This is a genomic window from Reyranella soli (assembly GCF_007992495.1).
Lineage (GTDB): Bacteria > Pseudomonadota > Alphaproteobacteria > Reyranellales > Reyranellaceae > Reyranella > Reyranella soli.
On sequence record NZ_BKAJ01000065.1, the window covers coordinates 1 to 55,514 of the forward strand.

Genomic DNA, 55,514 nt, shown 5'->3' on the forward strand with positions numbered 1-55,514 from the left:
CGGCCCGGCCTGCAAAAAATAGTAGAAAATGCAGAAATTCACGAGTGAGGCGCCGCCAGTGCATGCACTGCGCATGCCGGCGCACATACGGTACCTTGCCGTCAAAACCACTGTGACGGAACACTAATCCCTGTAATTCGGCGGCACGGGACAAAGCGGCAGGAGCTTCTCCAGCGCCTTGGCGACGCCGAGCAGGCGTGCGTCGCCCCAGCGCTTGCCGGTGAGCTGCAGGCCGATCGGCAGGCCCTCCTTGGAGAAGCCGCAGGGCAGCACGATCGACGGCTGGCCTGTCAGGTTGGCGAGAAAGTTGTAGGCGGTGCCGGCGAAGAAATAGGGATGCGGCGTGCCGTCGACCACCAGCGGCTCGCTCTGCTTCTGCCGGATGAAGGCAGCATCGGGCATCACCGGCATCAGCCAGGCGTCGTAGTCGTCGAGGAAGGCCTCGCATTGCCGCACGATCCCGTCGCGGCGGTCGAGCACGGCCAGGAACTCGGCGATGTCGAGCCGCGCCGTGCGGCCGACGGAGCGCGCGCTCGGATCCGACGCCGTCTCCATGCCGAAGGTGCGCTCACGCTCAGCCAACGGCTGCAGCGCGCGGACCTGGTACTGAAAGAGATCACACCAGTCGTCCCAGGCTTGGCGCCAATCGATGTCCGGCGCGGCGCGCTTCACCTTGGCGCCTGCCTTGGTCAGCAAGCGCGCGGTCTGCTGCACCACCGCTGCGGTATCGGCCGAGACCGTCACCAAGGGATTGCTCTCGAGCACGGCGATGCGCAGCCCCTTGGGGGTCGTGGCCGGCGCCGGTCCCAGCGGCACTGGCGGCGCTTCGGCCTCGTGGCCATCGGGGCCGGCGATGATGCGCAGCGCCATCTCGAGATCCTCGACCGAGCGCGCCAGGGGACCGAACACGCCCATCCACCGGACGGTGCGCGTCTGGCCGGGCAGGCCCGGCACATGGCCGCGGCCCGGCACGCGCCACTCCGTCGGCTTCAGCGAGAAGATGCCGTTGTAGTGCGCGGGATTGCGAACGGAGCCGCCGATGTCGCTGCCCAGCTCGAGCGGCGACAGGCGTGCCGCGACGGCAACGGCGCCGCCGCCGGTCGAGCCACCGGCCGTGCGACGGTCGTCCCAGGCGTTCTTCGACGTGCCGAACAGCGGGCTGTCGGTCTGAAAGTCGGCGCACAGCTCGGGCACATTGGTCTTGCCCAGGATCACCGCTCCCGCCGCGCGCAGGCGGGCGACCAGGCTCGCATCCTCGGCCGCGACATTGTCCTTGAGCGGCGGGTGGCTGGACGTCGTGTGCAGCCCCGCGACGTCGAACGCTTCCTTGATGGTGATGGGCACGCCGTGCAAGGGGCCGAGCGGCTTCTTTCTAGCCTGTGCACGATCGGCGGCGCGCGCTGCCTTGAGCGCGCCGTCGCGGTCGACCACCACCAGGGCGTTGATCGGGCCGTTCAGCCGGTCGATGCGCTCCAGATGCGCCTGCGTCGCATCCACGGAGCTCAGGCGGCCGTTTCGTATGGCGCGGGCAAGCCGTGTCGCCGTCTCAAAGCACGGATTCATGCATGTCCCCCTTGCAGGTCTCAAAGACTAGCCGCCCCTCCCGCACCCGGCTATAGAGCCCGAGGTATTCTCGGGGGCGTCATGAGTTTGGCTCGCAAAACCTTGTTCGTGACCGGCGCCAGCCGGGGCATCGGACTTGCCATCGCGCTCGCCGCCGCGCGCGACGGCGCCAACGTCGCCATTGCTGCCAAGACGGTGAAGCCAGATCCCAGATTGCCCGGCACCATCTTCACCGCTGCCGAGGAGGTCGAGAAGGCGGGCGGCAAGGCGCTGCCGCTGGCTTGCGACATCCGCGACGAGCAGAGCGTGGAGAAGTCGGTGGCCGAGACCGTGGCCAGATTCGGAGGCATCGACATCCTGATCAACAATGCCAGCGCCATCAGCCTCACCGGCACGCTGGCGACGCAGATGAAGCGCTACGACCTGATGCACCAGATCAACTCGCGCGGCACCTACATGGTCTCGCAGAAGTGCATCCCGCATCTGTTGAAGGCCGAGAACCCGCACGTCCTCAATCTCTCACCGCCGCTCGACTTCGACGTGAAGTGGTTCGCCAACCATTCGGCCTACACCCTCGCCAAGTTCAGCATGTCGGTCTACGCCTGGGCGATGGCCGAGGAGTTCAAGGGCAGGATCGCCTTCAACTGCCTGTGGCCGCGCACCGGCATCGCGACGGCGGCGATCCAGAACATCCTGGGCGGCGAGGACGGCATGAAGCGCTGCCGCAAGCCCGAGATCATGGCCGACGCGGCCTATGTGATCCTCAACAAGCCGGCGAAGACCTGCACCGGCAACTTCTTCATCGACGACGAGGTCCTGGCCGCCGAGGGCGTCACCAACTTCGACAAATACGCCGTCTCGCCCGGCACGCCGCTGATGCCCGACTTCTTCGTGCCCGCCGAAGGCGCGCGCACGGTCGTCGGTCGGACGTAGGATCGTGGCGACGTTCCTCCTCATCCACGGCGCCTGCACCGGCGGCTGGATCTGGGAAAAGATGGTGCCGCTCCTGCAGGCCAACGGCCACAAGGTCTGCGCCCCCGACATGCCGGGCATGGGCAAGGACGACACGCCGCCCGCCAACGTCACCCTCGCCGACAACGTCGAGAAGGTCTCGCGCCTGCTCGACAAGATGGAGGAGCAGGTCGTGCTGGTCGGCCATTCGCTGGGCGGCATCACCATCAGTGCGGTCGCCGAGGCGCGGCGGCGCAAGCTCAAGGCGCTGGTCTATCTCTGCGCGCTGCTGCCGACCTCGGGCAAAACCGGCAGGGACATGACCTCGCTCGAGCCCGACACGATGTTCCGGCTGTCGCGTCAGGTCAGCCCCGACGGCCTCACCTATACCTTCTCGCGCGACAAGCTGCCGACGCTGTTCTACGCCGACGTCTCGCCGGAGGACCGCTACACGGCGATGGAGCGGCTGAGGCCGCAGCCGATCTCGATCTCGACCACGCCGGTGACGCTGACCGAGGACCGCTTCGGCTCGGTGCCGCGCTGGTACATCGAGTGCACGCACGACAATGCCGTGCGCATCAAGCTGCAGCGCCTGATGGTGAAGATGACGCCGTCCAAGGTCATCACCATGGAATGCGGTCACTCGCCCTTCTTCAGCAACGCCGAGGAACTGGCCGAGCACCTCGAGGCGATTGCCAGGTCCTAGGGCGTGAACTCATGAAGCGGAAATGACCGCTGACAGGGATAGTTAGTCGGCCGGGATGAAGCGGAGTGTCCCTGCTCGACGCGTTGGCCTGCCGGTGTCGTTCGTGTGATTGACGCCATCCATGACAGGCACCTCAGAGAAATCGAATGGGCTTACCCCGTCCAGGCAAGCCACGTTTACGGCATACAGATTCTGGTTAGATCGTCGTTGATGATGTGTGTATATCCCGCAGCGAGAACAGAAGAAGTGCTGCACTGATCCGGTATGGAAGCGATAGCTTGTCAACGCATCCTCGCCCTGCAGGACCTTGATCCCACCCATTTCTGCCATGACGACGACGGCGCCCCGCATCCGGCAGTAAGAGCAGGTGCAGCGGCGGATCGAATCTAAGCCGTCGCTGAGCGTCGCCTCGAAACGCACCGCACCGCAATGGCACTGGCCAGCCCGAACGTTCGTGTCGCCCAACATGTTGCCTGTGTCTCCCGTTCAGACCACTTCTATGCCCGCTATCCGGCGGGGCTCAGTCGAAGAAGGCGAATGTCCGGGTCTCGATGCTCTCGCGTGGCCTGGGATTGGCCGGCGACGTCGGATCGTCGAACGCCGAGTGCAGCGAGAAGCGGGCGCGGCCGTCCTTCATCGAATCGTAGCACTTGATCAGCACGGCCTCCTCGCGCGTCATGCGCGGGAAGTAGTACCAGCGGTGGTCGGCGTTGTGGACGCCGATATAGATCTCGCCGGTACGATCGGCATAGACCAGGTCGCAGACTGCGAGGTCGCGCGGCGCGATGCTCTCGGAATCGACGAAGCCCAGCGGCGACATCTCGACCGGATCGTGGCTGATGTTGCGCCAGACGTTGATCTCGACGAAGCGCTTCTTCAGCCGCGCCTCGGCCTCGTCCGGCGGCAGCAGGTCGCGCACGCGCTGCGGGCCCGATTTCTCGGTGTAGTCGTTGTGCACGGAGCGCACCGGCGCGCGATGGCCACGCTCGACACCGCGATCGGCGGCGCGGATGGTGTGGTCGAACACCACGACTTTCGAAGCTCCTGTCTCGCGCTTGATCAGCGCCTCGACCTCGGGCTCCCACACGCGCTTGATCTCATCCTTGTCATAGAAGTCGCGCACCTTCGTCTCGTGCGGCGTCAGGATGAAGGCCTGACGGTCGAGCGACAGCCCTTTCACGAGCCGCGCGTTCTGGATGCGCACCTTGAAGTCGCGATAGTTGCCCTCGCGCCGTGCCACGCCTGTGCCGATCGGCGGATTGTAGGTCACCGGCTTGATGCTGAGGTCGGCGAGATAGGGCACGTTGGCCTCGACCCAGGCGGCAAGCGGCGGGACGGCGGCGGCGGTCGACGGAGCGGTGTGGACAGACGGCATGATGGGTCCTCGTCCCTGGAAGGTCGGGTGGGACCTTACGCCTTTCGAGTGTTCCGCCTCATGAAAAGACTTCATGCGCTCAACGGTAAAGCTTGTCGATCAGCGCCGCTCCCAACCCGACCTTCTCGTAGTGGGCCTTGTACAGCGCGATGTACTGATGAACGTCGAAGTAGTCGTCAGGCTCCCCTTTGTCGTTCAGCCAGACCAGCGGCCCTTTGACGATGAAAAAGACCCTCATCGGATCGGGATGGTCGTGGGCCACCAGCGTGTGGGCTTCGCCCGGCGACTCGTAGATGAGGTCGCCGGCGGTCGCGACCCAGTCCAATCAGGCGGCCAGCTCGAGAATTTCCATCACCTGGTCTGGTCCCTGGATGGGCCGCGGATTGTTGAGCACGGCACGGTCGTGCATCGACTTCTCGGCGATCTCGCGGAAGCGATCCTTGCCGACGCCGACGTCGGCCAACCGTCCAGGCAGGCCGAGCGACTTCACCAGGCCTGCCACAAGATCGGCGGCCGGAACGTCGGGCTTGCCGAAGGCGTCGCTCACCCGGCTCTGGCGTTCGGCGTTGGCCGGCAGATTCCAGCGCAGCACCGAGGGCAGCATCACGCACGAGGTGTGGCCGTGCGGCACGTGGCAGGCGGCGCCCAGCACATGGCCGATGCCGTGGCTCGCACCAGTTCCGACGCCCGAAGTGCCGGCGCCGATCGACAGCCACATGCCGAACTGAAGGTCGAGCCGCGTCGGCATGTCGTCGGGCTTGGTCGCATGGGCGGGCAATGCCTTAGTCAAGAGCCGCAGCGCTTCGGTCGCCGTGCCCAATACGAAGGGATGCGCCTGCTGCGAGCACAGCCGCTCGACCGCATGGTCGACCGCCTTGATCCCTGTCGACAGCATCAGGTCCATCGGCGTGGCGAGCGTCGCCGCCGGATCGAGCACGATGACGCGCGGCACGATCAGGCGATGGCCGAAGCTCTCCTTGATGCCGTGTCGCGGGTCGCTGATGCCGGCGAAAGGATTGAACTCGGCCGCCGACAGCGTGGTCGGCACAGCGATCATGCGGACGGCATCGGCCGATGGCCTGATCGCCTCCGACGGCGGGGCGTGTCCCTCCTTCGGCCGGCCGGCGCGATAGAGGTCGAGTGCGTCGATCGTCATCGCGCCCTGCCACAGCGCGATCAGCATCACCTTGGTGGCGTCGATCACCGAGCCGCCGCCCACGGCGACGATCAGGTCGGCGCCGATCTCGCGGGCCAGCTTGGCGCCCTCGATGACGCAAGGCCGCGGCGAATGGGCGGTGATGCCGGAATAGACGCCGGCATAGCGGTCGCCGAGATCGCGGATGACGTCGGACAGCAACGCGCTCTGCGCCACCGACTTCGAGGTCGTGACGAAGACGCGCCTGGCGCCCAGGCGTTCGGCTTCGGCGCGCAGGGCGGGTCCTGCCGGCTTGCCGTAGACGACGCGTTCGATGTCCTGATGGCCGTGAATTCCGCTGAGCATGGGCAGCCTTTCATGCGGGAGCGCGGGCCTCCGGCCCGCATCATGAATCATGAGCGGGCCGGAGGCCCGCGCTCCCATGACCGTATCGACGTCACGGCCCATGGTCTATAACCGCCGCTCTTCATGGAACCCGAGGAGTGGAACGAGATGCCGGGGGCGTTGGAAGGCCTGAAAGTCGTCGATCTCTCGCGTGTGCTGGGTGGGCCGTACTGCGCCCAGATGCTGGCCGATCACGGCGCCGAGGTGATCAAGATCGAGCCGCCGCAGGGCGACGAGACCCGGCTGTGGGGCCCTCCGTTCGACCAGGAAGGCATCTCGGCCTACTTCGCCGGCATCAACCGCAACAAGCGCACTGTGGCGCTCGACCTGTCGAAGAAGGAAGGCCGCGAGGTCCTGGAAAAGCTGCTCGAGACGGCCGACGTGCTGATCGAGAATTTCAAGACCGGCACCATGGAGAAATGGGGCATCGGCTACGAGACCCTGTCGCAGAAGTTCCCGCGCCTGATCCATGCCCGCGTCTCGGGCTTCGGCGCCGACGGCCCGCTGGGCGGCTTCCCGGGCTACGACGCCATGGTGCAGGCCTCGGCCGGCCTGGTCTCGGTCAACGGTGCGCCCGAGGCGGGACCGGTGCGCATCGGCGTGCCGGTGGTCGATCTCTCGACCGGCATGAATGCCTGCATGGGCATCCTGATGGCGATGTATGAGCGCAATCGCTCGGGCAAGGGCCAGTTCGTCGACGCCACGCTCTACGACAGCGCCGTGGCGCTGCATCAGCCGCATGCGCCGAACTACTTCATGGCCGGACTGAAACCCAAGCTCTACGGCAACAGCCACGGCAATCTCGCGCCCTACGCCAACTTCCCGACCAAGGGCCGCAACATCGTGATCGGCGCCGGCAATGACGGGCAGTTCCGCAAGCTGACGCAGATGCTGGGCAAGCCCGAACTGGCCGACGATCCGCGCTTCAAGACCAACAAGGACCGCGTCGCCCATCGCGATGAGCTCGAGGCCGAGCTTCGGGCGCTCACCAAGGATCGCAACGGCGAGGCATTCGCCAACGAGCTGATGCAGAACGGCGTGCCCTCCGGCGCGGTGATGGAAGTGCCCGACGTCATGGAGCATCCGCACACCAAGCACCGCAACATGGTCTGGGAGAAGGACGGCTGGCGCAACGTCGGCAACCCGGTGAAGCTGTCGCGCACGCCCGCGGCCGCGCGCAGCAAGCCCAGGACGTTCGGCGCCGACACGCGCAAGGTGCTGGGCGAAGTGGGCTACAGCGCAACCGAGATCGACAAGCTGCTGGCCACGGGCGTGGCCTTCACCGAGATCCGGAAGTAGCGATGTTCCAGCCCGACCTGCTCAAGGACAAGCGCATCCTGGTGACCGGCGGCGGCACCGGTCTCGGGCGCTCGATGGCGCACCGCTATCTCGAGCTCGGCGCCAACGTCGTGATCTGCGGCCGGCGCGAGGATGTGCTGAAGCAGACGGCCGAGGAGCTGGCCAAGGAGACCGGCGGCGAGATCGAGACCGTAGGCTGCGACGTGCGCGTGCCCGATGCGGTCGAGGCCATGATGGACACGATCTGGGCCAAGCGTCCGCTCGACATCCTGGTCAACAACGCGGCCGGGCAGATCCTGGCGCAGACCCACAAGATGTCGACGCGCGCCATCGATGCGGTGCTGGGCATCGTGCTGCACGGCTCGGCCTACTGCACCGTCGCGGCGGGCCGGCGCTGGATCGACCAGGGGCTGCGCGATCGCGTGGTGATGTCGATCCTCACCGTGTCGTCGCTGACGGGCGCGCCCTTCACCGTGCCGTCGGCCATGGCGAAGGCCGGCGTCTTGGCCATGACCAAGAGCCTCGCCGTCGAATGGGGACCCAAGGGCATCCGCACCTGCGCGATCGTGCCCGGCCCCTTCCCGACCGAGGGCGCGTGGAGCCGCCTGATGCCCAAGGAACGCGGCGGCAACGAAGCGCTGGTCAAGACCATCCCGCTGCGCCGCGTCGGCGAGCACGAGGAACTGGCCAACCTCGCGGCTTTCCTGGTGAGCGACGGTGCCGCCTTCATCAACGGCGACGCCGTCGTGATCGACGGCGGCAAGATGCTGCAATCGGGCGGCGGCGGCGCGAATACGCAGGCGATGATCGACTGGACCGACGAGCAGTGGGAAGCGATCCGGCCGAAGCGCAAGTAGCTCTTGCCGGACTACGCCTTCTTCTCCTCGTGCGGCCCCGCGGCCATCCAGGTCGTCAGCAGGTCGTAGAACACGGCCAGCACGACCGGGCCGACGAACAGGCCGATCAGGCCGCCTGCCAACGTTCCGCAGATCACGCCGGCCAGGATCACGGGCATCGGCGTCTGCAGGCCGCGCGCCATCAGGATCGGCCGCAGCACATTGTCGAGCAGCAGCAAGGGCGCGGTGTAGACGGTGAAGATCGCCGCCGTCAGGAGGGGCATGGTGAACCAGGCCCAGATGATGACCGGGACCATGACGATGTTGGGCCCGACCTGGACGATCGCCAGCACCAGGCAGACGAAGGTGAGCGCACCCGCGAACGGCACGCCAGCAACCAGCATGCCGAGTCCCAGCAAGGCCGCCTGCAACAGCGCCACGCCGATCACGCCCTGAGAGACGTTGCGGATGGTCGAGCCCGCGATCTCGACGAAATGGCGGCCGCGCGCGTCGGCAATGCGCCCGGCGAGGCCGGTCACGGTGACGCTCAACCGGTCCGAATAGGCAAGCAGGACGCCGGCGATGATGATCGCCGCCGCGAACTGCAGCACCTCGAAGGCGACACCGGCGGCGATGCTGCCGACGAAGCGGCCGAACGAGGTGATCTGCGTGACATGGGCGGTAAGAAAAGAGCGCGAATCGTTGGCGGCTGCCAGCCAGAAGTCGTGCAGCCGTTCACCGACCAATGGCCAGCTGCGCACCGATACAGGTGGAGCCGGCAGGACACGGTTGCCCTCCAGCACCATGTGGCCGTAGGCCTCGAGCGTCTCGATCGCCGACGTCGACAGCAGGATGACGGGCGTCACCAGCAACACCAGCAGCAGGATCGACAGCAGGGTCGCAGCGAGCCACGGCCGCATGCCGGCGCGGCGGCGCAGCAGGGCATAGAGCGGAAAGACGGCGACCGCGAGGATCACCGACCACAGCAGCAGCGGCGCCACGGGCCGCAACAGCAGCAGGCTGACATAGACGACGCCCGCGATCAGTGCGAGGCGCACCGCCATGTCGATGGTGAACCGCGACAACTCGAGCCTGCCTTTTTCCGTGTCGATCATCGCCGTCTCCCCGCTTATCCAGGAGCTAGGTCAGACTCCCTGTCTTGATTGTCTACCGAACAGGGCCTTACGCTCCAGCACTACGCAGCGGGGGAAGCGAGGGGCGCATGACTCCACCCGACAGTCGTGGGTGACGCGGCACCGGAATTCCGCGACCAGACTAAGTCGACCTCCCGATCTTACGGAGGGGACCATGTTCCAAACGAACCCCGCTCGCTGCCCGTGGGCGGGGTTCCTCTTTGGCGGGGTTCCTCTTTGGCGGGGTTCCTCTTTGGCTGGGTTGCGCTCTAGCGGGAAGCCGCCGCCGGCTTGGCCGGCGTGACCACGCGCACCGGATCGCCGTCGGCAAGGCCGTCGGGCGGGCTGTCGATGATACGATCGCCGGCCACGAGCCCGCTGGCGATCTCGACGACCTGGCCGAGGTCGCGGGCGATGGTGATCGGCTTCAACACGACCTTGCTGTTGGCATCGACTGTGGCGACGCGCAGCCCCTTCTGGTCGAAGATCAGCGCGCCGGCCGGGATGCTGAGCGCCTGCAGGTTGGCCGGCAATTCGATGCGGGTGTTGGCAAACGCCCCCGGCATCAGCTCGCCTGAGCTGTTGTCGACGACGATCTGCATCCGCGTGGTGCCGCTTTGGGCGTCGACCGCGCGTGACGACGCGTCGACCACGCCGCTGTAGGTCTTGCCGGGATACTCCGGGACGGTGATCTGCACCTTGGTGTTGATCCGGACCGCCGGCACGTAGTTCTGCGGCACGCTGACCGAGACCCGCAGCCTGGTGATGTCGGAGATCACGAACAGCGCCAGGCCAGCGCTGGAATCGGCGTTGATCAGCGCACCGATATCGGTGTTGCGTACCGTGACGATGCCGTCGAACGGCGCCGTCAGGCGCTTGAAGGAATACAGCACTTCCAGGCGATCGACGGCGGCCTGGGCCGCCTTGGTCAAGGCCTGCTTCACGGTGAGGTCGGCGGTCTTCTCGTCGACCGTCTGACGGGAAACGGTGTTGGCGCCGCCCAGCTGCTGCCAGCGGCCCGCCGTCACCGTCGCCAATGCCTCTGCCGCCTGCGCGCTGGCGAGCGCTGCCTTGGCCTGCAGGAGCTGCTGGTCGAGATCGGGCGCCTCGATCTCGGCCAGGAGCTGTCCTGCCTTCACGGAAGAGCCGATGTCGACGTGGTACGCCTTCAGGAAGCCGCCGACGCGGGCATAGATCGGCGCCCGGATGTAGGCCTCGAGCCGGCCCGGCAGGTCGAGCGTAGCCTGGTTGGCGCTGTTGGCCGGCTGCACGACGCTGACCACGGGAATGGCCTGGGCGTCGGTCCATTGCTTGAGCTTGGCCTCGCTGGCGTTGCGGTTCCACAAGCCGCTGGCCACGACCAGGACGACGACCAGCAGCCCGGCCAGGCCGGCGATGGCGAGGCCGCGCCGTGGCTTGCGGGGAGCGCCGGGTGGTGACTCAGGCGGCATGGGGAACTCCAGGGGCAGCAGCGGCCACGGTCTTGCCGTGGTGGCGGTGAACGACGCTGAACACGACCGGGACGAAGATGAGCGTGGCGACCGTTGCAAAGATCAGGCCGCCGATGACGGCGCGGCCGAGCGGCGCATTCTGCTCGCCGCCCTCGCCCAGGCCGAGCGCCATGGGCGCCATGCCGATGATCATGGCGAGCGCCGTCATGAGCACCGGCCGGAAGCGGACATAGCCCGCTTCGAGCGCCGCCTGGGTGGCGTCACCGAGCTCGGCCAGCCGCTCGCGCGCGAAGCTCACCACCAGCACGGAGTTGGCCGTGGCCACGCCCATGCACATGATCGCCCCGGTCAACGCCGGCACCGACAAGGTCGTGTACGTCGCAAACAGCATCCAGACGATGCCGGCGAGCGCCGCCGGCAGGGCCGTGATGATGACGAAGGGATCGCTCCACGACTGGAAGTTCACGACGATCAGCAGGTAGATCAGCACGATCGCACCCAGGAGGCCGAACAGCAGGCCGGAGAAGGCGCTCTCCATGGTCCTGACCTGGCCCTGTATCTTGACGGCGCGGATGCGCGGTGACTGCTGCGGGGCGAGTTCGGCGATGATCTTGCGCACGTCGGCAGCCACGGCGCCAAGGTCGCGATCCTGCACCGCGGCGTAGATCTGGACCATGCCCTGCAGGTCCTGCTGCGAGACCACGGCGTTGGCGGTGTCGCGCCGGACATCGGCGATGCCGCCCAGCACCTGGAGCTGGCTGGCGGCAGGGGCGGCGATCGGCAGGTTGGAGAGCGCCGACAGCGAATCCAGCCGGTACTGCGGTGTCTGCAGCACGATGCCGTAGGACACTCCATTGGCCGGATTGAGCCAGTAGGTCGGCGCGACCTGGCTCGAGCCCGCAAGGTTCACGACCAGCGAGTTGGTGACGTCGCGAGTGGTGAGGCCCACGTACTGGGCGCGCGTTCGGTCGATATCGACCGCAAACACCGGTGCGCCGCGCGACTGCTGGATGCGCGCATCGACCACGCCCGGCACCTGACGAATACGCGCCAGCAAGCGGTTGGCGTGCTCGAAGTTGGCCTTGAGGTCGGAGCCGCGGACCTGGACGTCGATCGGCGACGGCGCGCCGAAGTTCAGGATCTGGCTGATGATGTCGGCTGGCAGGAACGAGAAGGTGAAACCCGGGAAGCGCTCGGGCAGCTGCTCGCGCAGCACGCGCACATAGTCGGCGGTGGGGCCATGGTGCTCGGTGAGCTTGATCTGGATGTCGCCGTCCTGCGGCCCGATCGTGCCGGTGTTGTTGTAGGTCATGTTGATGCCGCTCACCGGCATGCCGACATTGTCGGCGATCGTCGCGATCTCCTGTGGCGGGATGATCTGGCGGATCGCCTTCTGGATCTGGGCGAACTGGTTGGCCGCCTCCTCGACGCGCGTACCGATCGGCGCACGGGCATGCATCAGGATCTGGCCGGAATCGACAGCCGGGAAGAAGTTCTGGCCGAGGAACGGCGCCAGCGCGAACGAGGACAGGACGAAGGCCATGAACCCCGTGATAAAGAGGCCCCGGCGAGCCAGCGCCATCGCCAGCAGGTCGCGGTAGACGGTGCGGAAACGCTCGAAGCGCACCTCGAAGCCGCGCTGAAAGAGCACCAGCGGATTGCGTGTCGGCGGCTTCTCGCCATGGGCATGGTCATGCGGCTTCAGGAGGTAGTTCGCCATGGTCGGCACCAGCGTGCGCGACAGGACGAACGAGCAGATCATGGCGAACATGACCGCTTCGGCCATCGGCACGAACAGGAAGCGGGCGACGCCCTCGAGGAAGAACATCGGCACGAACACGATGCAGATGCAGAGCAGCGATACGAAGGCCGGCGTCACGATCTGCCGCGCGCCGTCCATGATCGCGGTCTCGACGTCCTTGCCCTGCTCGAGATGCCAGTTGATGTTCTCGATGGTGACCGTGGCGTCGTCGACCAGGATGCCGACGGCGAGCGCCAGCCCGCCCAGGGTCATGATGTTCAGCGTCTCGCCGAACGCCGACAGCAGCGCGATCGAGCCCAGGATGGCCAGTGGAATCGAGGTGGCGATGATCACCGTCGAGCGCCAGCTGCCGAGGAACAGCAGGATCATCAGGCTGGTCAGCACGGCGGCGATGACGGCCTCGAACGCCACGCCGCCGATCGCGCCCTCCACGAACAGCGACTGGTCGCCCAGGATGGCGATCGAGACGTTGTCGGGCAGCGACTTGCGCAGCTCCTCGACGCGCTGCTTGATGCCGTCGATGATAGCGAGCGTCGACACCGAGCCGTTCTTCAGCACCTGCAGAAGCACCGAGCGACTGCCGTCGACATGCACGATGTTGGTCTGCGGCGGGTTGCCGTCGCGCACCTGCGCCACGTCGCGCAAGTAGACCATGGCGCCGTTGGCGGTGAAGACCGGCAGGTCGGCCAGCGCCTGGAAGTCGGCCGGCGCGTTGTTGAGCTGGATGGCGTATTCGTAACTGCCGATCTTCTGCGTGCCGACCGGCGTCAGCAGGTTCTGGGCGGCCAGCGCATTGGCGACGTCGTTGGCCGACAGGCCGCGCGCCTGCAGGGCACCGGGATCGAGGTCGATCTGGATCTGGCGGAACTTGCCGCCGAAGGGGAATGGGATGGCCGCCCCCGGCACGGTGACCAGCGGCGTGCGCACAGTGTTGATCGCGATGTCGAACACCGCCTGCTCCGACACGCCCTTGCCGGCCAGCGCCAGCTGGATGATCGGCACCGTCGAGGCGTTGTAGTTCAGGATCAGAGGCGGCGTGATGTTGGGCGGCATCTGCTTCAGCACGGTCTGCGAAATCGCCGTGACCTGCGCGTTGGCGGTGCGGATGTCGGTGCCCGGCTGGAAGAACACCTTCACGATGCCGATGCCGGTGTAGGACGTGCCCTCGATGTGCTCGATGTCGTTGACGGTGGTGGTGAGCGAGCGCTGGAAGTTCAGCATCACGCGGCCCGACATCTGGTCGGGCGGCAAGCCGGTGTACTGCCAGACGACGGCGATCACCGGGATGCGGATTTCGGGGAAGATGTCGGTCGGCGTCCGCATCGCGGAAAGCGGACCGACGATAAGGATCAGGAGCGCAAGAACAACGAACGTGTAGGGCCGCTTCAGGGCGACACGAACCAGAGCCAGCATGTGGCCTTACTTCCCCACTCTACAGGTGCCGCCCGACTCCCCAGCAACCGGCGGCGCGATCATCGGACCATGAGGCGTATCGCCTGTCGAGGCGATATTGCCCCAGCTTCGTGCATGGCTCAGGGTTAAGCTTGCATAGGCAATCACCGCTGCGTGAGGGGGAATTCGGGTCATGGCCGACTATGACTACATCATCGTGGGTGCGGGCTCGGCGGGCGGCGCCCTGGCAGCACGGCTGAGCGAGAGCCCGGCCAACAAGGTCCTGCTGCTGGAGGCCGGCGCGCGCAGCCACCCCTACTCCCGCATGCCCCTCTCGTTCGGCCTCCTGATCGAGCATCCGACGGCCAACTGGTGCTACCAGTCCGAACCGGAACCCAACACGGCCAACCGAACGATCCCGGTACCGCGTGGAAAACTTCTGGGCGGCTCGAGCTCGATCAACGGGCTGGTCTGGGTGCGCGGCCAGCCGCTCGACTTCGATACCTGGGCGCAGATGGGCTGTCGCGGCTGGAGCTGGCGCGACGTGGCGCCGGTCTTCACACGCATCGAGAACTTCGTCGACGGCGACGGCAGCAACGGTCGCGGCACGGCGGGCCCGCTCAAGGTCTCGACGGTGCCCGACCAGAACCCGCTCTACGACGCGCTGTTCGCCGCTTCCAAGGCTGCGGGCTTCAAGCTCAACCCCGACTACAACAGCGAGGACCAGGAAGGCGTCGTCAAGACCCAGACCTCGATCTACAAAGGCCGGCGCATGAGCGTCGCCCATTGCTACATCGAACCAGCGATGAAGCGCTCCTCCAACCTCCATGTCGTCACCGACGCCTTTACTTTGCGCCTGCTGCTCGAGGGCAAGCGCTGCGTCGGCGTCGAGTACGAGAAGGACGGCAAGGTGGTGCAGGCCAAGGCGCGCGAGACCATCCTGTCGGCGGGCGGCGTCGCCAGCCCGCAGATCCTCGAACTGTCGGGCATCGGCCAGCCCGAACTGCTGAAGAAGCACGGCATCGAGGTGAAGCACGAGCTGAAGGCGGTGGGCGAGAATTTCCGCGACCACATCAACGCCCGCATCATCTGGAAGGTGAAAGATCCGCGCGTCTCCTACAACCACATGGCCCGCGGCATCGGCGCCATGACGCAGATGATGAAGTACCTGGCGACCGGCGGCGGCTTCATGAGCCTGCCCTCGGCGCCGTTGCTCGCCTTCCTCAAGACGCGGCCCGAGCTCGAAACGCCCGACGTGCAGATGCACCTCGTGCCCTACTCCATCAAGGACCCCAAGACACGCAAGCTGCAGGACTTCCCGTCGATGACGATCGCCTGCTACCAGCTGCGGCCCGAGAGCCTGGGCACGATCCATATCCGGTCACCCGATCCCAAGGCGCAGCCCGCGATCCGCTTCAACTTCCTGGCCGATCCGATCGACCAGGCGGCGATGGTCGGCGGCTTCCGCATGATGCGGAAGATCGTCGATGCGGCGCCGATGGACGCCTATCGCGGCGAGGAGTTCTCGCCTGGGTCCTCGGTGCAGACCGACGAGCAGATCCTGACCTGGATCCGCAACAACTCGCAGACCGCCTATCACCCGATCGGCACCTGCCGCATGGGCCCGGCCGGCCCGACGACGGTGGTCGACGACAAGCTGAAGGTGCACGGGCTGGAGGGACTGCGCGTGGCCGACGCCTCGATCTTCCCGACCATGCCCTCGGGCAACACCAATGCGCCGTCGATCATGGTGGGCGAGAAGATGGCGGATATCCTGAAGGCGGCGGCTTAGGTCCTCTTGCCGGACCGCGGGCCTCCAGGCCCGCTCATGGTCTTCTAGACCACGAGCCTCCGGCTCGCTCATGAATCTTGAGCGCGCAGGATGCGCGCGGTCCGGAAGACCATGAGCATGAGCGGGCCTGGAGGCCTGCGGTCCGGCGAGAATATCACCGCCTGATCACTCCCCGATGGCGCACCCCCCTCCTACGTTCAAGTCCCGACCGCGACGTGAGGGACGATCATGAGCATGACCGCCAGGGCTGAAGGGTCGACAACGGGTGGGCGCACCGGCGGTGGAGTCTACAGGGAGGCACGGCAGGCGTTGCGGTCGCTCTGCCCGCAGGCGTTGCTCAACTGGCGCGAGGCGCGCTTCTACGGCCGCTACGGCGAAGTCGAGCTGCACCTGCTGGAATTCCTGTGCCGGCCCGATCGGGACGCCATCGATGTCGGCGCCAACGACGGCAGCTACGTCCACTATCTGCGCCGCCATGCCCGCCGCGTGATCGCCTTCGAACCCATGCCCAGTCTGGCCGACGCACTGCGCGCCAAGTTCCGGACCGGCGTCGACATCCAATCCATCGCCTTGTCCGACCGCGCCGGCACCGTCGAGCTGCACATGCCGGTGGTCGACGGCGTCACGGTGACAGGCTGCTCGACCGTCTCGCCGACCGCCTCCGCCACCTATCCTGACCACCGCGCCATTGAAGTCCCGATGGCCACGCTCGACGGCGTCTATGAAGGCAATGTCGGCTTCATCAAGATCGACGTCGAAGGCCACGAGCAGGCCGTGCTCGACGGCGCGATACAGACCATCCGCCGCTGCCGGCCACGGCTCCTGGTCGAGGTCGACGAGCGACTGTCGCCGGGCGGACTCGTGCGCGCCAAGGCCTATTTCAGGGACCTCGACTATCGCGGCTACTTCGTCCAGGCCGGCCACATCGAGCCGATCGGCCTGTTCTCCGCCGCCGCGCTGCAGAACCCGGACAATCTGCCCGACCTCACGGCGCCGCTGCAACAGCGCCAGCGCTTCGGCCGCTATATCTACAATTTCATCTTCCTGCCGCGAGATGAGCCGATCGAGACTCTGCGGCAAATGTCGAAACGTCTTTCCGAGCTGTAGGAGACGACCGCTCGACCTTGCGGATGTGCTGCAACAGATGGTGGCCGATCCGTTGCCAGTCGAAGCGATCAGCGCAGGCGTCATAGGCCGCGGTCTGCCACGCATTCAGCCGCGGGAAGTCGTCTATGAGCTCGACCACTCCCTCGGCCAGGGCGGCGTGGCTGTCGTACAGCCCGATGCTCGCGCCCTCCTGTAGCGGCATGCCCGGCAAGGCAATGCGCATGGAGAGAATCGGCAGGCGGTTGAACACATAGTCCAGCCCCTTGAGCTTGAAGCCGCCCAAGAGGTCGGGCACCAGCGCAAGCCGCGCCTGGCGCATGTAGGACCGGACGTCGTCGACCCGGCCGACGAAATCGACGCTGGGAAAACGCCGCCGCAGGCTCTCGAGATAGGCAGGTTCCGCCTCACCCACGACCTGCAGACCGATGCCCTCGCGGGCCAGCATGGCCGTGGCGGCAGCGAGGAACGCTTCCACCGCCGCCCGCTTGGGCGGCCAATCGAGGCTGCTGACCAGGATGGCCCGACGCGGCACGCCGTCGTCGATCGTGCGGGCCTCGGCCCGGGGCCCGCTGAAGCCGGGAGGCAGGAAGACGATGGAGCGCCCCTTGGCATCGGCGGCGAACCGGCGGCAGTCGTCGGGCGTGTTCGACGTCACCAGGTCGGCCGCGGCGACCAGCCGGCGCTCCAGCCGCCTGACCTTGAGATAGTCGACCGCCTTCACCAGGCGGCGCCGCCCGCGGGCCTCCTTGGCGATGCGCCGCCCGACCGTCCGCTCATGATTGTGGGCGATGTAGACAACGCGCGGCGGCCGCAGGCTCTGCCGGCAATGACGCATCACGGTGCGCAGCGCCCAACCGCTGCAGATGCTGTCGAAGACGATCGTGTCCCACGGCCGCTCCGCCAGCGCCTGGTCGAGCAGCCGCCGCATGTTCGGGGCATTGCCGCGATGGGCGACGATGGGCATGGGCGACAGCAGCCGCCGCCATGCCGGCTGGACTTGCTCGTCGGTCAGCCGCCAGTCGATGCTCAGGAGCTTGGCTACCGACCGCGGGTTCTCGCGCCGTGCCAGGCCAATCACGCGCAAGGTGGCGCCGGCATCACGCGCTGCCTCGATCAAACCTTTGGAATAGATGAGCTGGCCGTTGGTGGCCGGGTCCGGATCGGCAAGCGTCAACCACAGGCACTGCATGGCGTCTCCTCGGCCAAAACGATGTCCAGCGGCCTTCGGCGACGCCAGTGATCAAGCTGTGTCGACGCAACCGACGTTCGCATCTGCAGCGATCTTTCGACCTTCGATTTAACGACTGTTGCCGATGCAACACACTGTCCCGCAGCCACAATCTGGACACTGGCAAGCCCACAGCCCGCATTCCAAGAATACGAGAACAGCCCGGCAGCCGGGCGCGCGAGAGGGTGTCTCGCGAAGGGAGGCTAAATGTCTCTGGCAGCGCCGGAGGAGACGTCACTTGAAGCCGCGTTCGTCTGCAACAAGTCAGAAAGTGTCCTGTCTGTCATCGAGAAGTGTCTCGACAACGGGCTGGGCTCGTGCCTGGTCGTCGGTGACGACCATCGCCTCATCGGCCGCATCTCTCTCGACGACATCCGGCGGGCATTGGCCGACGGTACGGCGATCGTCGATCCCACGCTGGGCTGGCACCCGGCGGGCAACATGATCAGCGCCAATCCTCTGCGCAACGACGTCGATCACCAGGAAATCCTGCGGCCGGTGGTCGATGCGAGCGGCCACCTGACCGGCGTCCTGATCGATCGCTCGACGCGGCCTGTCCAGGTGGCGATGCCGCACATGACCAGCGACGACTTCCGCTCGATGCTCGACGCGTTCATCTCCGGATGGATTTCCAGCAAGGGACCCTACGTCAACAAGTTCGAGGAGGACTTCAGTCGCTTCGTCGGCGTCCGCCACGGCGTCGCCGTCTCGAACGGCACCGTGGCGCTGCATCTCGCGCTGGTCGCACTCGGCATCGGCCCCGGCGACGAGGTGATCGTGCCCGATCTCACCTTCGCCGCCACCATCAATGCAGTGCTGTATTGCGGCGCCACACCGGTGATCGTCGATGTCGATCGCCGGACCTGGTGCATGAGCCGCGAGACCGTGAAGCGCGCCTGCACGGCGCGGACCAAGGCGATCATCCCGGTCCATCTCTACGGCCGGCCGGCCGAGATCGGACCGATCACGGAGTTTGCCAGGGGCCGCGGTATTGCGGTGGTCGAAGACTGCGCCGAGGCGCATGGCGCCCGCTATCGCGGCAAGGCGGTCGGCCAGTTCGGCGACGTCTCCTGCTTCTCGTTCTACGCCAACAAGATCGTGACCACAGGCGAAGGCGGCATGTGCGTCACCGATTCGGCCGAGCTCGCGACCTCGCTGCGCGTGTTGCGCGACCATGGCATGTCGCCGGACCGCTCCTACTGGCACGAGCGGGTCGGCTTCAACTACCGCATCACCAACCTGCAAGCGGCGATCGGCCAGTCGCAGATCTGGCGCGTCAACGAAGTGCTGCAGCGCAATGCCCGCATCGCCGCGCTCTACCGCGAGGCGCTGAAGGGCATTCCCGACGTACGGTTTCCGCCCGAACTGCCCGACGAGTACCGGCCTGTCGTGTGGATGACCTGCGTGCAGGTGCCGGCGGAGAAGCGCCTGCCGCTGATGCGCGCGGCACACGAGGCCAAGATCGAGACGCGGCCCTTCTTCCATCCGCTCTCGGCCTTGCCGCCCTACGGCAAGTACGCCCGTGCGTGCCCCAACAGCATCGAGCTCTCCGCCACCGGCGTGAACCTGCCGACCTCGCACTCGGTCGACGAACAGGTGGTCGAGCGCGTCGCCCGCGTATTCCACGACGTGTTCGCGTAACGGAGGCCGTGTCCGCCATGTTGTCATCGGTCATCATCGGCGGCGGCCCCGGCGGCCTCGGGCCGATCATCTGGGCGGCGCAGCACGGATTGCTGCCAGAGTGGCTCGATCGCGGCATCGCCGTGATCGAGCGCCAGGCGCAGCTCGGCGGCACGCTGGGGCGGTTCGGCATCCATTCGGATTCGCTGGGCGGCTCCTATCTCGAATGCCTGGAAGCAGCAGGGCTGCCGGCTGAGTTGAGGCCGTTGCGCGACGAGCCGGTGGCGCACGAGATGGCGCACTATCGCGACAGCTTTCCGCCGCTCGTCCTGGTCGACCGCTACATGCGGCGCATCGGCATTGCGCTCGCCGCCATGCTCGCCGAACGGTCGGCCCTGCATCTCTGCACCGAAGCCAGCGCGATCCATTTGCGGCCCGACGGTTCGGTCGAGGTCGAGATCACCGGACCTGACGGCCGAGAGAGCGTGCTCGCCGCCCGCTCCGCCGTGGTCGCCCTGGGTGGCCGCCAGCGCTGGATGCAGGGCGAGCTGCGGCCGGGCCTGGCCTTGGCGAGCTGCGCGATGCGCCATGTCATGCCGTCGGATCGCGCCCTGTCGGCGGCGGGGCTCGAGGAAGCCGACCGGATCCTCGCCGAAGCTGGCCAACGGCCCATCCTGATCCTGGGCGGCTCGCACAGCGCCTATTCGGTGGCGGGCGCCTTCCTGGGATTGCCGGGCGCAGAGCGCCTGACCAAAGGCCAGATCGTCATCCTGCAGCGGCGCGAGCCGCGCATCTTCTATCCTGACCGCCAGGCCGCGCTCGACGATCTCTACGAGGTCGCGCCGGGCGACATCTGCCCGCGCACCCAGCGGGTCAACCGCATGGGCGGGCTGCGCGGCTTCGGCCGCGAGATGTGGCGCCAGATCGCGCGGCGTCCCGGCACGCCGGCCGAGCCGCGGGTGGTCACCTTGAACATGCAGCGCCTCAGTGACGGGGAGCTTCGCGCCATGATCGCCGAAGCGGCGCTGGTCGTGCCGAGCTTCGGCTATCGCTCGGCGATGCTGCCGGTGTTCGACACCGACGGCCGGCGACTCACGCTCAACGCCGAGCTGGGTGGCAATGCCGTCGGCGAGCAGAGCCGCCTGCTGCTGAGCGACGGCAGCAGCCTGCCCAACCTGTTCGGCATCGGATTGGGCACCGGCTACAAGCTACCAACCAGCATGGGCGGCGAACCCAACTTCGACGGCCAGGCCAACAGCCTGTGGCTCTATCACAACGACATCGGTGCCATCATCTATCGCGCCATCCACGAGCTGGAGCGCAAGACCGCAAGCGCAGCCGCTGTCGCCGCCTAGCGCTTGTCCGCTTTTTGCAGGCTGCATCACGGAGTCGTGAGCTTGTCACGGCCTAGTCACCGCGCGTGCGACGCGACCGCGGTATGGCTGCCGCGATGCTCGGGACAACGAAGCGGGGACGATAGGTGCGAGCAGGAGCGGAACGTATCGCCGGCCTCGATGTGCTGCGCGGTTTTGCAGCCGGTGCGGTGATGTTGCATCACCACGGCCAGTACTACGACGTGCTCTATCCGGGACGGATCCCGCTCGCCGTCGACCTCGGGCCCGGCCACTTCGGCGTGGAACTGTTCTTCATCATCAGCGGCTTCGTGATCCTGATGACGATCGAGCGCAAGAAGACGGTGCGCGAGTTCGCGGTCTCGCGCACGGCGCGGCTGATGCCGGCCTTCCTGGCCGCGCTGATCCTGGCCACCACGATTCGCGCCGTCTCGCCCGTGCCCCTGCTCGACACGCCGACCGTGCCGCAGTTCCTCGCCAACCTCACCATGGCGCCGAGCCTGTTCGGCCAGAACGCCATGGACATGCCCTACTGGACGCTGACCTACGAGCTGGTGTTCTACGTCGGCATGGGGCTGATCCTGGCGATCGGCATGCTGCGCTGGGCCGAATGGTTCGGCCTGCTGGCCGTCGCCGTGAGCTGTCTCTTCATCGCCACGCTCGACGTGCGGCTGCACTATCGCAGCTCGATCCTGTTGCTTGTCTACTACAGCAACTTCTTCCTGATCGGCATCTGCCTCTATCGCATCCACGCCCAGATGGCGCGGCCGGTCACCTGGTTGGCGCTGGTGGCCGCCATCGCGGTGACGGCGCTGGGCGGCGGCGAGAAGTCGTTCGACACGCCAGGCCGCCTCTACCTGCCCCTTACGCTCGCCTTCACGGCGCTCGTGTGGTTCGCCATCAGCCGTCACGGCAAATGGCTGGCTTGGCGGCCGCTCGTCTTCCTGGGACAGATCTCCTACCCGCTCTATCTCGTTCACGTCGTGCTGGGCTTCGCGGTCATCCGCTGGGGCGTGGCGCGTGGCTGGAGCACGCTCGAGGGCGTGGTCGCGGCCAGCCTCGTCTCGCTCATCATGGCGACGCTGCTGCACTATCTCGTCGAGGTGCCGGGCGGACGCTGGGTGCGGACGGCGTTGGATCGGCGACAGCCGCCCGCGGTGGCGGCCTAGACTAACCGCCGAGCCGCTTTCTCACATCCTCGGGAATCGGCACCGCGTTCAGCGAGCGTGCGTCACCTGTCTTCTTCGCCCAGATGCGCGTTTCGGTGCCTTGGGCCGCGATCTCGCCCGTCACGTCACGGAAGACGTGGGTGATGGTGAAGGAGCTGCGCCCGAACCGCGAGACGTGGCTCTCGACCAGAAGCTTCTCGCCGGGCTGAGAGGCACGCTTGAAGGAGCATTCGGCGGCGACCAGCGGCGTGCCCTCCGTCCACGGCCCGCCGCGCGTGTTGTGCGTCGCGCCGGCCATCGCCAACAGTCGATGGCTCGCCTGGTCGCACCAGCGGAAGTAGGACGGGTAGTAGACGATGCCGGCGGGGTCGCAGTCGCCCCACTCGACGGTCACTTCGTGACGGGAGACCAGCGCCATGGCCTAAACCTCGACCGGCTTGCCGGTGATGTATGTCGTGCCGGTCATGGCGGCGACCAGCTTGCCGTCGCCGCGCGCGACGTCGATCCGATAGTTCGACAGCCTGCTGGTGCGCGCGATCTCCACCGCTGTCGCCGTCAGGACATCGCCCGCGCGGGCCGGCAGGCTGTAGAGGATGTGCGAATCGATGCTGGGGGACAGGATGCCTTGCGAGTTGCTGGCATAGCCCATCGCAGCGTCCGCCAGGGTGAAGACCAGGCCGCCGTGGGCGACGCCGATGAAGTTGATGTGGCGCTCCTCGAGCCTGACCCGGCTGACCGCGCGGCCGAGCGACGCCTCGACGATCTCGATGCCCAGCGAGCGCGCAAAGTTGTCACGCGCGGCGAGCGCAAAGACATCGATCGCCGCCGGCTGCTGTTTGCCATCCTTCATCGCTGGTCTACTCCGCGGCATGCCGCAATGACGGGACCGCGGCAGCAATCGAGGCCAGCGTCTTGGACAGGGTCTCCCCCTCCGGATCGACCAGGGCGGCCACGCGCGCGCCGGCAACGGCATCCACTGCCGCGCGGGGCGTCATGCGGCGCGCCAGGGCGGGCTCGATCACCGCGGCCGTGATACGGCGGTAGTTGGCCAGGCCGCGCTTATAAGTGTCGCCGTAGCCTTTGATCAGGCGGGCGCACTCGGCGATCTCGCGCGCCAAGCCGACATTGGTGCGGCCTGCCGTGCGGATCTGCTCCAGCCAACGATCGATCTCAGCCTGCTCCTCGGCGAAGCGGTAGGTGTTCGGCCGGTATGACTGCAGGCCCGCGACCAGCCGCAGGCGCAGGAAGCCGAAGACCGTGGTCGAGCGCAGATGCATGGAGAAGTAGGTCTTGCCCGTCCGGCCGCTACGCTCGCCCCAGGCCAGCAGCCGTTTGGCCCAGGTCGGCGGCAGGATCGCGGCGATCTCTTCGATGCCGGGCTTGAAATGCTCGGTGATCTCGATCGGCTCGCCGTCCTTGGCGCGGACCTCGGCGCGCACGCGCGCCAGGCGCTCGGACGAGGTCTTGGCCTGGGCGACGCGGATGACGTCCTCGAACGACATGCGCACCGCCAGATGCCGCGCCGTCTCGCGCAAAAGTTCGGTCGAGCCCAGCGCGTGCACCGTATCCAGCCGGTTCAGGTACCACTCGGCGTACCAGCGATGCTGATAGGCCGTGAGGCGACGCATGCCCTCCTCGATCACGTCCAAAGCCGGCGCCGGATAGGAGCGCCGGGCGCGCGCCAAAAGATCTTCCAGGCCCTGCGCGGCGGCCTGCCGCTTGCGATGCTCGCGCACGACCTGAGCGAGCTCGCCGCGGGCATGGCCGCGGCCAAATGCGAAGGCCGCGAGGTTGGTGTCGACGGCCTTGCCGCCATGGCGGATCGCAGCCTCGAAAGCGGCGTCGGGAATCGGCAACCGGCCCGACCCCGCCAGCGCACCCAGCAGCACGGCGTTGATCACGCCGCCGGACTCTTCGGCGGCCTGATCCATGTCGAACAGGACCTGTTGTTTGCTGCGCTCCTTCACCGCGCGCAGCAGGCGGCCGACATCGAAGCTGCCGTCGCCCATCGCCATGCGCTCGCCGATCGCCAGCACGCGGTGGGTCGAGGCGATCAGCGTGGTGCGGTCGGGCGTGATGAAGCCATTGAAGATCATGCGGCCGGCTTCGAGGAGCTCGGTCGCCAGCGCGACGTCGACCTCGCCGATCGCCGGGTTGAGCGCCAGCACCGAGGGGCCAGCGGCCGGCGCGGGCATGACTTCGAGATAGTAGGTCGTGGCCCCGGTGCGCTGCGCCACGCCGGGGATTTGCGTCGCCTGCACGGCCAGCCCCTGGCTCTGTGCGGCCGCAACGATCCAGTCGCACAGCACGCCGCCACCATCGCCGCCCAAGGCACCGACCAGGATGGTGATGGGCATCATGGGGGCGCGGACCTCCCGGTCCGCTCATACCAAGACATGAGCGGGCCGGAGGCCCGCGCTCCCAGTATTATCACGCCAGCGCCCCGATCACCGCCATCCGAAAACGCCATTTCACGCGGTCCCACCAGGTGGCGTTCTGAACGATGTCGGCCTTGTAGAAGGACGGGCAGAGCACCGCGGCATCGGCGACCTCGCCGCACAGGCCGCAGCCGACGCAGCCGTTGTTGACGTGCGCCACCGGATCGGAGCGCAGCGGATCGGGGCTGGGCTTGACCACCAGCGACGGGCAGCCCGACAGGCGGATGCAGGAGTGATCGCCGGTGCAGACCTCGTCGTCGACGCCGAAGCGGGTGCGCACCACGCGCTCGCCGCGCTTCAGTTGCGCGGCGACCTGCGGGCGGATGCGGCGCTGGCGGGCGAGCTGGCATTCGCCGTCGGCGACGATCACCTTCAGCCCCTTGTCGTCGCTGCTCATCGCCTCACGCAGGGTCGTGAGCATCGTGCCGACATTGTAGGTGCGGATGGTGCGCAGCCATTTCACGCCCATCGCCTTCAGGGTCGCGGCGATATCCGAGGTCGTCTCGCCGTCACATCGGTTGCCCGACGTGTTGGGAATGAACTGCGCGCCGGTGGCCGAGGTGTAGCCGTTCTGCATGATCACCAGCACGCGATCGCCGCGATTGAACATCGCCGAGGCGACGCCGCTCAGAAGGCCGTTGTGCCAGAAGCCGCCGTCGCCCATCACGGAGATGGTACGTTTCTGCATCACCGGCGCCACCGCGCCCGCGGCGGCAAGCGACATGCCGAAGCCCAGGATCGAGTTGCCGAGGTTGAACGGCGCCAGGGTCGCGAAGGAGTGACAGCCGATGTCGCTCGAGATGTGGACCTTGCCGACCTCGCGCTCGAGCAGCTTTATCGCCGAAAAGACCGGCCGCTCGGGGCAGCCGACGCAGAAGCCGGGAGGCCGGAGCGGCAACGGCCCGCCCAGCAGGCGCTGGGCCTCGGCGCGGCCAGCACGCGCCGCCTCGAAGCGCTCGCGTGGCTTCGCAAGATCGATGTCGTTGGCCGACTGGGCAAAGAACTTCAGCAGGCCGTCGGTCACCACTTCGGCCGTGTACTCGCCCGCCATCGGCAGCACGTCCTTGCCGTAGACCTTCGTATCGATGTTGCGCTTGCGCAGGATCGCGTGGATCGCCTGCTCGATGTAGTCGGGACCACCCTCCTCGACCACCAGCACGGCGCGCTTGCCCTTGCAGAAATCGACGATCTGGTCGGGCACCAGCGGATGCGTGACGTTCAGCACCAGGGTCGGGACCTTGCCTTCGATCTCCAGCCGGTCGAGGCCGCGCAGCAGCACGTTGGTGATGCCGCCCTGCACGATGATGCCGAGGTCGGACCGCTCGCCGGGCAGGAACTCGTTCAGGCCGTGCTCGACGATGAAGCGCTGGGCGGCAGGCTGGCGCACCTCGACCTTGATCTTCTCCTGCACATAGGTCGACGGCGGATGGGAGATGCGCGCGTAGTCGTGCGCCGCCGGCTCGGCGAGGCGCCGGTTGCGCGACACCGGCGGCGGCTTGTTGTTCTTGGCCAGAAACTCGCCGGTGACGTGGCAGGCGCGGATGCGCAGCTCCATCATGACCGGCGTGTTGGTCGCCTCGGAAAGCTCGAACGCCTTCTCGGTGCAGCGTACGATCGACGGCAGGTTGGGCCTGGGATCCAGCAGCCATACCGACGACTTCAGCGCATAAGCGTGCGCCCGTTCCTGGATGATCGAAGCGCCCTCGCCGTAATCCTCGCCGACCACGATCAATGCGCCGCCGATGACGCCCGGCGATGCGAGGTTGGAGAGCGCATCGGCCGCCACGTTGGTGCCGACGATCGACTTCCAGGTGACGCAGCCGCGCAATGGATAGTTGATCGAGGCGCCGAGCAGGGCCGCGGCCGAGGCTTCGTTGGTGCAGGTCTCCAGATGCACGCCGAGCTCGTCGAGCAGGTCCTGCGATTCGACCAGCACGTCGACCAGATGCGAGACCGGCGCGCCCTGGTAGCCGCCGACATAGGCCACGCCCGACTGCAGGATCGCCTTGGTGACCGCGAGGATGCCCTCGCCGCGGAAGACGTCGCCGTCGCCCAGCCGCAGCGCGCGCACTTCCTCGGCGAAGGAGCGCTCCGGATTGGTGCGCTGGGCGACAGGAAGCTGGGCTGCCGGCTGGTCGAGCATGGGGCGGACTATAAAGGCTAACGACGCGACCGACGATCCCGCTTGGAATCGCGGATTCCCGCGGCTCCTGCCCGCTTGACCAGCTCGCGGAACGGCCCCAGCAGGCGCTCGCGCACCGTCGCGTCGCGCTCAAGCACCGACAGCGCCAGCGCCACGGCTTCGAGAGTTGACACGGCGTCGGACCGCGCCTCGCGGCGGAGGCCGCCATAGAGTGACGGGCCGTCCGGCACGACGACCAGGCGACGCAGCCGCGTCAGCCAGGCGTTGCGCCACCACAGCGCCTTGGCTTGCGCCCAGTTGCCGTCGAGCGCCACGAGTCCCTGCAGGCCGGTGAGAGCAGAGCTCTGGTCGACGAGCGGTTCGCCGTTGCGATCGATCGCGACCAGCGGGTCCTTGCACAGCCGACGCGCTTTGTCCCCAGGCTTGGCGGCACCGAGATAGAGCACTCCCCATTGACGCGGATCGACAAGGCGTTGTTCATTGCCCTTCTCAAATGCATGGCCAAGGTTGCGCCATGACAGCCCCACTGAGACACAAGCGTCAGCTAGTGAGCGCGTCAGCAATCGAGCCGTGCCCAGCACGCGATCCTGCTCTTGTGGGTGTTGCAGGACAAGGACGGCCACCTTGTTGTCGACGACAGGTGCGGCCGGACAAACGCAGAGCGCGGGCGGTCGTCCGCATGGGCAGGGTCCTTCCGGGGCACCGTCAGTCATGCGTGAAGATATAGACCGTTCGTCCGAAGGCTGTCGCCATGACCGTTTCCATCCTCGCCGTCCCCAGCGTCACCAAGCTGCCGTCTGCTGCTGACGGCGCGGTGGTGGTCGGTGGCTCGCACGGCGCGGTCTATGCCGCCTACCTGTCGGCCAAGGCGGGCGCCCGGGCAGCGATCCACAACGATGCCGGCGTCGGTCGCGACGAAGCCGGCGTCAGCGGCCTGGCGTGGGCCGAGGCGCAGGGCATGGCGATGGCGGCAGTGCTGAGCGGCAGCGCGCGCATCGGCGATGGTGCCGACATGTTGAAGCGCGGCGTCATCAGCCGCGCCAATCCGCTGGCCGCTGCATGCGGCGTCAAGCCCGGTCAGGGCGTCGCCGAGGCGGCCGATCTCCTGAAGGCCGCACCCTGGCCACATCCCAAGCCCGCGCCGATCACCGAAGCCCGGACCATGGCCGGGCGCATCCTGTGTGTGGATTCGATCTCGCTCGCGACCATGCGCGACCGCGGCAAGGTGGTGTCGAGCGGCAGCCATGGCGGCGTGCCGGCGGGCGAAATGGCGCTGACGTTCGGACCGCGCCTGGTGCTGTTCAACGATGCCGGCTTCGGCATGGACCATGCCGGCGTCGCGGGCCTTCCCATCCTCGACCGGGCCGACATTCCGGCTGCTACCGTTTCGACCATGTCGGCACGCATCGGCGACGGCCGCTCGACCCTGCTCGACGGCTTCTTGTCGGAGGTGAACGAGGCTGCATATCGGCTCGGCGCGCGGCAGGGCCGGTCGGCGCTTGCCTTCGCCCTTGCCGTGGCCGAAAAGACCCCCTGAGCATCGCAGCGGAGATCAGCCGGGCATGGCCGTCGTCAACGTTAAGTCGGAAATCGCGGGCAATGTGTGGAAGATCCAGACCAAGCCCGGCGACAGGGTCGAGGCCGACGGCGAGATCATGATCCTGGAATCGATGAAGATGGAGATCCCCGTGCTGTCGCCGCGCGCCGGCACCATCAAGGAAATCCGGGTCAGCGAAGGCGAGGCGATCGACGAAGGCCAGCTGGTCGCCATCCTTGATGCGTAGCAGCGCCGTCGCCGTCGAGATCGTCCGCCTGTGGGCGCCCGACAATCTGCGTCGGGTGGCGCCCGGCGTAGCGCTGTGCGCCGTCATCGCCGCCATTGCCTTCGTGGCCGACAAGCAGAATTTCCTGCGCTTTGGCGCGGTATGGATACCGCCGCTGATCCTCACTCTGGTGATCGGCATGGCGCTGCAGCCGCTGTCGGACCGCGCCGTGCTGAAGCCCGGCCTCGAGTTCTCCGGCCGCACGCTCCTGCGCGTCGGCGTGGCGCTCTATGGCGCGCGCCTGACCTTCGGCCAGCTGGTCGACGGCGGCGCACTGCCTGTGCTGATCGCGCTCGCCGCGGTCTCCTGCACCATCGTGTTCGGCGCCTGGGCGGCGCGGCTGTTCGGGCTCTCGCGTGACTTCGGCTTGCTGACCGGTTGCGCCACCGGCGTGTGCGGGGCTGCGGCGGCGATGGCGGCCTCGGCGGTGCTGCCCAAGCACGCCAATTCGGACCGCGACCTCGCCTTCACGGTGATGGGCGTGAACTTCCTGTCGACCGTCGTGATGGTGATCTATCCCACCCTGCAGCCGGTGCTCGGATATTCGCTGCACGAGATGGGCGTGTTTTTGGGCGGCGCCATTCACGACGTGGCGCAGGTCGCGGGTGCGGGCCAGACGATGGGACCGCAGGTCCTGACCGAAGCGATCATCACCAAGCTGCTGCGCGTGGCCTTCCTGCTGCCCGCGATCGCCGGCATCGCCTGGTGGGTGGCGCGCGGCGGCGAGACGGCCGGCGAGTCGCGGCCGTCGCCGCCGGTGTTCCTGTTCGGCTTTTTGGCGCTCGCCGCGCTCAACTCGGCGGGCGTCGTGCCGCCCGGCGTGAAGGCTGCGGTCGCCGACATCTCCTCTTTCCTGATCATCACCGCCATCGCGGCGCTCGGCATCAAGACCTCGCTGCTGGCCCTGGCCCGCATCGGCGTCGCGCCGGTGATGCTGCTGATCACCCAGACGGCGTTCATCGGTCTGCTGGTGGTCGGCTTGATCTACGCCCTGCGAACGGTCGGGCTCTAAGGGAGCGCGGACCTCCGGTCCGCTCATGATCATGAACGAGCTGGAAGCTCGCGGTCCGCAAGAATATGAGCGGGCCAGAGGCCCGCGCTCCCTTAAGTCCCCGGCTTGGTCCCCGTCGCGCGCACGACCTCGCCCCAGGTGTCGATTTCCTTCTTGATGAACTCGGCGAACTGGATGGGCGTGCCGGGTGCCGGCATGCCGGCGCGGCGCTCGATCTCACGCACGACGGCCTGGTCCTGCAACAGCGCATTCACGTCGCGGTTCACCTTGGCGACGATCTCGAGCGGCGTGCGTGCAGGTGCGGCGAGCCCCGACCAGCCGGCGGCATCGAAGCCCGGCAAGGTGTCGGCGATCGGCGGGATGAAATCGAGCGGCGGCGGCGCGCGGCGCGCCGTGGTGACCGCCAGCGCCTTGATGCGCTTGTCGGTGATCGGGCCGAGCGCTGCCGCAGTGCTGTCCATCATCAGCTTGACGTGCCCGCCCAGCAGATCGGCCATCGCCGGCCCGCTGCCCTTGTAGGGGACATGCACGATGTCGAGCTTGGCGCGCATCTTGAAGAGTTCCATCGACAGGTGCTGCGACGTGCCCGGACCGGCCGAAGCGTAGGAGAGCTGGCCCGGTTCCTTGCGTGCCAGCTCGATCAGCTCGCCCAGTGTGTTGGCTTGGAAGGTCGGATGCGCCACGATCACCAGCGGCACCAGGAAGATGTTGGTGATCGGCAGGAAGTCGACCAGCGGCCTATACGGCAGATCGGGGTAGAGGCTGGGATTGACGCCGAAGGTGCCGCTCGAGACGACCATCAGCGTGTACCCGTCGGGCGCCGCGTTCTTGCCGTATTCGGTGGCGGGAATGCCACTGCCGCCGGCCTTGTTCTCGACCACGACCTGCTGCTTCCACACGTCGGTCAGCTTCTCCGCCATCAGCCGGGCAAAGATGTCGGCCGCCTGGCCGGGCGGGAACGGCACGACGAACCGCACGGGCTTGGTGGGCCACGACGCCTGCGCCAGGGCAGGTGCTGCCAGCGCTGCGCTGGCAGCACCTGCCAAGCGTATCGCCTGCCGGCGCGTGGGGTTACTCCGCATAAACAAACTCCTCAATGCTTCGGGCTCAAGTTAGCACAGGCATCGGAAGATGACGGCGTCTCACGCTCGACACAATCACCGCCAAAATAGATAACGCGGCAAGTCAACAGAGGCGCCGAGCTTCGTGGACGTTCCCGCTCCGCTAGTCACGCCCTGTTCGACACCGCCCGCATGGAGCCGGTCCTGTGAGCATTCGTTATTTCGAGGATTTCAAGGTCGGTGACCGATTCACCAGCGCCGGCCTGACCATGACCGAATCGGCGATCATCGACTTCGCCCGGCAGTGGGATCCGCAGCCTTTTCACACCGATGTCGAGTTCGCCAGGAAATGGAGCTTCGGCGGCCTCATAGCGTCGGGCCTGCACACCATGGCAGCGACCCTGCGGCTATGGCTGGACCAGGGCGTGTTCCGCTCCTGCAGCCTGGGCTCGCCCGGCATCGGCGAGGTCCAGTTCCCGCGGCCGGTGCGGCCGGGCGACACGCTACGTGTGATCACGGACATCACCGAGCTCAGGCTCTCGGCCTCCAAGCCCGATCGCGGCATCGCCCGCATCCGCCAAGTCACGATCAACCAACACGGCGAGGCGGTGCTGGAGCAGGACACGACGGTGTTCTTGAAGCGCCGGCCGGTGATGGTCGCCACCGCCAGCGCGTCGTGTTAGCGAGGCGCGCTCCAGCCTAACGCCAGGCGAAGACCGGCTGCTCGAAATGGTCGACGCGCGTGTTGCGGCCGGCGAGCGCGACCTCGCGGAACTGGTAGAGCACGGCGGCGGTCGGCGCGTTGACGTTGGCGACCGGCAGCGGCAGGCGGATGATCGGCCGGTCCGATTCCTCGATGGCCACGATCTCTGGCGAGCCGTCGCGGAACAGCTCGCGGCAGGCGATGCGATAGGCCGCCGCGACCTCGCTCGGATTGGGCGTCACCGTGATGCCGGGTGACCACACGACCACGGGCGCGATGAGATAGCCCGAGCGCGTCGGATAGTCGTCGAGCGTGCCTAGAATATCGTCGGTCGAAGCGAGCACGCCCAGCTCCTCGTGCAATTCGCGCAGCGCGGTCTGCTCGATCGTCTCGCCGGCATCGACGCGGCCGCCGGGCAGCGCCCATTGCCCACCATGCGCGCGCAGCCGCGGCGTGCGCTTGGTGAGCAGGAACGCCGCCTCCCCCGGCGCATCGCCTTCGACCACGACGACGGCAACGGCGGCGCGCTTCAACCCACCGGTCTCGGTGCGCCGACGCAGTTCGAAGCGCCCGAGGTGATCGGTGATGGTACGACGCAGCGCATCGTCAAAGGCAAAAGACGTCACGCCGCCGGCCTCGTGAAAGTCCAGACCACGGCGGGCGGCACGTTGCGCCAGATGCGCTTGCCGTGCGCCCCGTCGAGATGCAGGCGCTCGCGCAAGGCGCGTGGGATGGGCGGCTTGGGCCCGTAGGTGAACTGCACCAGGGCAGCGCCGCGCGGCAGGGCCTCGAAGGCGCCCGCGACGATGCCGTTCACCACGTCGGTCGGCAGCGACAGCAAAGGCAGGCTCGACACCACGGCGGCGATCGGCGCGATGCCATGGTCGGCCAGCAGGCGTGGCAGACGCGCGGCATCGCCCTCGAGAATGCGCGGCCCGTTGAAGTGGCGGCGCAGGAAGGTGGCGAACTCGGGATCGCGCTCGACCAGAATGAGGCGGTCGGCCGCGATGCCCGCAGCCAGCAGCGCCTTGGTGACGCCGCCGGTGCCGGCGCCCAGCTCGATGACATGACCCGGCCGCCCATCGATCGCGGCGCGCGTGGTGGCAGCCATCGCCTCGGCCAGCGGGCGGCCGCTCGGCACGACCGCGCCGGTGGCAAATGGCCGACGCAGCCAGCGCTTCAAGAAGAGGGCCGTGCCGGCGGGTTCAACCGAGGGCATGGCTAAACGCTAACAGACGAAAGTTGCGTGTCGACAGGGAAATCCGCCCTGCTTCTACTGTGCGGGCTGCATTGCAGGGCCGGCGACATGGGTTGTCGACGGCGCCGCCTCGAAGACCGCCCGGGCGTGGCGCATCTGCTCCAGCGCGTTGACCACCGAGATATAGACCGCCGCAGCATAGGGCAGCGACTGCACGACCATGAAGATCGCCCATAGCCGCGCCTCGATGTTGACGGCCCCGGCGCCCAGCCACAGCACGATCGCGCCCAGCCACAGCAGGATGGTCAGTACGGCCTCGCCGCGCGCCATGCCGAGCGCCATACCGAGCGTGGCGCGCTCGTCCATCTTGGGCGTGCGCATGAAGGGCAGCCGGCTGGTCATCAGGCCGTAGATCACCGCGCGACCCACCGTGTAGGTGAGCGCCAGGCCCGCCAGCGACGCACCTATGCTCTGGCGGAAGGTGCAGCGCACGCGGTCGAAGTAGAGGCCGAAGGAATAGAGCAGCTTGAAGACGAAGATGCCGATGGTCGGCAGGATGAACTCGGCCGGCGGCAGGCCGACCGGCTTGATGCCGAACAGCGGCGGCAGCACGACGGCGAGCAGCCAGGCGAGGCCGGCCCAGGTGAAGATCAGGTTCAGCGCATCGGCGAACCAGGGCATCCAGCCGGCGACGAAGTGGTACTTCTGCCAGAAGGTGAGCTTGGTCGAGTTGCTCAGCATCTTGCCGGCATGCGCCTTCATGATCTGCATGGCGCCATAGGCCCAGCGGAAGCGCTGCTTCTTGTAGCCGGCGAAGTGATCGGGCGTCAGGCCATGGCCGAAGCGCTCGCGGCTGTACATGGCGCCGTAGCCCTTCTCCATCAGGCGCAGGCCGAGCTCGGTGTCCTCGGTGATGCACCAGGTCGCCCAGCCGCCCAGCTCCTCCATCAGGTCGCGGCGCACCAGGGTCATGGTGCCGTGCTGGATGATGGCGTCGTACTCGTTGCGCAGGCACATGCCGATGTCGAAGAAGCCGGCATATTCCCAGTTCAGCATCTCCTTGAAGCGGTCGCCCTTCCAGTCGCGATGGTCCTGCGGCGCCTGGACGTAGGAGATCTTCTTGTCATCGAAGTACGGCACCAGCGCCTTCAGCCAGTCCGGCCGCACCATGTAGTCGCTGTCGATGACGCCGATGATCTTGGCGTCGGGCGAGGTCTGGGTCAGCACGTAGTTCAGCGCGCCGGCCTTGAAGCCCTTCATGACGTCGAAGTGGAAGAAGCGGAAACGCTCGCCGAGCTGAGCGCAGTAGTCCTGCACCGGCCGCCAAACCGCCGGGTCCTTGGTGTTGTTGTCGATGACGATGACTTCGAAGTCGGGATAGTCGAGCTTGGCCAGCGAATCGAGGGTCTGGATCACCATCGCCGGCGGCTCGTTGCAGATCGCGAGATGCAGCGAGACCTTGGGCCACACGCGGTTGGCGGGCTGGCGGGCGATCATCTCCGCCGCCGGCAACGCCTCACGCGTCCAGCGCCCACGCCAGATCGTCTCGGCCATCTCCAGCGCCTGCACCAGCGCCATGGCGAGGCTTATGACCAGGAAGAAGGCGAGCACCGCCCAGCCGATCATCTCGGAGGCCAGCATGTAGCTGCCGGCCGCGACGACGCCGCCATAGACCAGGGCGCTCGCCGACAAGGTGACCAGGCCGCAGAAGCCCACCTGCCCCGGCAGGCCGAGCCGTGGCCAGCGCCACAGGAAGAACAGCATCACCGGCAGCGACAGCAGCAGCGACCAGACCGCGCCCGCCCACCATTGCGGGAAGCGCTCGACCGGGCCGGTCCACGCGAACTTGGGCTGGCGATCGGCATTCCACAGGCCCCAGTAGCCGCCCGCCTTGCCTTCGAGGTCGTAGGACTTCCACGGCTGGTCGACCGCCTCGACGACGAAGTAGTCGATGTTCTGCGACTTCAGCCACGCCACCATGTCGCGCACGTTCTTGGCCTGCTCGGCCGGCGAGGCGTACTTGACCGTGCCGGTGCCGGGGCTGCGCCGGGCGGCGCCGTTCGACGGCCAGCCGACCTCGGTGACGATGATGTTCTTGTTGCGGAGGTACTCGGCCTCCTTGAGCTTGGCGATGCGGCTCTTGAGGTATTCCAGCGGCGTCTCGCCCGACTTCTCGTCCCAGTAGGGCAGGATGTGGACGGCGAGATAGTCGACCTCGCGCGCGAGCTCGGGATACTCCAGCCAGACGTGCCACGGCTCGGCGGTGCTGACCGGCACCTTGACGTTGCGCTTGACGTTCCTGATCTCGCGGATGAGCTGGGCCGGGCTGGTGGCGTTGGGATCGCGCAGGTTCTTCTGGCCGTCCCAGCGCAGGATGTTCTCGTTGCCGACCAGCACGCGCTCGATGTTGGGATTCTGGTTGGCCATGCGGATCAGCGCGCGCGTCTCCTCGGCATTGACCTCGCTCGCCTCGCGGCCGAACTGCTGCTTGGCTTCGTTGGCGCTGTAGATCCAGGCGCCGGGCACCAGCTTTATGCCGTAACGGTTGGCAAGCTCCGGCATGACGTCGCCGCCGTCGGTGGCGCGATAGGTGCGGACGTAATTGACCTTGCCGCCGAACATGGCGAAGTCGCGCTCGATCTGCTCCTTGCGCGGCTTGACCGGCGGCGGTGGCGTGTCGCTGACGGCGGTGCGCAGGAAGCTCAGGATGCCGCTCGACTTGGACTCGATCGGATCCTGGTCCTTGGCCCACGGCGCGTAGGTAACGCCATGCAAAGGACCGTCGACATCAGCCGCGGCGACCTGGCCGTCGAGCAAGCGCCATCCGACGATGGTGGCGACGGCTACAGTGAGAAGAACCAATCCCAGACGGATCATGAAGAGGCGATCGCTCCGGCACGCCGCCGGTGGCACACGCTCTCGTCGGGATCGCGGTCACATGTCTCCTGCGGACGATTTTCATCGACGCAAGGACCGTGCCGGATCAGCTCAACCGACGAGCCGATAACCACGCAGTGGGCTGACCTCTTGGAGGCTTCCTTGCGCCCGATTTCCTCGGCTGCGACCCTTCGCAGACGATGCGGCGACCGGCCGATCTATAGCAAAGCCTCTGCAAATCGGTAAAGAGACAGCGAGTGATGATGGCCAAAATGCCCAAATCTCCGCTGGCTTCTCAGCGCCGGCTTCGCCACAACGCCGCGTGTGAGTGACGACGATCCGACAGCCGCGCCGGCCGGCGTTCCGGCCGAGCTGGGCGCAACCTACCGGCCGGCCGAGCGTTACGGGTTCCTTCAAGCCAGCAGCGCCCGGCTGCGCTACGCCTGCTGGAACGTCCCGGGAACCGCGTCGGGAAAGGTCAAAGGGACGGTCGTCCTGCTCGGCGGACGGGCCGAATTCATCGAAAAATACGCCACTGAAGTCGTCGGCGAGCTTCTGGGCCGCGGTTACTGCGTCTACGCCCTGGACTGGCGCGGCCAGGGCCTGTCGGACCGCCTCCTCGCCGATCGCGGCAAGGGCCACATTGACAATTTTTCAACCTACATGGCGGACCTGCAGCTATTCCTGGACAAGGTCGTGGCCCCGACCGCGCCGCGACCGATCCTCGCACTCTGCCATTCCATGGGGGCGCACATCATGATGCGCGTGCTCGCCGAGAACGGACCGGGTCCGATTTCGGCTGGCGTGCTGTGCTCGCCCATGACGGCCCTCAAGCGCGAGGCGATGCTGCGGTCGGTGCTCATGCTGATGCCCGAACTGCCGGCGATCGACGAGCGCTACCTGTTCGGGACCGGGCCCTTCGTGGTCTTCGCCCGCGAGTTCGGCTCCAACATCGTCACCCACGACGAGCGCCGCTATCGCTTCACCGACAAGTGGTTCGCTGCCGACCCCCGGCTTGCCCTGGGCGGGCCGACCCTGGGCTGGGGCCGCCAGGCGGCCCGCTCCATGACGGCGGCGGTGGCGCCGGGCTATCTCGAGCGCATCGAGTTGCCGCTGGTGCTGATCAGCGCCGGCGAGGATGCGCTGATCGATTCACACAGCCACAGCGCGGTGGTCGCGCGGCTCAAGCACGGCGATCACGTCACCGTCGCCGGCGCCAAGCACGAAGTGATGATGGAGACCGACGCGCTGCGCGGCCTGTTCTGGGAGGCCTTCGACCGGCTGGCGAAAGGCGTCCTGGGGCAATGACGCTGACGCAGATCCTGGTGACGGCGCTGGCCTTCCTCATCGCCGGCGTCGCCAAGGGCGCGATCGGCATGGGCCTGCCACCGATCGTGATCGGCATCATGAGCTTCGCCGTGCCGCTGGAGAATTCGATCGCCATGATGGTGGTGCCCAGCATGGCGACCAACATCTGGCAGGCGATCTACGGCGGCAACTTCGTCCGGCTGCTGGCACGGTTTCGCACCATGGCGGCGGCGTCGGTGGCGGCGCTGCTCCTGGTCGCCGTCGCGTTCGGCCAGCTCGGCTCGCCCAAGGCGGTGGCCTGGGTCGGTGTCATCCTGGTGGTCTATTCCAGTCTGGCCTTGACGGCGTGGCGGCCGACGGTCTCGCGCGCCGCCGAGCGCTGGGCCAACCCGCTGATGGGCGCGGCAAGCGGCGTGGCCGCCGGCATCACCGGCGTCGCCGCCGTGCCTTTCCTGCCCTACATGCAGTCGCTCGACATCGACCGGCACGAACTCGTGCAGGCGCTGGGCATAATGTTCATTTTCATCATGGGCGCGCTGACCACGGCCTTGGCGATCCAGGGCGCCTTCACGCTCACCAATCTCTTGGGTGGGATCGCGGCCCTCGCGCCGGCCTTCGCCGGCGTGTGGCTGGGCCAGAAGGCCCGCCATGCGGTCTCGGCCGAGACCTTCCGGCGGATCTTCCTGATCGGCCTGTTCCTGGTCGGCCTGCAAATGGCCCGAAGCCTGCTATAGACTTGAACCGACATGCCCCTCCCCAATCATAAAGTCACGATCTGCGGCATCCCCGAGCTGTCGCAACATTGCTCGGTCGGCGTCAGCCATGTGCTGTCGATCATCGACACCCACGAGCCCCGGCCACCTGTCCTCGACTCGTTCTCCGTGATCGACCACGAGTTGATCCGCTTCGACGACGTCGTGGCCGAGTATCCCGGCTTCGAAGCCTGCACGCCCGCGCACATCATCAAGGTGCTGGAGTTCGGCGAGCGCGTGCATGCGCGACCGGGCAGCCACGTGCTTGTCCATTGCCACGCCGGCATCTCGCGCTCGACGGCGGCCGCGGCGATCCTGATGTGCCAGCACGCGCCCGGCCAGGAGGAAGTCGCCTTCCTGAAGCTTCTGGGGATGCGCAAGCACGGCTGGCCCAACACGCGCATGGTTGAGTTCGCCGACACGCTGCTGAAGCGCGACGGCGCCCTTTTACGCGGCTTGGACGCCTATCGCCGCGCGCTCCTGCAGGAGAAGCCGCATCTCAGCGACGTCATCCGCAACATTGGGCGCGGGCACGAGTTGCCTGTATAGCCAATTTCAGTCATCCCGACCGGAGCCAAGCGCAGCGAGGCGAAGTGGAGGGACCTCTTTTTGCCTTTCTGTCGACCAAACAGGTCCCTCGACTACGCCGCCCTTCGGGCGGCTCCGCTCGGGATGACGATTTGTTACCGATGAAACACCAGCGTCCTGACCTCGATGCTCTCGCGCGGCGGGGCGTTGGGCGACGCCGTCGGGTCGAGGAAGGCGCTGTGCGGCGTGAAGCGTGCCGGCACGTCGGTCTTGGTGTCCGAGCACTTCAGCAGCAGCGCCTCGTCGACGCGCATCTGCGGCACGTAGAACCAGCGGTGCTCGGGATTGTACTTCACCGAGTAGGTCTCGCCGACACGATGGGGATAGACCAGGTCAGACGGCACCAGGTCGGCAAGATCGATGGTCGTGGCATCGCACACCGCCAGCGGCGAATCCTGCACCGGTCCCTTGACCGGACGCCACAGGTTGATCACCTGCACGCGGCCCTTCAGCAGCTCATCGGCCTCGTCGGGTAGAAGGTCGCGCACGCGCTGCGGGCCCGAGCGCGCGGTGTGGTCGATATGCACGCGCTGCACCGGCTGGCGCGGCGCATCGCTGCGGTCCTGCGCACCGTCGACGCGGCGGCGCGTCGTGTGATCGAAGATGTGGACGCGATAGGCGCCTGTCGTCTGCTTCACCACGCGCTCGACCTCGGGGTAGTAGACGCGGCGCACTTCCTCGTCGTCGAAGAAGTCGCGCACGGCGCTGCGATGATTGACCAGGGCAAAGCCGTTGGCGTCGAGCGACACGCGGTCGGCGACGGAACGGGCATCGTGGATGGGGACGCGATGGGCTTCGTTGATGGTGTTGCTGCGCGGCACGCCCGGCGGCGGCTCGAACGTGTAGTTGCGCGGCCGCTCGAGCATCGGCGCGAGATAGTTCATGTCGGCCTGGACACTGGCCAGGTTGGCGATGATGGACGACTGCAGGCTCATGATGAGAACTCCGCTGCTGGTCGCCTGAATGTTGGCTGCTCGCGCAGGGCTCGCCATGGAGAAGAGTTGCGCGCTTCCATGAGGGGACTTCATGCGAAGCGAAAATCCTGCTGCAGCGGGCGAGCGCGACAGAAAGTTCAAGTCGTCGGAGGATCCTGGACGTTGGCCTGGGCGCAGGCCTCCGCCAGACGGCGATGGAAATCATCCACCAGCGTGCCCTCGGCCGCAGGCTTTCCGGCGGCGCGATCGAGTTGCAGTGCCTCGCAGACATGCTTGATGGTGGCGGCGGCCTGCTTGTTGTCGTCGGCGACGCCACCGAACACATGAGTGAACAAGCGCGTGCGCAGGAAGGTATGCGGCACGACCTGCTCCACGATGGTCACCGCACCGGCGCGACGCACCATCAGCAACGGCCAGGCCCAGGTGAAGTTGGCCGAAGGCGTGTGCTCGGCCAGCAGGTGCTCGACACAGACCTTCCAGTTGCAGGCGATCTCGGTGACGACCGTGCCGCCATACGCCGGCAGCGCGCCGACATCGTTCGGCGCCGGTGGTCCGGTCAGGCTGAAGAAGACGATGCCCGAGGCGATGGCCGTCGGCAGCGACGCCAGATGCAGGTCGGGCGATTGCAGATCCTTCGGCGCGACCGGCGGCGGTGCGCTGAGGAACCGCCCTTGCAGGTCGTAGGTCCAGCCGTGGAAGCGGCAGCGGAAGCTCTCGCAGCTGCCGGCCGGCGTGCTCACCACTTGCATGTTCTGATGACGGCAGGCGTTGCGCAGGACATGCACCGCGCCCGCCTTGTCGCGCACGGCGAAGACGCCCCAGCCGCCGACCGTGGCCGAGACGAAGTCGCCCGGCCGGGCGATCTGCCCTTCGGCGCAGAGCGGCAGGGCTTGCGTCGAGAAAACCGTGCGTTTCTCGACCTGGAAGGCGTCGCCCTGGGAATAATCCTCGGATTTCATGGATTTTGTATACGATTTATCGCTTTCGGGGACATTGACTCACCTGCTATGGCCTGATTGTATACAATCCAGCATCAAACGCCAGAGGAGGCTCGTGATGGCCAAAAGCGCATTCCGTCAGGCTCTCGAGGAAGCGATCGAGCAGCGTCATTCGGCCGTGCATCCGTGGAGCGAGGCCTGGACCTCCGGGAAGCTGAACCGCCGCCTGCTCGGCGAGTGGGTGAAGCAGCACTATCACTATGTCAGCCACTTCGCGGAGTGGGTCGCGGCGGTCTACGCCAACTGCCCGCACCAGGAGGTGCAGCACTTCCTGCTGGAGAACGTCACCGAGGAGGAAGGCTTCGTCGGCATGCATGGTGCCGCACCGGTGCGCCATTCCGACCTGCTGCTGGAGTTCGCCGAGACCTGCGGCATGAAGCGCGAGGAGATCCTGAACGCCCAGCTCAACAGCGAGCTCCTGCCCGAGACGCTCGGCCTGCAGAGCTGGTGCGCCGTGCAATCGCACAAGCCCTTTGTCGAGGCGCTGTCGGGCCTGCTGATCGGCCTCGAGAGCCAGGTGCCCAAGATCTACAGCAAGACCACCCCGCCCCTGCTCGAGAAGTACGGCTTCAGCGAAGAGGAAGTGACCTTCTTCTCGATCCACATCGTCGCCGACCTCGAGCATGGCGAGAGGGGCTTCGAGATCGTCGAGAAGTACGCCACCACCGACGAGCAGCGCGAGACCTGCGTGCGACTGGTCAAGGAGGCGACGATGATGCGCCGCCTCTATCTCGACGGCATCTATCGCAAGTTCATCGTCGAGGCCGACGGCAAGAAGCTCGCGGCTTAATCGACTACTGTCATCCCGAGCGCAGCGAGGGACCTTTCCTGATCCGTAAAGGTCCCTCGGCCTTCGGCCTCGGGATGACAACAATGGTGACCCCTCAATGCATACCTATAAAACCCTGACGCTCGAGGAAGCACACACCATCCTCGACGCGGCGCAGAAGAAGGCAGAGGAGGTCGGCGTGCCCGAGGTCCTCTGCGTCGCCGACAATGCCGGCTATCCCATCGCGCTGCGCCGGCTCGACGGCGGCAAGGTGACCAGCGTGCAGATCGCCATGAACAAGGCCTTCACCGCCGCCGGCCATCGCAAGCGCACCGACAACTACAAGAACGCCTATCCTGGCGAGGAGGCCTTCGGCATCTTCACCCAGCACGAGGGCCGCTTTACGGTGTTCGTCGGCGGCTTCCCGATCTTCGTCGACGGCCAGTGCGTCGGCTCGATCGCGGCCTCGGGCGGCAACGGCGAGCAGGACATCGCCTGCTGCGAAGCCGGCATCGCCGCCTTCATGGCCACCCTGAAGAAGTAGCCCCATGGCAACCGATCGCGCCTCCCTCAGCAAAGTCGTGAGCGACCAGATCCGCGGCCAGATCCTCGACGGCAAGCTCAGGCCCGGCGAGCGCCTGGTCGAGGACAGGCTCTCGGCCGAGCTCGGCGTGTCGCGCGTGCCGGTGCGCGAGGCGCTGCGCGGACTCTCGATGGAAGGGCTGGTACGGCTGGAGCCCAACCGCGGCGCCAGCGTCGCCGAGATCACGTCCGAGATGGTGGCCGAGCTCGTCGAGGTGCGTACGCTGCTCGAGGCGCTCAATGCCCGGCTGGCCGCGCGCCGCCACGATCCCGAGATCGTCGCCGCCCTGCAGGACACGCTGAGGCGCGGCAACGCCGCCGCCCAGTCCGCCTCGCCCGATCACCTCGCACGGCTCAACGGCGAATTCCACGAGCGCCTGGCCGAGGCCAGCCGCAACTCCGTGCTGTCCGACATCATGCGCTCCCTGCGCGAGCGCACCTCCCTCGCCTTCTCCATCAACAGCCGCGCCCGCGCGCGAGACGACTGGAAGGAACACGCCGGCATCCTGGCCGCCGTGATCGACGGCGACGAGGAGCTGGCGGCGCTATTGGCCTCGCGGCACGTGCAGAACGCCGCGGCAGCCTTCGCCAAGGCGCAGGAAGCAACGGACCAGGCGGCGGCGGATTAGCTCGGCACAGAGGTTTTGACTGGCCGTCCGGCGAACGGGATCGTGTTCGCTACGCGTGTCGGAAAATCACCGCAAGCCATTGATGCCTCAGATCCTTCCGACACCGGCGATGGCCGGGCGCTGTCCGCTGAACGCGGACACAAACGACAATGCACGCTCCTCAGCGAGCGTGCGTCGAGAGCCGAGTGCATGCAATGCCATCATTGTTGGCGAAGGTTTCCGGAGTTTCTGAGGTTTCCGACAGAGGTCGTTGCGGTGTCGTGGAAGCCGACCCACTACCAATGGGGCTCGCCAGCGAATTTCGATAGTTAAGATAGTTTAGATGTTGGTTTACGAACACAGGCAGGGATGGCTGCCCTGCCGAGCGCGCTTCCGTCCGGCCGGGCAGCCGGACCGGCCGACACGGCGTCCACCGTGCCCGATGGTATCGGATGAACGATGCATAGAGCAGAGCCGCCAGGAGGCGAGCCTGAAGTCAATATAACTTAAGTGCTTCGAAAAGTAAACTACGGTTCTAATTTTTTGCGTGCCGTAAAGAGCGACGCCTGCGGGCCGAATAGACGATCCCGCCATTCGTTGTGTCGCTGGACCGCAATGCCAGCAATGCCTTCATCGGGCAGTGCGCACGACCCGTTTCAAGAAGATGCGCTCAAGCCACGTAAGCTCAGGGTGCCAAAAGGTGACCATCAGGGTGTAGCGCGTCTGCGTTCCCGAATGTTCCACCCAATGCACGAAGCTGTCGTCGAAAACGAGAACCTCGCCGTCTCTGTATTCGGCCGACTTGCCGGCCACCCAAATACGTGCCCCCGCACAGCCTTCCAGGCCGAGATGGGCCACCAAGCTGCCGTTGATCGGACCGGAATGGGGATGAAGGGAGCCCTCTGGCTCGATGGCAGAGAAGCAAACGTGAAAGCTGTTGTGCGGAACCTGCCGCAACAGCTCAGCTGTCCGCGGGCAAGCCGCGAGATGCTCCCGAACTGGCCGGCCTAGAAGGTAAAAATAGTATGCTGTCCAACGCTTGGGGTTGAGGTCCGAATCGTAGCGGGCCAGCGAGAAGGATCTCTGAACGTCGGCAAGCTCCTCCCTGATTTCAGGCAGAGCTTGTTTCAGCCGTTGCGTCCACGGGTGGTCCCGGAGATCGCGCATCGGCGTTGTCTTCAACGCGGGCAAGAGCGGCAGCCACGGAAGCTGGTGATCGTGCACGGACGATGCCCATCCATCTCCGCGCACGGCTTTGGCCAATCGTCGAGGCATGGCGAGCAGGTACGAAATTGCGCGAAAAGCGGCCAGTTTGATCGCGCCCGTTTTCGCGCGGAAGGCCGCGTTTTCCTCTCGGACCGTCGTGAGCCACTCGTCGAGCGCTTCCATGGTTCAGCCTGATTGCCTTCACCACCGACAGCCACACCCTATTGCAATTTTTCTCCTGGCGTCGACTGCGGTTTACTCGAGGCCGCCTAAGTCAGGTATCAACCAAGTATGCCCGTTGTGTTACGATCACAACGGTCCCGATTCCATTGGTCGGAAGGGCTGAGGCCCTACGCCGCCGCCAGCCGCGACAGGCGCTGATTGATGATGGTCTCGGCCTCGCGCATCGTCCGATCGATCAGTTCCTTGACCGTCGGCACGTCGCGGATCAGGCCGGCCACCATGCCGCACGACCAGGCACCGGCATCCATCTCGCCCTGCTTCATGATGCGCGGATAGACGCCCGCGACCTCGGGCAGGATGTCCTCGAACTTGATCCTGGCGCCGAGCGCCTTCTCTTTCTCCAGCAGCCGATCGACGGCGGCGTTCTTCAGCACGCGCTCGGTGTTGCGCAGGGGCCGCATGACGAGCCGGGTGTCGAGCTCGCTCGCCGCCACCAACGCCTGTTTCACGTGCTCGTGGATCGGCGCCTCCTTGGTCGCCATGAAGCGCGTGCCCATGTTCATGCCGTCGGCGCCGAGCGACAGCGCCGCGACCAGCGAGCGTCCGTCGGCCATGCCGCCCGAGGCGACGAAGGGGATCTTCAGCTCCTCGGCCGCGCGCGGCAGCAGGATGAAGTTCGGCACGTCGTCTTCGCCGGGATGGCCGCCGCATTCGAAGCCGTCGACGCTCACCGCGTCGCAGCCGATCGATTCGGCCTTCAGTGAATGGCGCACCGAGGTGCATTTGTGGATCACCCTGATGCCGGCCTCCTTGAGCGTCGGCAGCCACTTCTGCGGGTTGTTGCCCGCCGTCTCGACGATCTTTACGCCACCGTCGACGATCGACTTGATGTAGCCCGGGTAGTCGGGCGGCGTGACCGACGGCAGGAAGGTCAGGTTCACGCCGAAGGGCTTGTTGGTCATCTCGCGGCAACGCCGGATTTCCTTGGCGAGGTTCTCCGGGTTGCCCTGGGTCAGCCCGGTGATGATGCCGAGCCCGCCCGCGTTCGATACGGCCGCGGCAAGCTCGGCGAAGCCGACGAAATGCATGCCGCCCTGGATGATCGGATGCTCGATGCCGAACAGCTCGGTGATCTTGGTCTTCATGCCTGCTCCATCTCCCCTGCCTTTGCGCCACCCGGGTTGGCCCGAAAGTACTTGTTGAACTTGTCGGCCTCGTCCTTGTGGGCGTCGGCGTCTGCCGGTACCTCACCCTTGCGGGTGATATTGGGCCACTGTGCCGAATAAGTACGGTTGAGCTCAAGCCATTGCTCCAGGCCCTGCTCGGTATCGGGCAGGATGGCGTTGGGCGGGCACTCCGGCTCGCAGACGCCGCAGTCGATGCATTCGTCCGGATTGATGACCAGCATGTTCTCGCCCTCGTAGAAGCAATCCACGGGGCAGACTTCGACGCAGTCCATGTACTTGCACTTGATGCAAGCCTCAGTCACGGCATAGGTCATGCGGCCACCGCGGCATGGATACGGCGCGATATCTCTTCCTCCGCTGTCGCTTCCTCCGGCGTCGCCTTCGCCAAGCGGACAGGCACGTTCTTGTGGTAGGGCGTGCCGGCGATCGGGTCGCGATTGTCTCCTGCCGTCAGCAGGTTGGCGCGAGGACCGTTGACCAGCCGCGTGCCATCGGCGCTCGGGTATGCCTGACCAAATCCATGCGGAAGCGCCAGCTGGCCGCGCCGCATGCTGACGTCCGCCTGGCAGCGCACGACGATGCGTCCCCGCTTGGACTGCACGGCAAGCCAGGCGCCATCTGTCGCTTCGAGGCTGGCGAGGTCGTCCGGATTGACCATCAAGGCGCCGTCCGGATCGTTGCGCCGCCACGCCGGGTCGCGAAAGATCTGGTTGGCGTTGAACATGCGCCGCTGGCCGGCCGCCAGGACGAACGGGAACTCCGGATCGGGCCGTGTCTGGGCCACATCCAGGCGACCCAGCCAGTCGAGCATCTCCGGGATCGCCAGATGCACCTTGCGGTCGGACGTCTCGACCAGCGACCATACCTCCTCGTAGTCATGGCGCGTGAACGCCATTCCCTGAGGCGAACGCACCAAGGCTTCGAACAGCTTCTCCCCCAACCGCGCGTCAGGCACATCCGGCGGCACGTCCAGCGCGCGCCTGACGGCCGTCGGGTTGCGCCGGGCGCAGGCTTGCGCCGCCGGCCACAGCACGGCAGCGACGCCTGTCCCGTCGGGAAGAGTCGAACCGAGCGTGTTGTAGAGCACCAGCGCCGCCGCAGGCTGTGCCGCCGGATTGTCCTTCATGAAAGCGCCGAACGCGCGGTCGAACTCCGGCAGGGATCGCGCCGCCGCCGCTCGCAGCGGGCCAAGCACGTTGTCGCCAGGCAGGATGCCGAGCGCCCGCGCGAGGCGCGAATAGATCTCGGGCTCCGCCATCGTGCCCGGCAGCGGCGCCAGCACGGCCGGCCGCACATGGAAGAAGTTGTCGGGAAACTCGAAGTTGAAGAGCGTGAACTCGGTCTTCTCGTATTGGCTCGAGGCCGGTAGGACATAGTGTGCGAGCGCGGCCGTCTCCGTCATCGCAACGTCGACCACGACAAGCAGCTCGAGGGCGCGTAGCGCGCGTTCGGCTTCCATTGTGTCGGCGGCGGTGTTGGCGGGATTGCTGCTGTCGACGAAGACCGCGCGCAGCCGCTCGGGATGATCCGACAGCACGGCACGAGGGAAGCTGTTGGGCGGCAGCAGGCCGCCGATGACCTCGTCGCCGGTCGGCGCGTAGACCTTGCCCTGGGAGTTGCCCCACAAGGGCGCGAGCCATGTATGCAGCTGGTTGGTGCCCTTCCGTCCGAAGTGGCCGGTCAACATGATCAGCAGCTTCTCGAGATAGGAATTCAGCGTCGAGTTGACGCCTTGCTGGATGCCGAGCTCGACCCGGACGACCATCGCCTTGGCGGCCTGGATCATGTCGGCGCAGCGGTCGACGTCCGCCGACGAGATGTCGGCAGCCGCCGCCCATTCCTCCACGGGAACCCGCAGCAGCGCATCCCGCACCGCTTCGAAGCCCACCGTGTGGGCCTCGATGAAGGCCCGGTCGATCGCCCCGCGCCGGACCAGCGTCGCCAGCAGGGCCGCCAGCAGGAAGGCATCGGCCCCCGGCCGTACCGCCAGGTGCAGGTCGGCCAGTTCCGCGGTCTCGGTGCGCCGGGGATCGACGACGATCAGCTTCCGCGCGGAATCCTTGCGGATCCGGTTCAGGTGGTCGCGCGCGTTGGGAAAGCCATGCGCGACCCAGGGATTGCATCCCAGCACGAACAGCAGGTCGCAGTGATGCACATCCTCGGCGGTATGGCAGTTCTGGCCGCCGAACATGCGACCGTTGACCCAGAAGTCGCCGGTCTTCTCCTGGGCGAGCGCATTGAAGGTGTTGCGCGAGCCGAGCGCCCGCAAGAGGCCGGTGACGTAGGCGCCGCCGGCGTGGTTGCCCTGCCCGCCGCCGCCATAGAGCGCGAAGCTCTGGCCGCCGTGCGCCGCATGGATCTGGCGTACCCGCTCGGCGATTTCCGCGACGGCCGTGTCCCAGTCGATCGGCTCGAAGCCGCCGTCCGCACGACGCCGCAGCGGTGTGGTCAGCCTGTCCTTGTGATGGACATAGTAGGGAATGCGCGCCGCCTTGTTGCAGAGATAGCCCTGCGACTTGGGATTGCTGCGGTCGCCGCGTATCTTGCCCATCCGATCGTTCTCGATCGCCACCTCGATCCCGCAGTTCACGTAGCAGAGATTGCAGGCGGTCTTGTGCCACTGGACGTCCGACATGGCGTTCTCCTTGGGCGTTGAGGTGAGACTGTCACCCCGAGCGTAGCGAGGGGCCTTTGAGGCCACAGGAAAGGTCCCTCGCTGTGCTCGGGATGACAGTGGGTTAGCGTCCCTGGAACTGTGCTTCGCGGCGCTCGACGAACGAGCGGATGCCTTCCTTGGCGTCCTCCGTGTTCATCACGGCGGCATGGATCGCGGGGATGGCCGCGACCGCCATGGCCTCGCCGGCCTGGATGTATTTCAGCGCCGCTTCCTTCATGGCGCGCAGGCCGAGCGGCGCGTTGCGCGCGATGCGCCGGGCGATCTCGATCGCACGCTCGACCTGCTGGCCGGCCGGCACCACCTCCTGGACCAGGCCGATCTGCAGCGCACGCCCGGCGTCGAACTCGTCGCACAGCATCAGGTGGTACATGGCGTTGCCCCAGCCGGTCCGCGTCAGGAACCGGAAATGCGCGCCACCCAGGGGCGCGATGCCGCGCCGCGACTCCATCTGGCAGAAGCGTGCGCTGTCGGCGGCCACCACGATGTCGGCTGCCAGCATCATCTCGATGCCGATGGTGAGGCAGAGTCCCTGCACTGCGGCCACGACCGGCTTCATCGTGCGACGCCGCAGCGCGAACGGATCGACATTGTCCGGCGGATTGTCGCGGCGTTCGCGGTTGGGACCGAAGAACTTCGGCATGTCGAGGCCGGCCGTCGTGTGCTCGCCGGCGAAGGCGAGGACGGCGACCCACAGATCGTCGTCACGGTCGAACGCCGTGAAGGCCTCCGACAGCTCGCTCATCATGCCCGGTGTGAAGGCGTTCCGCTTGGCCACGTTGTCGACGACGATCTTGAAGATCCGGCCATCGACCTCGGTGCGAATCGTCCCAGGCTGGGCGGCGTCAGGCATCGTGTTTCTCCGTGGCTGGTGGTGGTGGCGCCAGGTTGGCACGCAAGGCTTCCTGGTAGGCGGGCCGGGCCGCGATGCGGGCGACGTAGTCGTGGCAGATCGGCGGCACAGGCACGCCGTAGTTGATCGCCCACACCAGGCAGGTCGTGAGCAGCATGTCGGCGCTGGTGAATCGCTCGCCGACCAGATAGCGCCGGCCGTCCCCCAGGGCGTGGACGACGTGGCGCAGCTGGGTCTCGAAGTACTGGCTGGCGCTCTCGACGGCGATCGGTGCATCGCCGTAGATGTGCTTCAGGTCGCGGTGGCGGCGCATGACGTAGAGGCTCGTCGCGTCGAGCTCCATGGCGATATGGAAGCACCATTCCAGCCACGTCGCGCGCAGCCTGGCGTCGTTGGGCACCAGCCGGTTGTCGTCGGTGCCGTAGGTATCGGAGAGATAGGCGATGATGGCCGGGCTCTCGGCGATGGTGAAATCGCCATCCTGCAGGACGGGGATCTTCTGGCGCGGGTTGATGCGCGTGAACTCGTCCGTCTTGGTCTCGCCCGTGCGCGGCAGGATGGGATGCGGCACATAGTCGAGCGACAGCTCATGCAGCGCCCAGACGGCGCGCAGGGTGCGGCTGGTGGTGACGCCCCACAGATGCAGTCGGGGTTGCTGCCCGGCCATGTCACCACCTCTCGATCGACGTGCGCAGGTCGAGCTCGTGGGTCCAGCCGTAGGCCGGCTGGACGTGCAGCGCCCAATACGCCTCGGCGATCGCCTTGGTCTGGATCAGGGTGTTCGGCGGCAGCGAATCGACCTTGTCGCCGATGCGCGCCCGCATGCGCTTGCGGATGGCCTCGCTGTCGACGCCGCCGTCGATCAGGAGGTGGGCGACATGGATGTTCTTTGGCCCCAGCTCGCGCGCCATCGACTGCGCCAGGGCGCGCAGGCCGAACTTCGCCGAGGCGAAGGCGGCAAAGCCCGCGCCGCCGCGCACGCTGGCGGTGGCGCCCGTGAACAGGATGGTCCCGTGGCCGCGCTGCAGCATGTAGCGCGCCGCCTCGCGGCCGGTGAGGAAGCCGCCGTAGCAGGCGAGTTCCCAGGACTTGCGGAACAGGGACTCACTCGTCTCGAGCAGCGGCGTGTTGACGTTCGAGCCGGCGTTGTAGAGGCAGACCTCGATGGGCCCGACTTCGCGTTCGACCTCGGCGAACAGGTCCTGGACCGCGGCCTCCTGGCGGGCGTCGACGCTGAACGCCTGCAGCGCGCCGCCGCTGGCCACGACCTCGTCGATCAGCGCCTTGGCCTTGGCGGCGTCGCGCCGCGCCATGCAGACCTGCAGCCCGCCGGCAGCGAAGCGTCGGGCCACCGCGGCGCCGATGGCATCGCCGGCACCCACGAGCAGGGCGACAGGCCCGCCGGCTATGCTGCTGGCTGTCATGTGCGTTTCCCTATTCGATCATTGTTAGTTTGAAAACAGCACTAACTAGTGTCGACTTGTTCGCCGCGCGTCGCAAGTGGATTCCCTACGGATGTGCGCGAGAAGATCTAACCGGACGCCGTTGTTTTCTGTCGCCGGCCGGCACGTCGGCCGGCATATGGCGCGGGCTCGCCGCGCCCGGCCCGCGATGGACATGGACCTGCTTGGGACTGAGCGGCTCGCCGCATTCCGAGCAGATCATCACCGGGTCGAAGGTCTTGCCGCAGTTCGTGTGCTGGTGAAGCAGGGGCCGGCCCTTCTTGCCGGCCATGTGGATGTCGCCCCAATGCACGATGGCCATGACAATAGGGTAGAGATCGAGCCCCTTCTGCGTCAGCCGGTACTCGTAGCGCAGGGGCCGCTCCTGGTAGGGCACCTTGGCCAGCACGAAGTCCTTCACCAGCTTGCGCAGGCGGCTGGCGAGGATCGGCCGGGTCACGCCGAGCCGCGCCTGGAATTCCTCGAAGCGGCGCACGCGCAGGAAGCAGTCGCGCAGGATCAAGAGGGTCCAGCGGTCGCCGATGACCGACACCGTGCGCGCCACCGAGCACGCCTCGTCCTCGAGCTTGTTCCAACGCATGGTTGAGCTTAACCCAGGTTCAATAAGAAAACCAACTGACGGCCTGGGATTAGTTTTGGTCGCGACATCATGACTCCGATGACGTTGTGAGACCGCCAGTCCGTCGCCAGTATACGTGCTGAAACGAAACGGGAGACGACGCATGACAGGTCCGTTGTCGGGGGTGCGGGTCATCGACCTCACCAGCGTGGTGTCGGGGCCGTTCGCGACGATGTTCCTGGCCGACCAGGGCGCCGACGTGATCAAGGTCGAGCCGCCGGGCGGCGACATCACGCGGCGCAGCCGCCAGTCGGTCGACCCGACCGGCCAGTTCTCGGCCCTGTTCATCTCGACCAACCGCGGCAAGCGCTCGCTGTCGGTCGACCTCAAGCAAGCTGAGGGCGTCGAGATCCTGAAGAAGCTGATCGCCCGCTCCGACGTGCTGGTGCAGAACTTCCGGCCGCAGGTCATGGAGCGGCTGGGCCTCGGCGAGCCCGCGATGCGCGCGCTCAATCCACGCCTGATCTACGTCTCGATCAGCGGCGCCGGCGACAGCGGCCCGTACGCCGAGAAGCGCATCTACGATCCCATCATCCAGGGCCTCTCGGGCTTCGCCGACGTGCAGTCCAATGCGGAGACCGGGCGTCCGCAGATGATCCGGACCATCGTGGCCGACAAGACCACCTCGGTCTTCACCGCCCAGGCGGTCGCATCGGCCCTGTACGCGCGGGAAAAGACGGGCGTGGGCCAGCACATCAAGGTGGCGATGCTCGACACCATGATCTCCTATCTCTGGCCGGAAGCCATGATGCAGTACACGGTGGTCGGGCAGGAGGCCGCGGCGAACGACCCCAAGGCGCGGCCCGACCTGATCTTCAAGACGCTCGACGGCTACATGACCGCCGGCACGATCTCGGACTCCGAATGGCAAGGCTTCTGCCGCGCCGTCGAGCAGCCAGCGCTGATCGAGGACAAGAGGTTCAACACGCCGGCAGCGCGCACCGCCAACGCTGCCGAGCGCATCACCCTGATGGGCGACATCCTCGCCAAGCGCACCACCGCCGACTGGCTGAAGCGCCTCGACGACGCCGACGTGCCGTGCGCACCGGTGCTGCGCCGCGGCGAGGTGATGCACAACGAGCAGGTCGTGGCGCGCAGCCTGATCGCCGAGTTCGACCATCCCGGCATCGGCCGCGTGCGCCAGGCAAAGCCCGCGGCGGAATTTTTAGGCACGCCGGCCCGCGCGCCCTCGGCGGCGCCAGGAATCGGCCAGCACGGCGGCGAGATCCTCACCGAGCTCGGCTACGCCCGGGCGGACATAGAGCGTCTGACCAAAGCCAAGGTCGTGCGCCTGCCGAAGTAGATTCCCTCCCCCACGCTGACTCAGGCTCCTCTCCCCCGCTAGGGGGAGAGGAATTTGAAGAAAAGGAGGAAGCGTCTATTTCCTCGCAGCGATCGCTTCCTCGACGTCGCGCAGTCGGTCCTTGCCGAAGTAAATGTCGTCGTCGACGAAGAAGGTCGGCGAGCCGAAGGTGCCGCGCTCGACGGCGCGCGTGGTCTCGGCCAGCAGGCCGTCCTTGATCTCGGCGGTCTGCGCCAGCTCGAACAGCTTGTCGGCCGGCAGGTTCGACTCGAGCAACGCGGCCTTCAGGACGGCCGGATCATCGAGCTTCTTCGGCTCGGCCCACATGTGGCGGTAAACCTCGTCGACATAGCGCTCGAAGATGCCGAGCTTCTTCGCCGCCACCGCGCCGCGCATGATCATCAGCGTATTGACCGGGAAGAACGGGTTGGACTTGAAGCGCGTAATGCCGTGCTGGCGTACGAAGCGCTCGGTCTCGAGCCGCTGATATTCGGGCTTGTTCTTGATGCCGGCGTTGGTCTCGGCCGGCGAGCGGTTGCCGGTCATCTTGAACACGCCGCCCAGCAAGACCGGCAGGTAGTCGAATTTCACGCCCTGGCGCTTCTCGATCCCCGGGATGACGAGGTGGCTCAGGTAGGCGTTAGGGCTGCCGAAATCGAAGAGGAAGTCTACTTTGGGCATGGCTCACCATTTCTCGCCGAAGGGACGGATTTCCATTTCCGAGCTCCAGGCGTCGCGCGGCTGCTGGTAGAGCGCCCAGTACGCCTCGGCGACGGCCTCTGGCCGCATCAGCCGGTCAGGCGACAGCTTGGCCAGCGCTTCGGCGCCCTCGCGTTCCTTGATGCGCTCGCGCACCCACGCGGTGTCGACGCCGGAGTCGATCACGAGATGTGCGACATGGATGTTCTTGGGGCCAAGCTCGCGCGCTGCCGCCTGGGCCACGGCGCGCAACCCTGCCTTGGCCGCCGAGAAGGCTGCATAGCCCACCCCGCCGCGCATGCTGGCCGTCGCGCCGGTGAAGAAGATCGCGCCCTTGCCGCGCGGCAGCATCAGCCTGGCGGCTTCGCGGCCGGCCAGGAACCCCGAGTAGCAGGCCATCTCCCAGACCTTGCGAAAGACGCGTTCGGTCGTCTCGGTGAAGGGGAAATTGACGTTGGCGCCGACGTTGAAGATGCAGACTTCGAGCGGCGCCTGCCGGTCGGCCTCCTGCAGGAAGGCGGTGATGTCCTCCTCCTTGCGCGCATCGAGCGAGCGCGCCGAGACCTGCCCGCCGGCTGCCTTGATGTCGGCCACCAAGGGCGCGAGCTTGTCGCCGTTGCGCCGGCCGGCGAACACGGTGAAGCCCTCGCCCGCGAACTTCTTGGCGATGGCGCCGCCGATGAAGTCGCCCGCGCCGATCACGGCTGCCGTCGCATTGCGTGCTGCCACTTGTTCCTCCTATGCGCTGAGCCGATGTTTCAGGATCTTGCCCGCCGAAGACGTCGGCAGTGCCTCCAGGATCACGATCTCGCTCGGCCGTTTGTAGGCGGTGAGCTGGCGCGCGGCGTGCGCCATGAGATCGTCGACCGTGGCCTGCGCTCCGGCCAGGAGCTGCACGTAGGCCACGACTTCCTCGTTGGCCTGCACGGCGCGGCCGACCGCGGCCGACTGCATGACCGCCGGATGGGCGTTGAGCACCGCTTCGACCTCGGCCGGATAGACGTTGAAACCCGACCGGATGATCAGTTCCTTGGTGCGGCCGGCGATGAACAAGGTCTCACCTTCGAAGCGGGCAAGGTCGCCGGTATTGAACCAGCCCTCCTTGTCGATGGCGGCCGCCGTCGCCTCGGGCGCGCGATAGTAGCCGCGCATGACATTGGGGCCACGGACATGCAGCTCGCCGACCGTGCCCTCGGCGACCGCGGCGCCGTCGCGGCCGACCAGGCGCACTTCGATGCCGGGGATGACCGTGCCCACCGACGTGTCGGATCGTGGCGCTTCGGCGCGCACGCCCGATATGCCGGGCGCGCACTCGGTGATGCCGTAGCCGTTGAGCAACGGCAGGCCGAACTCCTGCTCGACCATGGCTTTCAGGGTGGGATCGAGCGGCGCGCCGGCAACGTAGAGGCCGCGCAGGCGGCCGCGCGGCAAGGCATTGAGGCCCGCCGTCGCCTTGTATTCGAGCAGGCGCTGATAGGTCGTCGGCACGCCGAACAGCAGCGAGATGCCATGGTCGCGCACGGCGCCGACGAAAGCCGCCGGATCGTACTTGGGCACCAGATGGACAGCGCTGCCGCCGATCAGCGTGCCCGCCAGGATGATCGAAAAGCCGACAATGTGCGACATCGGCAGCACGCCATAGATGATGTCCTCGGGCGTGGGCTTGCGCAGCAGGCGCGAGACGCTGGCGTTGAACAGGATGTTGCGGTGGCTGAGCATCACCCCCTTGGGGTTCCCCGTGGTGCCCGACGTGTAGAGCAGCGCCGCCACCTGCTGCGCGCTGTCCTGCGCCACCGGCTCCGGTTCGGTCGCCTCGTTGAGCGGGCTTACGGCAAGCGTGCCGAGCGGGCCCATCTCGACTTCGTGCGCCTCGTGGCGGCGCGCGTGCGCTGCGGCTAGCTCGGAAACCTCGACCGTGTAGTACAGCACGCGCGCGCCGCAGTGGCCGCGGATCTGGTCGATCTCCCGTTCGGACAGGCGCGGATTGACGGAGACCGACCAGGCGTCCAGCGCCGATATCGCAAGGATGAGGGCCGCGAGCGCGGGACTGTTCTCGCTGACCACCATCACCCGATCGCCCGGCCGCACGCCGTGTTTGCTGAGCTCCGCCGCCACGTCATCGACGATGCCGGCGAGCGCGCCGTAGGTCCACACCTTGCCATCGCCGATCAGGGCGGGCTGCTTCGGCGCGCTCCTGGCCCACGGCCGGAAGACCTGGTCGAGACGCTGCGGCAATCCCGCGAGAAGCTGCTGGGCTGCGGCCTCGACCTGCGATGGCGCCATGTTTCCTCCGCCTATTCGTTGGCTGGCACTGTCAGTGTCTTTTTAGAACTTGTCAATCTGCCAACAGGGCCGCAACTCGTGCGGTCATGAGTTTTGTGTGTTTGATCCGTGCTTTTTTCACATGCACGATCCGGCCGTGGTCAGAAAACGGAGCCAACCATGAGCCGTCCCCTCGCCCTCGTAACCGGAGTCGGCCCCGGCACCGGCAGTGCCATCGCCCGGCGCTTGTCAGCCGGCGGCTACGACGTCGCCATGCTGGCCCGCACCAAGGATCGACTGGCGACGTTCGAACGGGAGATCGCCAACGCGAAAGCCTTCGCCTGCGACGTCACCGACGAGGCCGAGCTCGATGCGGCGCTGGCGATGGTGCGCCAGCAGCTCGGCGAGCCCTCGGTCCTGGTGCACAACGCGGTCGGCGGCGCGTGGGGCAGCTTCCTGGACATCGATCCCAAGGTCCTGAACGCCAATTTCCAGGTCAACACCATGGCGCTCTTGCACCTGGCCCGGCGCCTCGCGCCGGCGATGGTGCAGGCGGGCAAGGGCGCGATCGTTGTCACCGGCAACACCTCGGCGCTGCGCGGCCGGGCGAACTTCGCGGGCTTCGCGCCAACCAAGGCGGCGCAGCGCATCCTGGCCGAAGCCATGGCGCGCGACCTCGGGCCGAAGGGCGTCCACGTCGCCTACATCGTCATCGATGCGGTGATCGATCTTGCCTGGACGCGCAAACGCTATCCCGACGCGCCCGACGGCTTCTTCATCAAGCCGGCCGCCATCGCCGACGAGGTCTGGCACGTCATCCACCAGGACAGGAGCGCCTGGTCGTTCAACGTCGAGATTCGCCCCTTCGGCGAGAAATGGTGAGTGCCATGGCCGACCTCCGGATCTTCTCCTATCTCCCCAATCCCAGGATCATGAAGGCGACGATCGCCGCGCGCCTGTGCGGCGTCGATGTCGAGCTCCGCGGCGCCAAGCC

53 protein-coding genes (1 of these 53 running past the window's edge) are annotated in these 55,514 nt (G+C 66.8%); 22 read left to right on the forward strand and 31 right to left on the reverse strand.

Features of this window, described 5'->3' with window-relative positions; genetic code table 11:
* Nucleotides 1-123 precede the first annotated feature (123 nt).
* A complete protein-coding gene (locus tag RSO01_RS17595; protein ID WP_147150427.1) occupies nt 124-1,563 on the reverse strand; it encodes an amidase in 1,440 nt (479 codons plus the stop codon).
* Nucleotides 1,564-1,644: 81 nt separating this feature from the next.
* Between RSO01_RS17595 and RSO01_RS17600 the strand changes: the two genes are divergently transcribed.
* Both RSO01_RS17600 and RSO01_RS17605 read left to right on the forward strand, forming a co-directional pair.
* The gene (locus tag RSO01_RS17600) at nt 1,645-2,496 is read left to right on the forward strand and encodes an SDR family oxidoreductase (protein ID WP_147150428.1); all 852 of its coding nucleotides are present in this window, start codon (nt 1,645-1,647) and stop codon (nt 2,494-2,496) included.
* A 4-nt stretch (nt 2,497-2,500) separates the two neighbouring features.
* Nucleotides 2,501-3,220, forward strand: a complete 720-nt coding sequence (locus tag RSO01_RS17605) for an alpha/beta fold hydrolase (RefSeq protein ID WP_170303149.1) — start codon at nt 2,501-2,503, stop codon at nt 3,218-3,220.
* A 42-nt stretch (nt 3,221-3,262) separates the two neighbouring features.
* On the opposite strand, the gene RSO01_RS17610 is transcribed toward RSO01_RS17605, so the two are convergent.
* The 4 genes from RSO01_RS17610 to RSO01_RS17625 form a co-directional block, all read right to left on the reverse strand.
* Nucleotides 3,263-3,688 (reverse strand): GFA family protein, encoded by a 426-nt coding sequence (locus RSO01_RS17610; protein WP_147150430.1) that lies wholly within the window; start codon nt 3,686-3,688, stop codon nt 3,263-3,265.
* Between the two features lie 52 nt (nt 3,689-3,740).
* Entirely contained in the window at nt 3,741-4,595 is an 855-nt protein-coding gene (locus tag RSO01_RS17615) for a CmcJ/NvfI family oxidoreductase (protein WP_147150431.1), read from the reverse strand.
* 79 nt (nt 4,596-4,674) lie between these two features.
* Nucleotides 4,675-4,920: a cupin domain-containing protein gene (locus RSO01_RS17620; protein WP_218037374.1), complete on the reverse strand. Its 246-nt coding sequence runs from the start codon at nt 4,918-4,920 to the stop codon at nt 4,675-4,677.
* Nucleotides 4,921-6,096, reverse strand: a complete 1,176-nt coding sequence (locus RSO01_RS17625; RefSeq protein ID WP_170303150.1) for an iron-containing alcohol dehydrogenase — start codon at nt 6,094-6,096, stop codon at nt 4,921-4,923.
* Nucleotides 6,097-6,219: 123 nt separating this feature from the next.
* Between RSO01_RS17625 and RSO01_RS17630 the strand changes: the two genes are divergently transcribed.
* Nucleotides 6,220-7,434, forward strand: a complete 1,215-nt coding sequence (locus RSO01_RS17630) for a CaiB/BaiF CoA transferase family protein (RefSeq protein WP_246158526.1) — start codon at nt 6,220-6,222, stop codon at nt 7,432-7,434.
* Between the two features lie 2 nt (nt 7,435-7,436).
* Nucleotides 7,437-8,291 (forward strand): SDR family oxidoreductase, encoded by an 855-nt coding sequence (locus RSO01_RS17635; protein ID WP_147150434.1) that lies wholly within the window; start codon nt 7,437-7,439, stop codon nt 8,289-8,291.
* An 11-nt stretch (nt 8,292-8,302) separates the two neighbouring features.
* Here the strand turns inward: RSO01_RS17635 and RSO01_RS17640 are convergent, their stop codons facing one another.
* The 3 genes from RSO01_RS17640 to RSO01_RS17650 form a co-directional block, all read right to left on the reverse strand.
* Nucleotides 8,303-9,385 carry an AI-2E family transporter gene (locus RSO01_RS17640; RefSeq protein WP_147150435.1) on the reverse strand — a complete coding sequence of 361 codons (1,083 nt, stop codon included), beginning with the start codon at nt 9,383-9,385 and terminating at the stop codon, nt 8,303-8,305.
* A gap of 287 nt (nt 9,386-9,672) precedes the next feature.
* Nucleotides 9,673-10,854 carry an efflux RND transporter periplasmic adaptor subunit gene (locus RSO01_RS17645; protein ID WP_147150436.1) on the reverse strand — a complete coding sequence of 394 codons (1,182 nt, stop codon included), beginning with the start codon at nt 10,852-10,854 and terminating at the stop codon, nt 9,673-9,675.
* Nucleotides 10,844-14,029 carry an efflux RND transporter permease subunit gene (locus RSO01_RS17650; protein WP_147150437.1) on the reverse strand — a complete coding sequence of 1,062 codons (3,186 nt, stop codon included), beginning with the start codon at nt 14,027-14,029 and terminating at the stop codon, nt 10,844-10,846. Before RSO01_RS17650 ends, RSO01_RS17645 begins: the two co-directional genes overlap by 11 nt.
* Nucleotides 14,030-14,201: 172 nt before the next feature.
* Here RSO01_RS17650 and RSO01_RS17655 point away from each other — a divergent pair, with 172 nt between their 5' ends.
* Together RSO01_RS17655 and RSO01_RS17660 are read left to right on the forward strand one after the other, a co-directional pair.
* Nucleotides 14,202-15,800 (forward strand): GMC family oxidoreductase, encoded by a 1,599-nt coding sequence (locus tag RSO01_RS17655; protein ID WP_147150438.1) that lies wholly within the window; start codon nt 14,202-14,204, stop codon nt 15,798-15,800.
* Between the two features lie 228 nt (nt 15,801-16,028).
* Entirely contained in the window at nt 16,029-16,907 is an 879-nt protein-coding gene (locus RSO01_RS17660; protein ID WP_147150439.1) for an FkbM family methyltransferase, read from the forward strand.
* Here the strand turns inward: RSO01_RS17660 and RSO01_RS17665 are convergent.
* On the reverse strand, nt 16,837-18,096 hold the full coding sequence (locus RSO01_RS17665; RefSeq protein WP_147150440.1) for a glycosyltransferase: 1,260 nt from the start codon (nt 18,094-18,096) through the stop codon (nt 16,837-16,839). The genes RSO01_RS17660 and RSO01_RS17665 overlap by 71 nt on opposite strands.
* Nucleotides 18,097-18,342: 246 nt before the next feature.
* Here RSO01_RS17665 and RSO01_RS17670 point away from each other — a divergent pair, with 246 nt between their 5' ends.
* The 3 genes from RSO01_RS17670 to RSO01_RS17680 all read left to right on the forward strand — a co-directional run bounded on the left by RSO01_RS17670 (nt 18,343) and on the right by RSO01_RS17680 (nt 22,276).
* Complete coding sequence (locus RSO01_RS17670; protein WP_147150441.1) at nt 18,343-19,776, forward strand: aminotransferase class I/II-fold pyridoxal phosphate-dependent enzyme; 1,434 nt, start codon at nt 18,343-18,345, stop codon at nt 19,774-19,776.
* A 17-nt stretch (nt 19,777-19,793) separates the two neighbouring features.
* Nucleotides 19,794-21,110 (forward strand): hypothetical protein, encoded by a 1,317-nt coding sequence (locus RSO01_RS17675; protein WP_147150442.1) that lies wholly within the window; start codon nt 19,794-19,796, stop codon nt 21,108-21,110.
* Between the two features lie 125 nt (nt 21,111-21,235).
* The gene (locus RSO01_RS17680) at nt 21,236-22,276 is read left to right on the forward strand and encodes an acyltransferase family protein (protein WP_147150443.1); all 1,041 of its coding nucleotides are present in this window, start codon (nt 21,236-21,238) and stop codon (nt 22,274-22,276) included.
* A gap of 1 nt (nt 22,277) precedes the next feature.
* On the opposite strand, the gene RSO01_RS17685 is transcribed toward RSO01_RS17680, so the two are convergent.
* The 5 genes from RSO01_RS17685 to RSO01_RS17705 all read right to left on the reverse strand — a co-directional run bounded on the left by RSO01_RS17685 (nt 22,278) and on the right by RSO01_RS17705 (nt 27,570).
* Nucleotides 22,278-22,694, reverse strand: coding sequence for an acyl-CoA thioesterase (locus RSO01_RS17685; RefSeq protein ID WP_147150444.1), 417 nt, complete (start codon nt 22,692-22,694; stop codon nt 22,278-22,280).
* A 3-nt stretch (nt 22,695-22,697) separates the two neighbouring features.
* The gene (locus RSO01_RS17690) at nt 22,698-23,126 is read right to left on the reverse strand and encodes a PaaI family thioesterase (protein ID WP_170303151.1); all 429 of its coding nucleotides are present in this window, start codon (nt 23,124-23,126) and stop codon (nt 22,698-22,700) included.
* A 7-nt stretch (nt 23,127-23,133) separates the two neighbouring features.
* On the reverse strand, nt 23,134-24,636 hold the full coding sequence (locus RSO01_RS17695; protein ID WP_218037375.1) for an indolepyruvate oxidoreductase subunit beta family protein: 1,503 nt from the start codon (nt 24,634-24,636) through the stop codon (nt 23,134-23,136).
* 70 nt (nt 24,637-24,706) lie between these two features.
* Nucleotides 24,707-26,857, reverse strand: a complete 2,151-nt coding sequence (locus RSO01_RS17700; RefSeq protein ID WP_147150446.1) for a thiamine pyrophosphate-dependent enzyme — start codon at nt 26,855-26,857, stop codon at nt 24,707-24,709.
* Nucleotides 26,858-26,874: 17 nt separating this feature from the next.
* On the reverse strand, nt 26,875-27,570 hold the full coding sequence (locus tag RSO01_RS17705) for a tRNA-uridine aminocarboxypropyltransferase (protein WP_147150447.1): 696 nt from the start codon (nt 27,568-27,570) through the stop codon (nt 26,875-26,877).
* Between the two features lie 38 nt (nt 27,571-27,608).
* Here RSO01_RS17705 and RSO01_RS17710 point away from each other — a divergent pair, with 38 nt between their 5' ends.
* The 3 genes from RSO01_RS17710 to RSO01_RS17720 are packed head-to-tail and all read left to right on the forward strand — an operon-like array spanning nt 27,609 to nt 29,692.
* A complete protein-coding gene (locus RSO01_RS17710; protein WP_147150448.1) occupies nt 27,609-28,394 on the forward strand; it encodes a hypothetical protein in 786 nt (261 codons plus the stop codon).
* Nucleotides 28,395-28,419: 25 nt separating this feature from the next.
* Nucleotides 28,420-28,641, forward strand: a complete 222-nt coding sequence (locus RSO01_RS17715; RefSeq protein WP_147150449.1) for a biotin/lipoyl-binding carrier protein — start codon at nt 28,420-28,422, stop codon at nt 28,639-28,641.
* Nucleotides 28,634-29,692: a YeiH family protein gene (locus RSO01_RS17720; protein WP_147150450.1), complete on the forward strand. Its 1,059-nt coding sequence runs from the start codon at nt 28,634-28,636 to the stop codon at nt 29,690-29,692. Before RSO01_RS17715 ends, RSO01_RS17720 begins: the two co-directional genes overlap by 8 nt.
* A gap of 92 nt (nt 29,693-29,784) precedes the next feature.
* Here RSO01_RS17720 and RSO01_RS17725 read toward each other — a convergent pair whose 3' ends face one another.
* Nucleotides 29,785-30,774 carry a Bug family tripartite tricarboxylate transporter substrate binding protein gene (locus RSO01_RS17725; protein WP_147150451.1) on the reverse strand — a complete coding sequence of 330 codons (990 nt, stop codon included), beginning with the start codon at nt 30,772-30,774 and terminating at the stop codon, nt 29,785-29,787.
* A 185-nt stretch (nt 30,775-30,959) separates the two neighbouring features.
* Here RSO01_RS17725 and RSO01_RS17730 point away from each other — a divergent pair, with 185 nt between their 5' ends.
* Complete coding sequence (locus tag RSO01_RS17730; RefSeq protein WP_147150452.1) at nt 30,960-31,436, forward strand: MaoC family dehydratase; 477 nt, start codon at nt 30,960-30,962, stop codon at nt 31,434-31,436.
* Nucleotides 31,437-31,452: 16 nt separating this feature from the next.
* Here RSO01_RS17730 and RSO01_RS17735 read toward each other — a convergent pair whose 3' ends face one another.
* Genes RSO01_RS17735 through RSO01_RS17745 form a run of 3 tightly spaced genes read right to left on the reverse strand, consistent with a single transcriptional unit; the run spans nt 31,453 to nt 35,531 of the window.
* Nucleotides 31,453-32,082 carry an NUDIX hydrolase gene (locus RSO01_RS17735; RefSeq protein WP_246158529.1) on the reverse strand — a complete coding sequence of 210 codons (630 nt, stop codon included), beginning with the start codon at nt 32,080-32,082 and terminating at the stop codon, nt 31,453-31,455.
* Nucleotides 32,079-32,675, reverse strand: coding sequence for a class I SAM-dependent methyltransferase (locus RSO01_RS17740; RefSeq protein WP_147150453.1), 597 nt, complete (start codon nt 32,673-32,675; stop codon nt 32,079-32,081). The genes RSO01_RS17735 and RSO01_RS17740 overlap by 4 nt, the downstream gene beginning before the upstream one ends.
* 54 nt (nt 32,676-32,729) lie before the next feature.
* The gene (locus RSO01_RS17745) at nt 32,730-35,531 is read right to left on the reverse strand and encodes a glycosyltransferase (RefSeq protein WP_147150454.1); all 2,802 of its coding nucleotides are present in this window, start codon (nt 35,529-35,531) and stop codon (nt 32,730-32,732) included.
* Nucleotides 35,532-35,855: 324 nt separating this feature from the next.
* On the opposite strand from RSO01_RS17745, the gene RSO01_RS17750 reads away from it, so the two are divergent.
* Genes RSO01_RS17750 through RSO01_RS17760 form a run of 3 tightly spaced genes read left to right on the forward strand, consistent with a single transcriptional unit; the run spans nt 35,856 to nt 38,140 of the window.
* Nucleotides 35,856-36,839: an alpha/beta fold hydrolase gene (locus RSO01_RS17750; RefSeq protein ID WP_147150455.1), complete on the forward strand. Its 984-nt coding sequence runs from the start codon at nt 35,856-35,858 to the stop codon at nt 36,837-36,839.
* Nucleotides 36,836-37,573: a sulfite exporter TauE/SafE family protein gene (locus RSO01_RS17755; RefSeq protein WP_147150456.1), complete on the forward strand. Its 738-nt coding sequence runs from the start codon at nt 36,836-36,838 to the stop codon at nt 37,571-37,573. Before RSO01_RS17750 ends, RSO01_RS17755 begins: the two co-directional genes overlap by 4 nt.
* A 12-nt stretch (nt 37,574-37,585) precedes the next feature.
* Nucleotides 37,586-38,140 (forward strand): tyrosine phosphatase family protein, encoded by a 555-nt coding sequence (locus RSO01_RS17760; RefSeq protein ID WP_147150457.1) that lies wholly within the window; start codon nt 37,586-37,588, stop codon nt 38,138-38,140.
* A 134-nt stretch (nt 38,141-38,274) separates the two neighbouring features.
* Here RSO01_RS17760 and RSO01_RS17765 read toward each other — a convergent pair whose 3' ends face one another.
* Both RSO01_RS17765 and RSO01_RS17770 read right to left on the reverse strand, forming a co-directional pair.
* A complete protein-coding gene (locus tag RSO01_RS17765; protein ID WP_147150458.1) occupies nt 38,275-39,114 on the reverse strand; it encodes a CmcJ/NvfI family oxidoreductase in 840 nt (279 codons plus the stop codon).
* 137 nt (nt 39,115-39,251) lie between these two features.
* Nucleotides 39,252-40,073: an aromatic ring-hydroxylating oxygenase subunit alpha gene (locus RSO01_RS17770; protein ID WP_147150459.1), complete on the reverse strand. Its 822-nt coding sequence runs from the start codon at nt 40,071-40,073 to the stop codon at nt 39,252-39,254.
* Between the two features lie 97 nt (nt 40,074-40,170).
* Between RSO01_RS17770 and RSO01_RS17775 the strand changes: the two genes are divergently transcribed.
* The 3 genes from RSO01_RS17775 (at nt 40,171) to RSO01_RS17785 (ending at nt 42,092) form a co-directional block, all read left to right on the forward strand.
* On the forward strand, nt 40,171-40,902 hold the full coding sequence (locus RSO01_RS17775) for an iron-containing redox enzyme family protein (RefSeq protein ID WP_170303152.1): 732 nt from the start codon (nt 40,171-40,173) through the stop codon (nt 40,900-40,902).
* A 97-nt stretch (nt 40,903-40,999) separates the two neighbouring features.
* On the forward strand, nt 41,000-41,425 hold the full coding sequence (locus tag RSO01_RS17780; protein WP_147150461.1) for a GlcG/HbpS family heme-binding protein: 426 nt from the start codon (nt 41,000-41,002) through the stop codon (nt 41,423-41,425).
* Between the two features lie 4 nt (nt 41,426-41,429).
* Nucleotides 41,430-42,092, forward strand: coding sequence for a GntR family transcriptional regulator (locus RSO01_RS17785; RefSeq protein WP_147150462.1), 663 nt, complete (start codon nt 41,430-41,432; stop codon nt 42,090-42,092).
* Between the two features lie 609 nt (nt 42,093-42,701).
* Here RSO01_RS17785 and RSO01_RS17790 read toward each other — a convergent pair.
* The 8 genes from RSO01_RS17790 to RSO01_RS17825 all read right to left on the reverse strand — a co-directional run bounded on the left by RSO01_RS17790 (nt 42,702) and on the right by RSO01_RS17825 (nt 50,217).
* A complete protein-coding gene (locus RSO01_RS17790) occupies nt 42,702-43,460 on the reverse strand; it encodes an aspartyl/asparaginyl beta-hydroxylase domain-containing protein (RefSeq protein ID WP_147150463.1) in 759 nt (252 codons plus the stop codon).
* A 167-nt stretch (nt 43,461-43,627) separates the two neighbouring features.
* Nucleotides 43,628-44,605, reverse strand: a complete 978-nt coding sequence (locus RSO01_RS17795; protein WP_147150464.1) for an NAD(P)H-dependent flavin oxidoreductase — start codon at nt 44,603-44,605, stop codon at nt 43,628-43,630.
* Entirely contained in the window at nt 44,602-44,961 is a 360-nt protein-coding gene (gene fdxA, locus RSO01_RS17800; protein WP_147150465.1) for a ferredoxin FdxA, read from the reverse strand. The genes RSO01_RS17795 and fdxA overlap by 4 nt, the downstream gene beginning before the upstream one ends.
* Nucleotides 44,958-47,282 carry a molybdopterin-dependent oxidoreductase gene (locus RSO01_RS17805; RefSeq protein ID WP_147150466.1) on the reverse strand — a complete coding sequence of 775 codons (2,325 nt, stop codon included), beginning with the start codon at nt 47,280-47,282 and terminating at the stop codon, nt 44,958-44,960. Before RSO01_RS17805 ends, fdxA begins: the two co-directional genes overlap by 4 nt.
* Before the next feature lie 103 nt (nt 47,283-47,385).
* Nucleotides 47,386-48,174: a crotonase/enoyl-CoA hydratase family protein gene (locus tag RSO01_RS17810; protein WP_147150467.1), complete on the reverse strand. Its 789-nt coding sequence runs from the start codon at nt 48,172-48,174 to the stop codon at nt 47,386-47,388.
* Nucleotides 48,167-48,841, reverse strand: a complete 675-nt coding sequence (locus RSO01_RS17815; RefSeq protein ID WP_147150468.1) for a glutathione S-transferase family protein — start codon at nt 48,839-48,841, stop codon at nt 48,167-48,169. Before RSO01_RS17815 ends, RSO01_RS17810 begins: the two co-directional genes overlap by 8 nt.
* Before the next feature lies 1 nt (nt 48,842).
* A complete protein-coding gene (locus tag RSO01_RS17820) occupies nt 48,843-49,598 on the reverse strand; it encodes an SDR family NAD(P)-dependent oxidoreductase (protein WP_147150469.1) in 756 nt (251 codons plus the stop codon).
* Between the two features lie 85 nt (nt 49,599-49,683).
* Nucleotides 49,684-50,217, reverse strand: a complete 534-nt coding sequence (locus RSO01_RS17825; RefSeq protein ID WP_147150470.1) for a winged helix-turn-helix transcriptional regulator — start codon at nt 50,215-50,217, stop codon at nt 49,684-49,686.
* A 142-nt stretch (nt 50,218-50,359) separates the two neighbouring features.
* Between RSO01_RS17825 and RSO01_RS17830 the strand changes: the two genes are divergently transcribed.
* On the forward strand, nt 50,360-51,559 hold the full coding sequence (locus RSO01_RS17830) for a CaiB/BaiF CoA transferase family protein (RefSeq protein ID WP_147150472.1): 1,200 nt from the start codon (nt 50,360-50,362) through the stop codon (nt 51,557-51,559).
* A 75-nt stretch (nt 51,560-51,634) separates the two neighbouring features.
* Here RSO01_RS17830 and RSO01_RS17835 read toward each other — a convergent pair whose 3' ends face one another.
* Genes RSO01_RS17835 through RSO01_RS17845 form a run of 3 tightly spaced genes read right to left on the reverse strand, consistent with a single transcriptional unit; the run spans nt 51,635 to nt 54,541 of the window.
* Entirely contained in the window at nt 51,635-52,240 is a 606-nt protein-coding gene (locus tag RSO01_RS17835; protein WP_147150474.1) for a 2-hydroxychromene-2-carboxylate isomerase, read from the reverse strand.
* 3 nt (nt 52,241-52,243) lie between these two features.
* Nucleotides 52,244-52,987: an SDR family NAD(P)-dependent oxidoreductase gene (locus tag RSO01_RS17840; protein WP_147150475.1), complete on the reverse strand. Its 744-nt coding sequence runs from the start codon at nt 52,985-52,987 to the stop codon at nt 52,244-52,246.
* Nucleotides 52,988-52,996: 9 nt separating this feature from the next.
* Nucleotides 52,997-54,541: a class I adenylate-forming enzyme family protein gene (locus RSO01_RS17845; protein WP_147150477.1), complete on the reverse strand. Its 1,545-nt coding sequence runs from the start codon at nt 54,539-54,541 to the stop codon at nt 52,997-52,999.
* Between the two features lie 159 nt (nt 54,542-54,700).
* Here RSO01_RS17845 and RSO01_RS17850 point away from each other — a divergent pair, with 159 nt between their 5' ends.
* Nucleotides 54,701-55,402 carry an SDR family NAD(P)-dependent oxidoreductase gene (locus tag RSO01_RS17850; protein ID WP_147150479.1) on the forward strand — a complete coding sequence of 234 codons (702 nt, stop codon included), beginning with the start codon at nt 54,701-54,703 and terminating at the stop codon, nt 55,400-55,402.
* Nucleotides 55,403-55,407: 5 nt separating this feature from the next.
* Nucleotides 55,408-55,514: the beginning of a glutathione S-transferase family protein gene (locus RSO01_RS17855; RefSeq protein ID WP_147150480.1), read on the forward strand. It continues 691 nt past the right edge of the window; 107 of the gene's 798 nt are visible here — the first part of the coding sequence; the start codon lies at nt 55,408-55,410; the stop codon falls past the right edge of the window.

Coding starts and splice junctions, on each gene's coding strand:
- RSO01_RS17695 (WP_218037375.1), bottom strand. CDS start 24,636: ATGATGCCCATCACCATCCTGGTCGGTGCCTTGGGCGGCGATGGTGGC.
- RSO01_RS17715 (WP_147150449.1), top strand. CDS start 28,420: ATGGCCGTCGTCAACGTTAAGTCGGAAATCGCGGGCAATGTGTGGAAG.
- RSO01_RS17640 (WP_147150435.1), bottom strand. CDS start 9,385: ATGATCGACACGGAAAAAGGCAGGCTCGAGTTGTCGCGGTTCACCATC.
- RSO01_RS17795 (WP_147150464.1), bottom strand. CDS start 44,605: ATGAAGACCAAGATCACCGAGCTGTTCGGCATCGAGCATCCGATCATC.
- RSO01_RS17720 (WP_147150450.1), top strand. CDS start 28,634: ATGCGTAGCAGCGCCGTCGCCGTCGAGATCGTCCGCCTGTGGGCGCCC.
- RSO01_RS17610 (WP_147150430.1), bottom strand. CDS start 3,688: ATGTTGGGCGACACGAACGTTCGGGCTGGCCAGTGCCATTGCGGTGCG.
- RSO01_RS17645 (WP_147150436.1), bottom strand. CDS start 10,854: ATGCCGCCTGAGTCACCACCCGGCGCTCCCCGCAAGCCACGGCGCGGC.
- RSO01_RS17770 (WP_147150459.1), bottom strand. CDS start 40,073: ATGAAATCCGAGGATTATTCCCAGGGCGACGCCTTCCAGGTCGAGAAA.
- RSO01_RS17630 (WP_246158526.1), top strand. CDS start 6,220: ATGGAACCCGAGGAGTGGAACGAGATGCCGGGGGCGTTGGAAGGCCTG.
- RSO01_RS17825 (WP_147150470.1), bottom strand. CDS start 50,217: ATGCGTTGGAACAAGCTCGAGGACGAGGCGTGCTCGGTGGCGCGCACG.
- RSO01_RS17820 (WP_147150469.1), bottom strand. CDS start 49,598: ATGACAGCCAGCAGCATAGCCGGCGGGCCTGTCGCCCTGCTCGTGGGT.
- RSO01_RS17595 (WP_147150427.1), bottom strand. CDS start 1,563: ATGAATCCGTGCTTTGAGACGGCGACACGGCTTGCCCGCGCCATACGA.
- RSO01_RS17740 (WP_147150453.1), bottom strand. CDS start 32,675: ATGCCCTCGGTTGAACCCGCCGGCACGGCCCTCTTCTTGAAGCGCTGG.
- RSO01_RS17685 (WP_147150444.1), bottom strand. CDS start 22,694: ATGGCGCTGGTCTCCCGTCACGAAGTGACCGTCGAGTGGGGCGACTGC.
- RSO01_RS17665 (WP_147150440.1), bottom strand. CDS start 18,096: ATGCAGTGCCTGTGGTTGACGCTTGCCGATCCGGACCCGGCCACCAAC.
- RSO01_RS17780 (WP_147150461.1), top strand. CDS start 41,000: ATGCATACCTATAAAACCCTGACGCTCGAGGAAGCACACACCATCCTC.
- RSO01_RS17815 (WP_147150468.1), bottom strand. CDS start 48,841: ATGGCCGGGCAGCAACCCCGACTGCATCTGTGGGGCGTCACCACCAGC.
- RSO01_RS17615 (WP_147150431.1), bottom strand. CDS start 4,595: ATGCCGTCTGTCCACACCGCTCCGTCGACCGCCGCCGCCGTCCCGCCG.
- RSO01_RS17650 (WP_147150437.1), bottom strand. CDS start 14,029: ATGCTGGCTCTGGTTCGTGTCGCCCTGAAGCGGCCCTACACGTTCGTT.
- RSO01_RS17655 (WP_147150438.1), top strand. CDS start 14,202: ATGGCCGACTATGACTACATCATCGTGGGTGCGGGCTCGGCGGGCGGC.
- RSO01_RS17785 (WP_147150462.1), top strand. CDS start 41,430: ATGGCAACCGATCGCGCCTCCCTCAGCAAAGTCGTGAGCGACCAGATC.
- RSO01_RS17635 (WP_147150434.1), top strand. CDS start 7,437: ATGTTCCAGCCCGACCTGCTCAAGGACAAGCGCATCCTGGTGACCGGC.
- RSO01_RS17765 (WP_147150458.1), bottom strand. CDS start 39,114: ATGAGCCTGCAGTCGTCCATCATCGCCAACCTGGCCAGTGTCCAGGCC.
- RSO01_RS17600 (WP_147150428.1), top strand. CDS start 1,645: ATGAGTTTGGCTCGCAAAACCTTGTTCGTGACCGGCGCCAGCCGGGGC.
- RSO01_RS17835 (WP_147150474.1), bottom strand. CDS start 52,240: ATGCCCAAAGTAGACTTCCTCTTCGATTTCGGCAGCCCTAACGCCTAC.
- RSO01_RS17745 (WP_147150454.1), bottom strand. CDS start 35,531: ATGATCCGTCTGGGATTGGTTCTTCTCACTGTAGCCGTCGCCACCATC.
- RSO01_RS17660 (WP_147150439.1), top strand. CDS start 16,029: ATGAGCATGACCGCCAGGGCTGAAGGGTCGACAACGGGTGGGCGCACC.
- RSO01_RS17700 (WP_147150446.1), bottom strand. CDS start 26,857: ATGCTCGACCAGCCGGCAGCCCAGCTTCCTGTCGCCCAGCGCACCAAT.
- RSO01_RS17755 (WP_147150456.1), top strand. CDS start 36,836: ATGACGCTGACGCAGATCCTGGTGACGGCGCTGGCCTTCCTCATCGCC.
- fdxA (WP_147150465.1), bottom strand. CDS start 44,961: ATGACCTATGCCGTGACTGAGGCTTGCATCAAGTGCAAGTACATGGAC.
- RSO01_RS17705 (WP_147150447.1), bottom strand. CDS start 27,570: ATGACTGACGGTGCCCCGGAAGGACCCTGCCCATGCGGACGACCGCCC.
- RSO01_RS17675 (WP_147150442.1), top strand. CDS start 19,794: ATGTTGTCATCGGTCATCATCGGCGGCGGCCCCGGCGGCCTCGGGCCG.
- RSO01_RS17805 (WP_147150466.1), bottom strand. CDS start 47,282: ATGTCGGACGTCCAGTGGCACAAGACCGCCTGCAATCTCTGCTACGTG.
- RSO01_RS17725 (WP_147150451.1), bottom strand. CDS start 30,774: ATGCGGAGTAACCCCACGCGCCGGCAGGCGATACGCTTGGCAGGTGCT.
- RSO01_RS17790 (WP_147150463.1), bottom strand. CDS start 43,460: ATGGAAGCGCTCGACGAGTGGCTCACGACGGTCCGAGAGGAAAACGCG.
- RSO01_RS17625 (WP_170303150.1), bottom strand. CDS start 6,096: ATGCTCAGCGGAATTCACGGCCATCAGGACATCGAACGCGTCGTCTAC.
- RSO01_RS17760 (WP_147150457.1), top strand. CDS start 37,586: ATGCCCCTCCCCAATCATAAAGTCACGATCTGCGGCATCCCCGAGCTG.
- RSO01_RS17710 (WP_147150448.1), top strand. CDS start 27,609: ATGACCGTTTCCATCCTCGCCGTCCCCAGCGTCACCAAGCTGCCGTCT.
- RSO01_RS17830 (WP_147150472.1), top strand. CDS start 50,360: ATGACAGGTCCGTTGTCGGGGGTGCGGGTCATCGACCTCACCAGCGTG.
- RSO01_RS17845 (WP_147150477.1), bottom strand. CDS start 54,541: ATGGCGCCATCGCAGGTCGAGGCCGCAGCCCAGCAGCTTCTCGCGGGA.
- RSO01_RS17810 (WP_147150467.1), bottom strand. CDS start 48,174: ATGCCTGACGCCGCCCAGCCTGGGACGATTCGCACCGAGGTCGATGGC.
- RSO01_RS17690 (WP_170303151.1), bottom strand. CDS start 23,126: ATGAAGGATGGCAAACAGCAGCCGGCGGCGATCGATGTCTTTGCGCTC.
- RSO01_RS17850 (WP_147150479.1), top strand. CDS start 54,701: ATGAGCCGTCCCCTCGCCCTCGTAACCGGAGTCGGCCCCGGCACCGGC.
- RSO01_RS17670 (WP_147150441.1), top strand. CDS start 18,343: ATGTCTCTGGCAGCGCCGGAGGAGACGTCACTTGAAGCCGCGTTCGTC.
- RSO01_RS17775 (WP_170303152.1), top strand. CDS start 40,171: ATGGCCAAAAGCGCATTCCGTCAGGCTCTCGAGGAAGCGATCGAGCAG.